This window comes from Lentilactobacillus kefiri (assembly GCF_007989105.1).
Taxonomy (GTDB): Bacteria; Bacillota; Bacilli; order Lactobacillales; family Lactobacillaceae; genus Lentilactobacillus; species Lentilactobacillus kefiri.
Genome location: NZ_BJVK01000014.1, coordinates 1 through 54,928, shown reverse-complemented (window position 1 = coordinate 54,928; position 54,928 = coordinate 1). Strand labels below are relative to the sequence as shown.

The 54,928-nt window shown below is 41.4% G+C and carries 56 protein-coding genes, 2 tRNA genes, 1 other RNA gene and 1 other annotated feature; of the genes, 35 read left to right on the top strand and 24 right to left on the bottom strand.

All coding sequences use genetic code 11. The features are described 5' to 3' along the window. A partial coding sequence (locus LKE01_RS12040; RefSeq protein ID WP_225426939.1) for a hypothetical protein occupies nt 1-238 on the top strand: 238 nt, incomplete at its 5' end. A gap of 577 nt (nt 239-815) precedes the next feature. Here LKE01_RS12040 and LKE01_RS06650 read toward each other — a convergent pair. Then, nucleotides 816-887: transfer RNA gene (locus tag LKE01_RS06650), tRNA-Gln, on the bottom strand. A 121-nt stretch (nt 888-1,008) separates the two neighbouring features. On the opposite strand from LKE01_RS06650, the gene LKE01_RS06645 reads away from it, so the two are divergent. Next, a tRNA-Glu gene (locus LKE01_RS06645) sits at nt 1,009-1,082 on the top strand. A 287-nt stretch (nt 1,083-1,369) separates the two neighbouring features. Continuing rightward, entirely contained in the window at nt 1,370-1,606 is a 237-nt protein-coding gene (locus tag LKE01_RS06640; protein WP_225426938.1) for a winged helix DNA-binding protein, read from the top strand. Between the two features lie 76 nt (nt 1,607-1,682). Here the strand turns inward: LKE01_RS06640 and LKE01_RS06635 are convergent, their stop codons facing one another. Genes LKE01_RS06635 through LKE01_RS06625 form a run of 3 tightly spaced genes read right to left on the bottom strand, consistent with a single transcriptional unit; the run spans nt 1,683 to nt 4,590 of the window. Next, on the bottom strand, nt 1,683-3,146 hold the full coding sequence (locus LKE01_RS06635; RefSeq protein WP_056982260.1) for an ATP-binding protein: 1,464 nt from the start codon (nt 3,144-3,146) through the stop codon (nt 1,683-1,685). After that, a complete protein-coding gene (locus LKE01_RS06630; protein ID WP_054769273.1) occupies nt 3,143-3,877 on the bottom strand; it encodes a winged helix-turn-helix domain-containing protein in 735 nt (244 codons plus the stop codon). Before LKE01_RS06630 ends, LKE01_RS06635 begins: the two co-directional genes overlap by 4 nt. Nucleotides 3,878-3,891: 14 nt before the next feature. Next, nucleotides 3,892-4,590: a C39 family peptidase gene (locus LKE01_RS06625; protein WP_056982273.1), complete on the bottom strand. Its 699-nt coding sequence runs from the start codon at nt 4,588-4,590 to the stop codon at nt 3,892-3,894. Nucleotides 4,591-4,714: 124 nt separating this feature from the next. Between LKE01_RS06625 and LKE01_RS06620 the strand changes: the two genes are divergently transcribed. The 8 genes from LKE01_RS06620 to LKE01_RS06585 all read left to right on the top strand — a co-directional run bounded on the left by LKE01_RS06620 (nt 4,715) and on the right by LKE01_RS06585 (nt 10,643). After that, nucleotides 4,715-5,488: a Cof-type HAD-IIB family hydrolase gene (locus tag LKE01_RS06620; protein ID WP_054769276.1), complete on the top strand. Its 774-nt coding sequence runs from the start codon at nt 4,715-4,717 to the stop codon at nt 5,486-5,488. A gap of 51 nt (nt 5,489-5,539) precedes the next feature. Then, nucleotides 5,540-5,906, top strand: a transfer-messenger RNA (tmRNA) gene (ssrA, locus tag LKE01_RS06615). 101 nt (nt 5,907-6,007) lie between these two features. After that, nucleotides 6,008-6,460, top strand: coding sequence for a hypothetical protein (locus LKE01_RS06610; RefSeq protein WP_056982278.1), 453 nt, complete (start codon nt 6,008-6,010; stop codon nt 6,458-6,460). Nucleotides 6,461-6,732: 272 nt separating this feature from the next. Next, entirely contained in the window at nt 6,733-7,215 is a 483-nt protein-coding gene (locus LKE01_RS06605) for a hypothetical protein (protein WP_056982282.1), read from the top strand. A gap of 20 nt (nt 7,216-7,235) precedes the next feature. Further along, a complete protein-coding gene (locus LKE01_RS06600; RefSeq protein WP_056982290.1) occupies nt 7,236-8,066 on the top strand; it encodes a hypothetical protein in 831 nt (276 codons plus the stop codon). A gap of 174 nt (nt 8,067-8,240) precedes the next feature. Continuing rightward, nucleotides 8,241-8,735, top strand: a complete 495-nt coding sequence (locus tag LKE01_RS06595; RefSeq protein WP_056982296.1) for a DUF5067 domain-containing protein — start codon at nt 8,241-8,243, stop codon at nt 8,733-8,735. Nucleotides 8,736-8,861: 126 nt separating this feature from the next. Continuing rightward, complete coding sequence (locus LKE01_RS06590; RefSeq protein WP_056982297.1) at nt 8,862-9,398, top strand: hypothetical protein; 537 nt, start codon at nt 8,862-8,864, stop codon at nt 9,396-9,398. Nucleotides 9,399-9,737: 339 nt separating this feature from the next. Next, entirely contained in the window at nt 9,738-10,643 is a 906-nt protein-coding gene (locus tag LKE01_RS06585) for a zinc ribbon domain-containing protein (RefSeq protein ID WP_056982299.1), read from the top strand. A 53-nt stretch (nt 10,644-10,696) separates the two neighbouring features. Here LKE01_RS06585 and LKE01_RS06580 read toward each other — a convergent pair whose 3' ends face one another. Beyond that, nucleotides 10,697-11,098, bottom strand: a complete 402-nt coding sequence (locus tag LKE01_RS06580) for a pyridoxamine 5'-phosphate oxidase family protein (RefSeq protein WP_054769266.1) — start codon at nt 11,096-11,098, stop codon at nt 10,697-10,699. A gap of 58 nt (nt 11,099-11,156) precedes the next feature. Continuing rightward, the gene (locus LKE01_RS06575; RefSeq protein WP_054769265.1) at nt 11,157-11,714 is read right to left on the bottom strand and encodes a VanZ family protein; all 558 of its coding nucleotides are present in this window, start codon (nt 11,712-11,714) and stop codon (nt 11,157-11,159) included. A 195-nt stretch (nt 11,715-11,909) separates the two neighbouring features. On the opposite strand from LKE01_RS06575, the gene LKE01_RS06570 reads away from it, so the two are divergent. Next, nucleotides 11,910-12,128, top strand: a complete 219-nt coding sequence (locus tag LKE01_RS06570) for a hypothetical protein (RefSeq protein WP_056982301.1) — start codon at nt 11,910-11,912, stop codon at nt 12,126-12,128. Between the two features lie 103 nt (nt 12,129-12,231). Here the strand turns inward: LKE01_RS06570 and LKE01_RS06565 are convergent, their stop codons facing one another. Beyond that, nucleotides 12,232-12,996, bottom strand: a complete 765-nt coding sequence (locus LKE01_RS06565) for a DUF4931 domain-containing protein (protein WP_056982303.1) — start codon at nt 12,994-12,996, stop codon at nt 12,232-12,234. A 168-nt stretch (nt 12,997-13,164) separates the two neighbouring features. On the opposite strand from LKE01_RS06565, the gene LKE01_RS06560 reads away from it, so the two are divergent. The 8 genes from LKE01_RS06560 (at nt 13,165) to LKE01_RS06525 (ending at nt 21,056) form a co-directional block, all read left to right on the top strand. Next, complete coding sequence (locus LKE01_RS06560) at nt 13,165-14,361, top strand: hypothetical protein (protein ID WP_056982305.1); 1,197 nt, start codon at nt 13,165-13,167, stop codon at nt 14,359-14,361. 237 nt (nt 14,362-14,598) lie between these two features. Further along, nucleotides 14,599-15,231, top strand: coding sequence for a DUF3862 domain-containing protein (locus tag LKE01_RS06555; protein ID WP_054769262.1), 633 nt, complete (start codon nt 14,599-14,601; stop codon nt 15,229-15,231). Nucleotides 15,232-15,270: 39 nt separating this feature from the next. Then, on the top strand, nt 15,271-15,558 hold the full coding sequence (locus tag LKE01_RS06550; protein WP_056982307.1) for a putative quinol monooxygenase: 288 nt from the start codon (nt 15,271-15,273) through the stop codon (nt 15,556-15,558). 168 nt (nt 15,559-15,726) lie between these two features. After that, nucleotides 15,727-16,155, top strand: a complete 429-nt coding sequence (locus LKE01_RS06545; RefSeq protein ID WP_056982309.1) for an OsmC family protein — start codon at nt 15,727-15,729, stop codon at nt 16,153-16,155. Nucleotides 16,156-16,419: 264 nt separating this feature from the next. Then, the gene (gene ppcA / locus LKE01_RS06540) at nt 16,420-17,928 is read left to right on the top strand and encodes a phosphoenolpyruvate carboxylase (protein ID WP_056982311.1); all 1,509 of its coding nucleotides are present in this window, start codon (nt 16,420-16,422) and stop codon (nt 17,926-17,928) included. A 113-nt stretch (nt 17,929-18,041) separates the two neighbouring features. Further along, nucleotides 18,042-19,016 carry a TMEM175 family protein gene (locus LKE01_RS06535; protein ID WP_054769261.1) on the top strand — a complete coding sequence of 325 codons (975 nt, stop codon included), beginning with the start codon at nt 18,042-18,044 and terminating at the stop codon, nt 19,014-19,016. A gap of 106 nt (nt 19,017-19,122) precedes the next feature. Then, nucleotides 19,123-19,548, top strand: a complete 426-nt coding sequence (locus LKE01_RS06530) for a hypothetical protein (RefSeq protein ID WP_054769260.1) — start codon at nt 19,123-19,125, stop codon at nt 19,546-19,548. A gap of 68 nt (nt 19,549-19,616) precedes the next feature. After that, nucleotides 19,617-21,056 carry a C69 family dipeptidase gene (locus tag LKE01_RS06525; protein WP_056982313.1) on the top strand — a complete coding sequence of 480 codons (1,440 nt, stop codon included), beginning with the start codon at nt 19,617-19,619 and terminating at the stop codon, nt 21,054-21,056. Nucleotides 21,057-21,303: 247 nt separating this feature from the next. Here LKE01_RS06525 and LKE01_RS06520 read toward each other — a convergent pair whose 3' ends face one another. Next, nucleotides 21,304-21,762, bottom strand: a complete 459-nt coding sequence (locus LKE01_RS06520; RefSeq protein WP_054769259.1) for a nitroreductase family protein — start codon at nt 21,760-21,762, stop codon at nt 21,304-21,306. Nucleotides 21,763-21,824: 62 nt separating this feature from the next. Next, the gene (locus LKE01_RS06515; RefSeq protein WP_056982315.1) at nt 21,825-22,514 is read right to left on the bottom strand and encodes a hypothetical protein; all 690 of its coding nucleotides are present in this window, start codon (nt 22,512-22,514) and stop codon (nt 21,825-21,827) included. A 235-nt stretch (nt 22,515-22,749) separates the two neighbouring features. Between LKE01_RS06515 and LKE01_RS06510 the strand changes: the two genes are divergently transcribed. The 6 genes from LKE01_RS06510 (at nt 22,750) to LKE01_RS06485 (ending at nt 27,549) form a co-directional block, all read left to right on the top strand. Continuing rightward, on the top strand, nt 22,750-23,892 hold the full coding sequence (locus LKE01_RS06510) for an NADH-dependent flavin oxidoreductase (RefSeq protein WP_056982317.1): 1,143 nt from the start codon (nt 22,750-22,752) through the stop codon (nt 23,890-23,892). A gap of 123 nt (nt 23,893-24,015) precedes the next feature. Further along, a complete protein-coding gene (locus LKE01_RS06505; protein ID WP_054769256.1) occupies nt 24,016-24,381 on the top strand; it encodes a hypothetical protein in 366 nt (121 codons plus the stop codon). Then, nucleotides 24,378-24,692 (top strand): hypothetical protein, encoded by a 315-nt coding sequence (locus LKE01_RS06500; RefSeq protein ID WP_054769255.1) that lies wholly within the window; start codon nt 24,378-24,380, stop codon nt 24,690-24,692. The genes LKE01_RS06505 and LKE01_RS06500 overlap by 4 nt, the downstream gene beginning before the upstream one ends. Nucleotides 24,693-24,707: 15 nt before the next feature. Continuing rightward, nucleotides 24,708-25,154: a hypothetical protein gene (locus tag LKE01_RS06495; protein ID WP_054769254.1), complete on the top strand. Its 447-nt coding sequence runs from the start codon at nt 24,708-24,710 to the stop codon at nt 25,152-25,154. 233 nt (nt 25,155-25,387) lie between these two features. Further along, a complete protein-coding gene (locus tag LKE01_RS06490) occupies nt 25,388-26,803 on the top strand; it encodes a DHA2 family efflux MFS transporter permease subunit (protein WP_056982319.1) in 1,416 nt (471 codons plus the stop codon). A 26-nt stretch (nt 26,804-26,829) separates the two neighbouring features. After that, nucleotides 26,830-27,549: a sulfite exporter TauE/SafE family protein gene (locus tag LKE01_RS06485; protein ID WP_054769253.1), complete on the top strand. Its 720-nt coding sequence runs from the start codon at nt 26,830-26,832 to the stop codon at nt 27,547-27,549. A gap of 281 nt (nt 27,550-27,830) precedes the next feature. Here the strand turns inward: LKE01_RS06485 and aldA are convergent, their stop codons facing one another. The 3 genes from aldA to LKE01_RS06470 form a co-directional block, all read right to left on the bottom strand. Continuing rightward, the gene (gene aldA, locus LKE01_RS06480) at nt 27,831-29,306 is read right to left on the bottom strand and encodes an aldehyde dehydrogenase (protein WP_054769252.1); all 1,476 of its coding nucleotides are present in this window, start codon (nt 29,304-29,306) and stop codon (nt 27,831-27,833) included. A gap of 232 nt (nt 29,307-29,538) precedes the next feature. After that, nucleotides 29,539-30,660: an NAD(P)-dependent alcohol dehydrogenase gene (locus LKE01_RS06475; protein ID WP_056982321.1), complete on the bottom strand. Its 1,122-nt coding sequence runs from the start codon at nt 30,658-30,660 to the stop codon at nt 29,539-29,541. A 287-nt stretch (nt 30,661-30,947) separates the two neighbouring features. Then, nucleotides 30,948-32,126, bottom strand: coding sequence for an NAD(P)-dependent oxidoreductase (locus LKE01_RS06470; protein ID WP_056982323.1), 1,179 nt, complete (start codon nt 32,124-32,126; stop codon nt 30,948-30,950). Nucleotides 32,127-32,208: 82 nt separating this feature from the next. On the opposite strand from LKE01_RS06470, the gene LKE01_RS06465 reads away from it, so the two are divergent. Together LKE01_RS06465 and LKE01_RS06460 are read left to right on the top strand one after the other, a co-directional pair. Next, a complete protein-coding gene (locus LKE01_RS06465) occupies nt 32,209-32,838 on the top strand; it encodes a DapH/DapD/GlmU-related protein (protein ID WP_056982325.1) in 630 nt (209 codons plus the stop codon). Between the two features lie 91 nt (nt 32,839-32,929). Next, complete coding sequence (locus tag LKE01_RS06460) at nt 32,930-33,514, top strand: zinc ribbon domain-containing protein (protein ID WP_056982327.1); 585 nt, start codon at nt 32,930-32,932, stop codon at nt 33,512-33,514. Nucleotides 33,515-33,560: 46 nt separating this feature from the next. Here the strand turns inward: LKE01_RS06460 and LKE01_RS06455 are convergent, their stop codons facing one another. The 8 genes from LKE01_RS06455 to LKE01_RS06420 form a co-directional block, all read right to left on the bottom strand. After that, entirely contained in the window at nt 33,561-34,277 is a 717-nt protein-coding gene (locus LKE01_RS06455) for a B3/B4 domain-containing protein (RefSeq protein ID WP_054769250.1), read from the bottom strand. Between the two features lie 14 nt (nt 34,278-34,291). Beyond that, complete coding sequence (locus LKE01_RS06450; protein WP_225426937.1) at nt 34,292-34,810, bottom strand: GNAT family N-acetyltransferase; 519 nt, start codon at nt 34,808-34,810, stop codon at nt 34,292-34,294. A 9-nt stretch (nt 34,811-34,819) separates the two neighbouring features. After that, entirely contained in the window at nt 34,820-35,272 is a 453-nt protein-coding gene (locus LKE01_RS06445; protein ID WP_056982329.1) for a MarR family winged helix-turn-helix transcriptional regulator, read from the bottom strand. A gap of 115 nt (nt 35,273-35,387) precedes the next feature. Continuing rightward, the gene (locus LKE01_RS06440) at nt 35,388-38,177 is read right to left on the bottom strand and encodes a cation-translocating P-type ATPase (RefSeq protein WP_056982330.1); all 2,790 of its coding nucleotides are present in this window, start codon (nt 38,175-38,177) and stop codon (nt 35,388-35,390) included. A 129-nt stretch (nt 38,178-38,306) separates the two neighbouring features. Beyond that, complete coding sequence (locus LKE01_RS06435; protein ID WP_056982332.1) at nt 38,307-39,728, bottom strand: aspartate ammonia-lyase; 1,422 nt, start codon at nt 39,726-39,728, stop codon at nt 38,307-38,309. A 244-nt stretch (nt 39,729-39,972) separates the two neighbouring features. After that, the gene (locus LKE01_RS06430; protein WP_225364679.1) at nt 39,973-41,208 is read right to left on the bottom strand and encodes an N-acetylmuramoyl-L-alanine amidase; all 1,236 of its coding nucleotides are present in this window, start codon (nt 41,206-41,208) and stop codon (nt 39,973-39,975) included. Nucleotides 41,209-41,318: 110 nt separating this feature from the next. Next, nucleotides 41,319-41,618, bottom strand: coding sequence for a DUF2316 family protein (locus LKE01_RS06425; protein ID WP_054769249.1), 300 nt, complete (start codon nt 41,616-41,618; stop codon nt 41,319-41,321). A gap of 206 nt (nt 41,619-41,824) precedes the next feature. Continuing rightward, nucleotides 41,825-42,403: a TetR/AcrR family transcriptional regulator gene (locus LKE01_RS06420; protein WP_056982334.1), complete on the bottom strand. Its 579-nt coding sequence runs from the start codon at nt 42,401-42,403 to the stop codon at nt 41,825-41,827. A gap of 175 nt (nt 42,404-42,578) precedes the next feature. Between LKE01_RS06420 and LKE01_RS06415 the strand changes: the two genes are divergently transcribed. From LKE01_RS06415 to LKE01_RS06405, 3 genes are all read left to right on the top strand, one after another. After that, the gene (locus LKE01_RS06415) at nt 42,579-45,530 is read left to right on the top strand and encodes an MMPL family transporter (protein ID WP_056982336.1); all 2,952 of its coding nucleotides are present in this window, start codon (nt 42,579-42,581) and stop codon (nt 45,528-45,530) included. Nucleotides 45,531-45,769: 239 nt separating this feature from the next. Continuing rightward, the gene (locus LKE01_RS06410) at nt 45,770-46,237 is read left to right on the top strand and encodes a hypothetical protein (RefSeq protein WP_054769248.1); all 468 of its coding nucleotides are present in this window, start codon (nt 45,770-45,772) and stop codon (nt 46,235-46,237) included. A gap of 14 nt (nt 46,238-46,251) precedes the next feature. Continuing rightward, complete coding sequence (locus LKE01_RS06405; RefSeq protein ID WP_056982339.1) at nt 46,252-46,578, top strand: magnetosome magnetite crystal formation protein family; 327 nt, start codon at nt 46,252-46,254, stop codon at nt 46,576-46,578. 65 nt (nt 46,579-46,643) lie between these two features. Here the strand turns inward: LKE01_RS06405 and LKE01_RS06400 are convergent, their stop codons facing one another. Together LKE01_RS06400 and LKE01_RS06395 are read right to left on the bottom strand one after the other, a co-directional pair. Then, complete coding sequence (locus LKE01_RS06400) at nt 46,644-47,174, bottom strand: DUF3267 domain-containing protein (protein ID WP_056982341.1); 531 nt, start codon at nt 47,172-47,174, stop codon at nt 46,644-46,646. 112 nt (nt 47,175-47,286) lie between these two features. Further along, nucleotides 47,287-48,675 carry a L,D-transpeptidase family protein gene (locus tag LKE01_RS06395; RefSeq protein WP_056982343.1) on the bottom strand — a complete coding sequence of 463 codons (1,389 nt, stop codon included), beginning with the start codon at nt 48,673-48,675 and terminating at the stop codon, nt 47,287-47,289. Between the two features lie 213 nt (nt 48,676-48,888). Here LKE01_RS06395 and LKE01_RS06390 point away from each other — a divergent pair, with 213 nt between their 5' ends. Next, on the top strand, nt 48,889-49,317 hold the full coding sequence (locus tag LKE01_RS06390; protein WP_054769246.1) for a GNAT family N-acetyltransferase: 429 nt from the start codon (nt 48,889-48,891) through the stop codon (nt 49,315-49,317). Nucleotides 49,318-49,465: 148 nt separating this feature from the next. Here LKE01_RS06390 and LKE01_RS06385 read toward each other — a convergent pair whose 3' ends face one another. Beyond that, nucleotides 49,466-50,809, bottom strand: a complete 1,344-nt coding sequence (locus LKE01_RS06385) for a PFL family protein (protein ID WP_056982345.1) — start codon at nt 50,807-50,809, stop codon at nt 49,466-49,468. Between the two features lie 12 nt (nt 50,810-50,821). Then, a complete protein-coding gene (locus LKE01_RS06380) occupies nt 50,822-51,091 on the bottom strand; it encodes an ACT domain-containing protein (RefSeq protein WP_054769245.1) in 270 nt (89 codons plus the stop codon). Between the two features lie 184 nt (nt 51,092-51,275). Between LKE01_RS06380 and LKE01_RS06375 the strand changes: the two genes are divergently transcribed. The 3 genes from LKE01_RS06375 to LKE01_RS06365 all read left to right on the top strand — a co-directional run bounded on the left by LKE01_RS06375 (nt 51,276) and on the right by LKE01_RS06365 (nt 54,918). Beyond that, nucleotides 51,276-51,842, top strand: a complete 567-nt coding sequence (locus LKE01_RS06375) for a sugar O-acetyltransferase (RefSeq protein WP_056982347.1) — start codon at nt 51,276-51,278, stop codon at nt 51,840-51,842. 68 nt (nt 51,843-51,910) lie between these two features. Beyond that, nucleotides 51,911-52,146, top strand: a binding site (T-box leader). Between the two features lie 262 nt (nt 52,147-52,408). Beyond that, nucleotides 52,409-53,221: a 2-keto-4-pentenoate hydratase gene (locus tag LKE01_RS06370; protein WP_056982350.1), complete on the top strand. Its 813-nt coding sequence runs from the start codon at nt 52,409-52,411 to the stop codon at nt 53,219-53,221. A 404-nt stretch (nt 53,222-53,625) separates the two neighbouring features. Next, on the top strand, nt 53,626-54,918 hold the full coding sequence (locus LKE01_RS06365; protein ID WP_056982353.1) for a Y-family DNA polymerase: 1,293 nt from the start codon (nt 53,626-53,628) through the stop codon (nt 54,916-54,918). The last annotated feature ends 10 nt before the right edge of the window (nt 54,919-54,928 follow it).

The following is a 54,928-nucleotide window of genomic DNA, read 5'->3' as shown; positions in this document are numbered from 1 at the left end:
CCAGTTAAAAAAAGGAACTCACGGATGGTACGGGGCATCTTGGACCGGTGCGAATGGAACAATGAATATGAAACGCAGTACATATCGAATCAACGGTAAAAAATATGCTGCATTCTACAATATTGATTGGAACTTCTTTGGCAAGCTTCCTAAAAGGACAAAAGTAAATGTTGGGTTTCACCATCTAACCCAAAAAGCTTATTCAGCCCATCCACTTGCAAAAGGGATGCTTCAATAATCATTTTGAAGTTAACCCCGATAATTGGAGATAGTTAAAAACTTTTAAGCCCACAACTGGTCGTTGTGAATTCGGTATTCAATCGAACTCATGGCGGCCAATTTTGCTTCTATGCTACGAACTACCACATTGGTGACAATTTAGTTTTCTCCAGTAAAAATAACGAAACGTACCAACCAAAGTCAAGCCACAGTTATGCGTCGAAAATTTTATCGATAACTACGATCCAAAAAAGTTACCGTCCATGCTTTCCCCTACACCTATGCAACCCTCTGGATCAACTCCTAAAGAAGTTCGAGGACAACTCGGCCACGCTTCAATTATAACCACTACGGATATTTACACACCTACAGGCCAAGGGAACAACATGATTCAGCCAAGGAATTAGCTGAATATTTGAATTTTTAATAGTTTCGGGTGATTTTTTTTATTTAACAGCAACGCGAATTGAACTCAACACATAAAATTTTAGCTTACTTTTTTGCTAAATTGGGGACACTGACAGATAATCCAAAAACAAAAAAGCCCAGTCTCATCAGACTTGGGCTACCTACAAAATCGACTTTAAAAAGAATAATTGGGTATACTGGGGTCGAACCAGTAAATTACGGATTCAGAGTCCGTTGCCTTACCATTTGGCGAATACCCAATGAATATCACAACTAAATATATTAAAGATTTTTATTGCTTTTGTCAACTTTATATTTAAATTTCCCTTGTTGACAAACAGGTCTGATTTAGATAAACTAGTCTAGTGAGTTTGATAGCATTGCCCGCTGGTCAAACTGGTTTAAGACGTCGCCCTCTCAAGGCGGAGTTACGGGTTCGAGCCCCGTGCGGGTGATAATTGAACAATCAAGAGCCGCTAAGCATTGATACATCAGTGTTTAGCGGCTTTTGTTATACCCTCAACATTTTCAAAATTAAAAATCCCCCTTTTCTGCTCAAGGATGTTCAGATCAAGTCTAAATTTCGTAAATCTATCAGTTTCTGTCCCATAAATAGTCAAAAAAATATTTTTCTCATTGAACCGTAAACGATATAATCACCTGACATTTCGTTTTTCAAACAAAATCAAAGGCGATTAGTCAACATGGTGGTATTATTAATTCAGAAAATCTAGGAGGCTTCATGATGGAATTAACAGCAACGGATTATGAAATTTTAAAAGCAATTGCAACCGGTCGAGTATCATCAGGCACACCAGTTACCCACTTTGTTGATTATTGTGACAACGTCATTGGTGGAAACCCCAAACCATTGGTTGATGCCGGTTATATTGAAACAGAAAGAAACGAAATTAACGGACTCACTGAAAAAGGTAAAAAAGCCTACGAAGACCACGCCAAGCAAGAATCAAAAGACTAATAATGAAAAAAGTCATCATCTTCCTCAACTTTGAGATAACTCAAGTTGGAGAAGATGATGACTTTTTTTGTTTAGTTTAGTTTTTTTGTTGAGCCTTTTCAGCAGCTGTCGCATCGGGAATGATAACCGTAAACGTGGTCCCCTTTCCCAACTTGGAAGATACTGAAATTTTCCCACCATGGGCTTTAATTAATTGATGGACAATGGCAAGTCCTAATCCAGATTCGCCATACTTACCGGCACGCCGAGACGCATCGGCCTTATAATAACGTTCAAAAATGTTTTTCTGCTGATCCTCGGACATCCCAATACCTGTGTCGGCTACTTTAACAATAGTTTCGTTATAACCACGTTCACCAGTCACAGTAATGGTTCCTTTGTTTGTAAATTGGATCGCATTGGTCACAATATTAAAGACAATCTGGACGAAACGGTCATAGTCAGCAAAGATTGACAGGTCCTTAGGTGCATTCAAGACCAGTGTGTCGCCGGATTCCTCCGCCTTACTGTTAAGTTGATCAATCACGTTTTCAAGAACCTTGGCAGCATTGAAATGACGCTTATCCAACTGAATGGAGTTCGAACGAATCTTTTCGTAATCCAAATTCTCGTTGACCAATCGAATCAATCTTTGGGTTTCACTGCTCATCAGATCAATACTTTTTGCCCTGGACTCCTGCGGAATGACGTCGTACTTGATCCCCTCAAGAATTCCGGAAATTGTCGTTAATGGCGTCCGCATTTCATGAGCAGCATTGGCCAGAAACTCTTGACGTCGTTCCTCTTGGCGCTGAATCTCATTGTTTGCCTGCTGGAGCGACCGCGTCATATGGTTAAAGTCAATAATCAGTTCCCCAATCTCGTCTTTGGCACCTGGTTTCAAACGAATTTTATAGTTCCCATTTGAAACCTGGTTGGCAGCACTTCGAAGCTTGCTGATCCGGCGATTAAGTCGTCTGGCAATGAAGAAACTGACAAACATTGAAATGAACAATGCAACAAAAAGTGCCTTCAGCAGGTCGCGGTTGATTCGCTTAACATTGGAATTCACATCCGAAATGAACGCTCCAACCGTGACGGCCGCCACTAACTTTTTCTTATAATAATAAGGTTTCAGTACTTCAATCATCGCAGGACGGGTCTTCCCGTTACGAAGTTTGAAATTTTTGTTATTCACTTTTCGAACAATTTGATTTCTTCGAAGATGCTGCCAATCATTCTTGGTAATTCTTGGCGCAACGCCGTTGTTTGGATAAATGACTTGGTCTTTTGGACTAAACACCGTGAAATGAACAGCCTGGTTTTCCAATAAGGCTTCAGAATTTTTCAGCTTTTCTTCATCAAAGGTGACTTTCGCCTTGTTCTTTGAGCTAATGGTCAATGATTGTTGAATAAGACTATCGGAATACTTTTCTAAATTATGCCAAGTGGTGTCATAAACGAATGTTTTCGACATTCGCCCAAATGAAAAACCAAGTAACAAAATTGTACAAGCAATCACTAAAAAGAATGCCAATAATTGCTGATAAATCATTTTCATTTTTTATTATCCACTTCACTATCATCGAATTTGTATCCAACACCCCAAACAGTCTGAATCACTTGAGGGCCAACTCTTTCAATTTTTTGACGGAGCTTTTTAACGTGAGCGTCAACGGTTCGTTCATCACCATAATATTCATAGTTCCAAACCGTTTCCAACAGCTGTTCACGAGAAAATACCTGACGTGGCTTTTGGGCCAAGGTCTTCAATAAATCAAACTCTTTGGGTGTCAGATCAGAAATCCGCTTGTCATCCAAGTAAGCCTCGCGGGTGCTGGTGTTTAACTTGAAGTGATCCGTTTCAATATCAAACGTCCCCTTGGTTTCCTCATCAGTAGGCTTCTCATCGCCTTCGCTTTCAGTATGAGCCCGCCGTTGAAGCGCCTTAATCCGGGCAACCAAAGTAATTGGTGAAAACGGCTTGGTAACGTAATCGTCGGCACCCATTTCAAATCCCAAAACCTGATCACTGTCTGAATCACGGGCAGTTAACATAATAATGGGGACGGTTTGTGACTTGGCCCGAATTTCTTTGGCCACTTCCATTCCATCTTTCTTGGGCAGGTTCAAGTCGAGAGTAATCATATCCCAGCTATCAGGGCTTTCATTAAACTTATCCACAGCTTCAATTCCGTCATAAGCAAAGGTGACATCCCACCCTTCCTTCTGGAAAAACATTTGCATCATTTCAGATACAGATTTATTGTCTTCAATCATTAGCAATTTCATTTTTTAACCCGCCTTCAATAACTGATTGCTTCTAAATTTCCGCGTTTCCAATGTTTCCTTAAGTGCTGTTGTGAAATCGATTCTAATTTACCAGTCCATGGATCATTATAATAGTATGTTTTTCGGTTGAAACCAGTCAGTAAAATTAAGCTTGATTTTAAATTATCCATTCCCGCAACCTTTACCAAAATTGGTCGTCGGCGTAATAATTGCTTATCCAGTTTTCTGAAATTAGCGCCGTTCAAATCACGAATTGAATGCGTCTTTGAAATGATTAAGTCACTTAATTCCATCAGCGATCCGGATCCCGCGTTCCACTTTTCAACATCTGCCTTCAGATCATCGACACTCAGCTGAATGCCGGAGCTTTCAAGCAACATTAAAATAGCCGTGCATTGATTATCAATGTCGGACTGAGTGGCCTGCTTAATTGGATCAACATCCAATCTTCTAAAAGTTTTACGAATGTTGCGTTTCGGCAGCCAGCCTTGTAAATCTCCACAAGTGAAGTGATACCAGACTAATTTATTAAAAAAACTAATTTCATCAATTAAGAAGTCCTGAGCTTTGATGCTATCAGGAACCTTGAGTTTACTTTTTGGATTGACATTTTTTTCACTGCCATCAGCCAAATACCAATGTTCGCCGGGAATTCTTCTCAACCTGACGAAAAATCGGCTGGTTTTTTCATTCGCAATGGTTGTTTTTTCCAATCAAATCACCCCATATGTAATCTATTTTAACAATAATTGAAGAAACTTGCTTGAAAAGTCGCAATATTGTTATGATGGTGGTGTATATGTTTATAAATTCAATCATGAAAAGGATGGCTCACTTATGTATAAAGGAATTGCATTTTTTGACCTTGACCATACTTTATATAACGAACAAACCCGCGTTGACCAGGATGTGGCTGACGCAATGCATCAATTGAAAGAAAATAGCGTCCTGCCAGTTATTTCAACTGGCCGAAACCTTTTTGAAATTCCCAATACAATGCGCAAAACAGGGATTGATACTGTGGTTTCCGCAAACGGCAGCTATGTCATCTTTGAAGGCAAACCAGTTTACAAGGCATTAATTGACAAAAAAGTCGTTAAAGACTTCGTGGCCTTCGCCAAATCGAACAATGAAGCCACCACTGTCATGAACAGCACCGGTGCCAGGATTAATTTCATTAATGACATTGTCCGCGGGAACTACAACTTTATCAACTCACGAATGCCCAACCTGGGGGTTGATGACTTCATTGAAAAACAGGAAGTCGTCATGATGCTCATTAATACCAAGGGCCCGGATGACCGCTATATTGATCGTTTTGCAGATACCCTGACCTTCTTTAGAAATACGCCATTTAGCATGGACGTTGTCCACAAAGGCAGTTCAAAGAAAACGGGTATCCAACAATTGATTGCCAATGCCAAATTACAAGGCATCCCAACCTATGCATTCGGTGACGGCAATAACGACATCCCTATGCTGGACTTTGTGGATCATCCCGTTGTCATGGAAAATGGTTTGCCAAACGTTAAGAAATACGCAGAATACATCACAACTAAGAACACTGAACACGGCATCGTGAATGGCTTAAAACATTTTGGCCTGCTTTAAGTTGGATTACTTCTAAGTTTTGTCTGTTTATGATAAGATATTAGTTGTATCGGGGTCGTTATGGATTCGACGGGTATAGGTTGAGTCCGGATTGCGTTTCGTGCAGCGCCACGTAAAACCGCCCAGTTTATTATAACTGCAAAAAATAATAACAATTCTTACGCTTTAGCTGCCTAATAAGCGCTTAACGTAGATCCTCCTAACTTCGCCCATGGGTTAGATCTGGGTCTTAAATTTAATGGGCTCACGCAGTTTGCTCCCACCTGAAGCGGACTGAAGAGACTAATCAGGTTAGCCTGCTGTGGGTGCCTTGATTTATGGCGTTTCAGCAAGTGAAATTTAAATAATAGATCTATGAACGTAGATATCTGGGTGGCGATATGCTCGGACGCGGGTTCAACTCCCGCCGACTCCATTGAATATTCAAAGTCGGTCATGACAATGTTTGAACACATTGTTGTGACCGACTTTTTTGTCCAGAATCAATTTCTTAATAAACACAGTTGGAGTAGAATTGAAATGGTCAAAAATTATTCATATTTGAAGGGACAATTACTCATGGAAAAAATAACCAAATATGCACTTACCTTTGTTTCTGCCTTTAGTATCATGGCGGTTTCGCAAACACAAAGCAAAGCAGCCTCATGGCACTATGGCACACCGAAGATTCTCAGAGGAACTTACAATCGGACCATGCATGCCGGATCAGGAAAATATCGTTTTAAATTCAAGCAAGGCGTTCAGATGACCCGAAGAACGTATACAGCTTTCGGCTTGGGCGATCCATTTTCAATGAATCGAGTCAGTTATAAACGTTATGGACGTTATACCTACTTATTACGCGGTGTGGAATATGTGTACTCGCACAAATGGAATTACGTTAAATTAAGAGCAACACATTATAAATTAAAAGAACGCATTATTACCCCACATTATGCTGAAAAACATTTCTCCAAAGTTTATTATCGTTAGAATTTCAAAGCACTGACCCCCCTACTTAAAGGGAATTCAGCCGAGTTGATTTTAACTTGGACTTTTAAATGTCTCCATGCTATAATACTTCTCGGTGCCAAACCAAGGTGAGTAAGTAATGATCGGCGCGCAAGCGTTCAGAAGGTCGAAGCTGCTTGCCATTTTTTTATCTAAAGAAATATTTAAAATTCCTGATCGGAAATCATTCATCCCTAGACTTAAAATCATAAATGTTATACTCGACACGTAAATAAGTTCGAGGGGGCACTATCATGAGTAATCAGACACCATCACGGCTAGAGCGGAAGCAAACCAAGAAAGAACAGAAAAAATCAAAACACACTAAATTAATTGTCTTTTTGAGTATTCTAGTGATTCTTTTGTTCGGCTTTTTATACGTTGGCCACCAAGTACATGAACTGACTGATGCCCAACGGCAAACCAACACGATTTTGGACAAACCAATCAAAAATACGGTTGTTAAAATTGTTCAGCCAAAGCTACCGGAAGAGATTCGACCACAAGTTGTCAAAATTATCCAGGAAGAACCCCTCTACCGAATCCAGCAGGCCGCTGATAATCCGGCTCTATTCCAGCAAATTGCCGACAAATATCAAGTACCCGAAAATTATGTTGCACCTGCCAAGCAATATTGGTTCAGCCAGCAAAATACTGCATTACGTTCGGACATCTATCATGCCAAACTCATGCAAATCATATCGGAACTTCAAGCATTAAATAATTCTAATTCATGATTATTAGGGGAAAATATTAAATGAAATTCAAATCACTTTTGTTAATGATCACCGCAGGCACAACTTTGGGAATTGGTATGACAATGTCAATGCCCACGACTCACGCTGCCGGCTATCAGCGTGTCAAAACGCAATGGCAATCTTCACCAGCCTATTTCCAAGTTAAGTCTCAATACAAACATAAAAAAGTCTATATGTGGAACAGTAAGCATACTAAGCGAATTCTTCAGTTAAACAACTATCCAAACACTAATTGGCATCGCAATCATACTTACACTTACAAACATAATGGTAAGCTCTCGATATACTATGGTATCAGTGGCTGGACGCCGAAGAACGATTACACTCGAAAGGGCATTGTTTGGCGCGGATATCTTCGTCCAGGTTATAATACGAATTATAAAGCCTGGAACAATCTGCCACTGGGAAACTTTTCCAATAACCAGGAATATGTTGAATATATTAATGAGTCCCCATCCCAGAAATTTTCTAAAAAAGTCTTAAAACTATTTCCAAACACAAAATTGTCTTGGAAACTAAGTTATGAATGGGCTTCATTCCCTGTTCAAACTGACTCCACCACGGGTATTAAATCACTTCCATCATTCACTGACGTAATTGTGTTAAACTCGGTAAATAAATATTTTGATCGCGCATTTTATAAAAATAATGTGTCTGATAGCCAACGATTAAAATTGGTCAAAACAGCCTTGGATAAAGCTGGCTATGGCCAGACGAAGCGTGAATCATTGAGTGATTATCAAATTGGAATATTCTATTATGATAAACACCATCAAGAAAAAGTTGATGAGTATCCTGGAATTGTTTTAGCTAAACCTATTCAAAAATAATCGAATTTTTTAGATATAAGCAGAGCTACGCGTTAGCTCTGCTTTTTCTATGGAACGGTGTTGGCAACAATTAATCAACCGACTCAACAATTTTTGAGTTACTTTTTAACCATAATCACGTAAAATATTAATAATATGAGATTTTATAAATGTAAAAGTATTGGAGACTGGAAAATGAAAAAAGCAATTATGTTTGTTATGACATTCATCGCGGCTATTTCGCTTGCGGGTTGTGGTGCGCTGGGCCATAAGAATTCTTCCAACAATCAAAGCTTCAGCAAAAATTCCCTTAAGGTTAAAAACTTCCAACTAAAAATTACCAAAACCACTGTTATTCCAGCTGGTGAAACCGGTAATGAGTTTGGTAAAAAGCCAATATTTGCCGTTTGGTATCCCATCAAAAATACCAGTGGCAAAAAGATCACCCCAGTGGCTGCTTCCTCGGTGCTTCATGCATATCAACCAGCGAAGTCAAAGGAAAAGTTAACCGCTGCTCCCCTTCCCGATGAAAAGCTGGCTGCCAGCAACAAAGCTGTTATCAAGAAAAATCAATCGGTAAAGGGCTCGTTGGCATGGAACTTATATGATACAAAATCACCAATTAAAATTCATGCTGTCAAGTATGGCACCAATCAAAAAATCGGTGTTCAAACATACAGCATCAAATAAATGAGAACAACTCAAGGAATCCGGCCACCAACTAATGGCTGGATTCTTTTATTTCTCGGCTCTTTCATGGAACCACACTTGTGCTAAAATTCAACTGTATTCAATTTTTCACGTTGGAGGAATTTTATGCATAAATCAAGTGCTTTAATCATGACAATATTATCCGGATTACTTCTTAGCGGCTGCATGAATGATTCAACAAGCCACTCCCATAAAACCATCGCTAAGGTAACAGCGAGTGCCGTTTCAACATCTTCAGCAAAGCAAACCGCCGAAAATCCAAAGCTATCTACCAAACAACAGACTGCTTACAACGACACAATGTCCCATGCCCTGATCCAGGATCAACAGGATGCTCGTCAAGGTAAAAAGTCGTATAAATGGTCGTTGTACATTAAGGCAATATCATACGATATCGACAATGGATATCTTGTTAAGGTCAACAATCATTTTCAAAGTTTAACAACTGCTCAAAAGACGGCCGTGGGCAATCATGTTCAAAGCTTTGCCCAATCTCAGTTAATGATGATTGGTAAGCATGTTAAAGCGACGGGACCGGTCCCATATCTGGTCTTCAAATTAGATGGCAGCAAGATCGGTCATTCCGACAAAGCAGTGCCCAGCAGCTTTAAATTTTCAACAAAATCAATTCAACAAAAATAGTCAACTCATAACTTTAAATATATTTTTTCGCTCTCACCACCGAGTTGATCATGACCTATAAAAAGAGGACTTGGAAACATCTCAAGTCCTCCTTTCCTATCGTTTTAAACCCCTTCCTTGAAGGATTTCCTTACTGGGATACAACGATAGGCCTTTGCCATCATACGGTGTCCAAAAAAATGATTGACGTGGTCCCCATTGTTTATGTATAGTTAAAAAGCTCGTCAAAATACAATCCAGCATTTTTAGTACTCAGGAGCATCTTCGCCATGTTCCTGGGTCATTTTTTGTCCACAACCGATGACAATAAAAGCCGTAAATATTTCTTGGAGGATCATTATGAACGAAGACACAAAATTTTGTATAGGCTGTGGCAAGGAGATTCCTGCTGCTGCGCAGTTCTGCCCTTATTGCGGTAGCAAACAGTCTGCTCTCAGCGGTAATGCAAATACTCAACCACCGAAAGCTGATTCAAATAACGCAGAAGCAGCCCCACATTCCCTTGCTCGTGAAAATTCGAAGCAACTTTGGTACAAGAATTGGATGGTTTGGGCAATTATTGTTTTAGGAGTTGGCCTGGTTACCTGTATTGCCTTATTAAACAGCGCTCGAACAACAGTTGTCATGCGACCCGCTACGAGTTCGAAAGTAAATAAGAAAAAAACTGCTGCAAAGAAAAAGGATCCAAATGAAATCCCGTCAGATTCATTAATCCACCCATCAAAAGTTGGTCAATGGAAAAATAGTCCGATTATTGGAAAAGCAACATTGATTGGACTGGGAGTCAAACCAAACGAAACTTTAAAGGATGGACCATTATCGATCAAATTCAAACATGCTGAGGTTGATAAAATACATGCAAATACACAAGATCAGCTTCAAGAAGCCAATGATACATTTAATAAAGACAACATTCCTAATGACTATAGTCGAATTAAAATTGAATATGTTGTAAAGAATAATTCGAATCGCGCAATCGAGTTTGGGGGAATTAAACAAGTTGTTTATGCAAATGGATATCAGACAAATTATGACGATGATTCAATGAGTGACACTGGTTCCACCGATGAGATCTCCCCAAACGCTAAAAGAGTTGAATATGCGTTGATCTTGTTGGGAAAATCAACAACCACCCTAAAACCAACCTCAATCAAAATCTTGACAGACGAGTCAGACGATGCAAAATCATATGACGCCGTTTCTAATGGAATCACTTTTTCAGAAGACATTAGCTACCAAGCATAAAACACAAAAAACACCGCCACCAAAATATGATGGACGGTGCTTTACTCAAAAGTTTATTCTTCAAATAACTTTCCTGCTTTAGGGCCTGGATCCAATGTCCAAATCTTGTCGATCGTGATTACGCCAGCACCCTTAGGAACTGGAAACTTTCCAGCTGCCCATTTTGCGGCTTGATCATAGAAATCACCATCGGTGTAAATCTTGGCAGTCCCGCCAAAACGGAAGCCTTTCAGTGCCTTGGCATTAGAAACGGCAACAATTGCTTTTCCGTTATTGTTAATGTTGGCTTGGGTCTGCCCGCCGGTCATTTCATTATAGATTAAATGTTCATCATCCAAAACCCGCATTGAAATCTTTGGGCCAACATCCGGATTACCATCTGCATCAACGGTTGAAATATACGATAATTCTCCGGCAATCATATCTTTCATTGCCTGATTTAACTTTGCCATCATAACATCCCCTATTAACTTTTAGTAAGTATATTTTAGGGCCTGCTGAGTGAAAGGGCAATCATTTACCCTTTTGTCCTGGATAGGTTAGAACGGAAAAACGTTTAAGAAGATTTTTGAGGATGGTATGGGATAAAATCTTTAACACCAGCCAACCCACTAATACGCCGAAGGTATTCGTCAAGACATCATTGATATCCACCCATCTCGACAAGCCGACGCTTAAATCAAGAATCAATTGGAGAAATTCAATTGTGACACTGACACCAACTCCGGTTACCAGCACCTTGCGAAACGAAAATTTAGGCAGCAACAGCCCCAAATAGATACCCATCGGCAGCATCATAACCACATTTTGATAAAAATCCGCCGTGGTACTCCAAAACGGGATCAGGTTAATTGGCGCCGTACCAATCATCATTGGTGATACGTGCTGAGGGCCAACAAACGCGTATGACGTTGGCGCCAACGTGAGATAGCTGACGACCAACACATAGATAATTGCCGATGCAATTGTAAGCAGCTGACACCACGTTAACCGTCGCAAATTCCCCGATTGCATTTTCAGCCAAACCAACACACCTGTAATATTTAATAAATACGGAAGCCATTTAACCATTATTTCCCACCTTTCTTTCTAAAGAGCTGACGTGCTTTTCCAACAACTAACTTCATTCTAGAAAGGATCGGTTAAGTGAAACTTAAATCTTAAGGGATTGTAATCGCCTTAAGATAAACATAATATTAATTGCATAGTTGCCATCGGCGGATACTAATGCTATCTTTACAAGTACATCATTTTTGGAGGCATAACATGGACATCACTCTAGCTATTATCTGGATCATTTTAACCGCGGCCATTTTTGTGATCGTGATTGGCGCATTTTATCTCATCTATAAAAACGCCCGTGGCGAAACCGCCCCGTTCAAATGGCGCCACCTTTTCATTGCCTTGGCAATTCTCAGTTTGATTTTCACGCTGTTTGGCGGCTTATTGTCGATCATCAGCAATCTCTCGTATGGTACGCCTTAATGATATAAGGTGTGCTTTTTTACTCAGGCAATTTGATGAAGTTGAACAACCAACGATTTTGACATAAAAAGGAACGGCACATGCCGTTCCTTTTTCGTCTGATTTATAACCGTTCCCGAATATCAGTGGCAATCTTATCCAGTCGGGCTGCATTTTGAACCTGTGAAATCTTATAGCCGACAAAATACGGTGAGGTCGCATATCGGGGAACAACTTTACAATAAAACTTCCCTGCCATTTGATAAAAGAACAGGTTGTAAGACGTCAACCTGCCACCCATATAATCATTCAACAGATACTTCACAATCACTTGAACTGCGTCTGCCAAACGACCAATTTGGGCAACCCCATCGATGGCGATGTTAATTTCAACAAATCCAATAATCGGATGAGTTGAAATTGTGATTGCGACATCATCATCTTTCACAATCTCCACACCAACAAAATTACTTGGCTTGATATTCTCATACACGTCGTAATTGTTAAGCCCAACGATTTGAAAATGCGGATGCCGTAAACTGCCACCGGACAACGGGCCAAAGCTTTTGTACATAATGGTACTTTGATATTTATTGGAAACAATCATCTGATGCCAACATTTAAACGCAAACTCAAACACTTTTCGATTCTGCTCGACTGAATAAGTGGAGGGTCCGCCTAAATGGTCGCTGGATTCGATCACAACAGTTTGAAATGTATCTTCCAGTGTTCTAAATTTGTTCACCAGCCAAATTCGATCATCATCTTGAGCAAGAATATTGGTCAGGTGGGCAACATCGCAAAATGGACAGTATCCTTCGGGATGGCGGATATTTTCAGGTTTACCTTTGGCAGCTTGATAATCAAAAACAAGCGGTTGATTTGCCAATCTTTTCCCCTTCTTTCTTTTCAGCTTTATGGGTTCATTATATTCGAAAATGTGAAACAATTGGTGAATAATCTTCCTTGAATGAAGAATATTTGACTCTCAATTGGAATTAAAGATAGACTGTTGAGTGAATATTTAAATCATAACCACATTGGGGGAAATCGCTAAATGAAAAAATTAATTCAAATTTTCGGTATGCTGATGGCTGCCGTATTAATAGGACTGATCACGCAAATCAGCCCGGTTCAAGCCGCTCATAACGGTTACCGAATTAAAGTGTTAAAAACCTACCAGACCGATGATGGTGCTGCCAATGCCTATCATGCAAAGCCCAATACTAAAGCATATGTATATAGCAAATACTTTGGTGGATCTGAAGACAAGGTATTCAACCTCAAAAATTTTCAAAAGAAACTCTACAAATTATCCAAGTATCGTTCAACAACCTGGTTCGTTCAGCAAAAAGTCCGAGTTTATCACAAATTGAAGCAAGGAACGTATTACTGGGTTCGCAACCTCACCGCGGGTAAACAAGGCTATGTCAAAACAAGCGCCCTTCAAAAAGGTTTTAGCCCTTATGGATACCAAATTATTTCTAAAAAATATGGTGTCAAAAATCGCGGTGATTTTTACATCAAAAACAAATCCCAGAATGTTTATATGTGGGACTGGACTCACACTAAAAAGCGATTAAATCTTAAAGACTACCCTGGAATGACCTGGGGTTGCTCTCACGTCGCAACTGTTCGTCATCATGGTGTCGACACTCAATATTATTATCTTGGCGGCTATTTGAGAGGCAATGGAAAATATGTCAGCGGCTATGTTTATTCAGGCAACGTAACCGAAGGCACAAATCATGACTATGCTGGTCAAAGTATTGTTTATCCCAACGAATTCTCAAACAGTTCCAACTATCTGCACTATATCCAAACCGGTCATTATCAAAAACTCGCCAGACAGATCGTAAAATTGTTCCCCAACACGCCTGTTGATCTTGGCTTATCAAAGATTGCTGCGTATAACTACGCTGCTGATGATGAAGGGGTCCTATGGTATGAAGATAAGGAGCCTGTTTCAACAAAGGGTTATAGCGATATTATTTCACTCAAATCAGTCAACAATTATCTGTATAAACACAAAACCGCTAGCAATGCGACAAAACTTGCCGGCTTGAAAAAAGAACTTGTGAAGGCTGGCTATCCAGCATCCAAGCGGGCATCGTTATCAGGATATAAACTAGGCATTTATATCGTCAATAATATTCCTGACAAATATGGTGCCGTTATTCAAGATGGCGGGTACGGGCATGCAAGTGTGTTCGCCTTAATTCTGGGCAAGAAAGATGCATCATCAACGAATTAAAGATTACCAAAAGCCTGGACCACCAGTAGAAATATTGATGGTCCAGGCTTTTTTTATGCCAACTTTTATCTGACCGGATGACCTCAAACCAGTAATTGCCACAATTTATTGCCAATCAATTTGATAAAAGTGTTGCTATTTATTAAAATCCTAATATAGTAAATAAGTATATATTTAAGTCTAAAATTCATAAACACCTATTTAACCGAATTTAGCTCAGCTAAAAGGAGGGATTCTATGAAAAAAGCCGCTACATTCACAGTTGCATGCATCGGGACACTTCTACTGGCAGGCTGTACCCATTCCAACACCACCAAGAAATCAGCCAAAGACCATTACGCCATTCAGCAAACCCCCGCTCAATTCAAACATGACCGAGCCGTTGAAGGAATCAACCTGGCCAATTTTAATCGAATCAACATCGGTAATATCAACGATGGTACCGACGGCTCTTCACAACAACAGGTCATCAAGCTGTTCGGCAATCCGGAGCATGTCAGTCGGGTTTTCGTGAAGGGCGTCAGCAAGAAAACCACTCAGTACATATGGAAAGACGTTTCGTCGTCCTTCCCCGTTTCAAAAGTCAAAGTCCAATTTCTCAATCATTTAGCAGTTGGAAAGTCCTACTTTCCGACTTCTAAAGGAAATATCAAAACCATTCCAAAAGCCAAGATTAAGGGCCTCCACCTCGGAACTACTTACCAATCAGTCATTGACGCCCTCGGGACCCCAAATGGCCAAACAATCGTTGGTCAGGGCCCCCTATCAGGGAAATATCTGCTTTACGCTGTTGGTCGAAAAGGTTCAGCCTATGATCTGACATTCACAGATGATAAATTAAACAATAAGTTCAAAACTTCGATATACTAGGGGTGTACATGACCGACTATTTTAGAGGAGGCTGGAAAAATGAAAGTTATTAACGTTGAATTATCAGTTAAACCAGGAATGCAAAAGGATTATGAAGCCTTTATCGATGAGCTCGTGAACGGTTCACGAGGCGAAGCCGGTAACGTCAGTTACAATCATTTCAAAAAATTGCACAGCGATACCGACTATGAAATCATTGAACATTGGAAAGATGCCGATGCAGTTGAATTTCACAATGAAACCCCTCATTTCAAGAAGTTTCTTGCCGGAGTCGGCGATTTTCTAACCAAGGATCCGGTCATTATCAGAATGGACTATAACGAATAATTGATTATCACAAGAATGCCAATAATTGAAGATCTGACACATCAAAACTGTGTCTGGTCTTCTTTTTTTGAATCAGTTCATCCCCACTTTCATTTTTATAAACAAACTTGATTGAGATTTTGTTGTAAGCGCTTATAATATTGGTAAGAAAACTTGGGAGGTTTTAAAATGCCAAAAGATGAAAGATGGGAAAAACCGCTGTACCAAACCGAAGCCGTTAATGATGAAGGCCTGAATGGTCACGCTTATGTTCCCGACGGAATAAAAGTTGAAACCAGTAATCCACTTAATTCAAGACCAGGTACCAACCCGGAACAACTGCTGGGGATGTCTTTGGCAACGTGTTTAGAGGCAACCCTGCAGGCCATTGAACGGGAAAATGGCCTTCCTCATACTGCCGAAGTCCACGTTGATGTCGCCTTCATCGGTGACCGTGCCGAATATCAATTCTTGGTTCACGCGAAGATCCTGATTAAGGGCGTTGATTTTGAAACAGCTGACAAGCTTGCCCAGGAAGCTGAAAATCGCTGCCCAGTTTCCAAATTATTAAAGAGTAGTGGTAACTACACAGCAGAAACAGCCACAAGTTTTGACTAAGTTTTAAACGCCAGTTCACAACGAATAATGGCGTTTTTTATTTGGCGAATGTTCTACATCTCACTGAAATAACTGGTAAAATTTCACAATAAGCTGTAATATTTAGTTGAAATAACTAATTAACTGATTAAATTATTCATGAATATTCGGATATTTAACTGTTTTATGAATTTGACCAATTTGTTAATATTATTTTCAGTTTTACTCGTTTTAATGTATAATCATTCTAAATGAAATTTACTAAATCTCAGGAGGCATTCTTTTATGGATAGAAAAATCCCTAGTATTATGGGTACCCAACATCCAGATAACGCAGGAGTTCCGTTCTTTAAGCACAACGATAGCCCATCTGTTTCCGCATTTCGTGAAATTGATGAAGCCTACCAAAACTTTTCCAAGCTTGGTGCCGACGAATACATGTGGGACTGGGAAGGTAAACACGCCGATGCTTCAGTTATCGACCGTTTATATTCCGAGCACTACGAATATTTCCAAAAGCATCCCCTTGGCAAAGACAAGTTTCTGACTTTCCGTCTCCCCAATATTTGGGAAGAAAAAGGTTACAGCTTGATGCAGGCAATGACCACTATCTTGTCCGCTGAGGATTTTGCTTATGATCTCGGCTTCAAGGAACGTCCATTATTTGAAGCAATTTTGCCAATGACCCAATCAGCCGACCAGCTGATTTCAATGGAAGACAAATTTGCCAGCCTCTCTCACTACAAGTCAACTGAATTTAACACTGGGCATAAAGATTCAGACACCCTTCAAATGATTCCATTGTTTGAAGGTTTTGAATCACAATTACATGCCCCACAAATTTTGAAAAAGTATCTTGAAATGTACAAAGACCACTTTGGCCGCGAATTACACTACATGCGTGTGTTCCTTGCCGGATCAGATTCCGCCCTTTCAAATGGTTTCTTGAACAGTATCATCGGAAACAAGTTGGCATTGACCGGCTTGGCTGAATTCGAACAGGAAACCGGCATGCCAATCTACCCAATCGCCGGAACTGGAAGCACCATCTTCCGTGGCGGGTTGTCACCAATGATGATTGACCGTTATCTTGAAGAGTTCCCTGGTTTGAAGACTGCCACCATCCAATCAGCATTCCGTTACGATTACCCATTGGATGTTGTTGAACCAGCCATCATCAAACTTCGCGAAGGCCTTCAAAAGAGCAAATTCGAAATCATCAACCATGATGATCAGGAGATGCTTTTGGATATCGCCAAGAAAGCCGCTGCAGAATACCACGAAACATTGGATCCACTTATCAACGACTTACAACCAGTCTTCGATGCATTCCCTAAGCGCCGAGATCGTCACCAACACGTTGGAATCATCGGTTACTCAAGAGACGTCGATGGTTACAAGATGCCACGTGCCATCACATTTACCGGTGCGCTCTACTCAGTCGGAGTTCCGCCAGAATTTCTTGGAACCGGCCGCATCTTAAATAAATTAAGCGAAAAAGAATTAAACACCCTGTTGAAGTATTATCCAAACATCAAGCATGATTATGCTCACGTTGCGCAATACTTCAGTAAAGATGCTTTGGAAGCACTCCAAGCAAAGAATCCAGCTTGGAAGGCAGTCGACGAAGATATTGAAGCAATTGAAAAATTATTTGATATCAAAGCCGGTCCTCAAACACCAGAGCAGGAAAAGCATGCCCAATTAGCTTCTGATTTAGTTAAGATTTCTGACAAGGAAACCAAGACGACCTTAATCAGCCGTCAAGCTATTTTAAGAAAGTTCCTGGGATAATTACAAATTAATTGCAAGCAAGGTGAGAAAACCGATTTTGACTTTCTCACCTTTTTTGTTGGCTGAAGAAAGATCATTATTTCTAATCAATCAATTTATCGGGAGAATTTAACATGAAAAAATTGAAAGCGCGGTTAGATGCCTTCAGCGACGCTGTCATCGCAATTATACTGACGATCATGGTTTTGGATTTGACACCAGTTTTAAAGGATAATATCAGTGATTATTTGACATTAGCAAAAGAAATTGGTGTTTATATTATCAGTTTTGCGTTCGTTGCTAATAATTGGTATCAACACGCAACTTTATTTAATGAAATTGACGATATGAGCTACAGAATTATGTTATACGACTTTTTATATCTGATTCCGTTATCCCTCACCCCGTTGGCAACTAACATGATGGCCAGTAACACCACCAGCATTACAGTCGTGGCATATGGAATTTTAGTGGCAATTGTGAGCCTGTGCTTTCGGATTTTGGCGCGAGCAGTCACTAATTTTCAATACACCAACAAGTCTCAAATGCGGGAAATTTACACCAAAATCTACGGTAAACACAATATCTACTTTTCCCTGTTTAACGTGGTATTGATCGTCCTCGGTTACTTCTTCCCACAAATTGTTCTGTGGTTTTTCCTGCCATACCCACTTGTCTACATGGTATTCAGCAGTAACGACCGCCAACAAATGTACGATGCCGCTCAGCTGACAGCAAATCAACGGGAACAGTATTTACAGCTGCCGACCGGAGAATTGCGGAAATTCCAAAAGTTGGTTGAAAATGGTCTGTCATCTACCAGCCCGGATTCATCCACACCTAGTCAGGAAGCTTCGGAACAAGCCGGCCACCATTCATGGTTGGACAGGGCCATCAATCCGGAAAACGAATCAGCCGGCACCAGCCACTTGGATATTGATGAAATCCGTCAGTTGCGCCGCAAGCAATGGCAGCAATTCTTAAAAGATACCAAGACCCAGTATGATTTTAAGAATCATGCACAAAATAATGCCGGACAGTTGGCCAATAATACTTCACACCACACTGAACGTCATCCACGTGACCAGTCTGATGATCACAAGAATTGATAAGTTCTGAGATAGATATTCTGTGATTTTTATGTATTTCGTTTTATACTTAACACGTAGGTTATATCACTTACATTATTATAAAATATCAAGGGAGATAATTTTCATGATTAAGAAGACATTTATGCTCGCTGTTGCAGCACTTAGCTTTGGTGGATTTGTTGCCGCATCACAAACCCCAACTGCTAGCGCCGCTTCAAAACCAATGGTTGGTAAAATGACTTATCACAAGATTAATGCTACTGCCAAGATTGGTAGCAACTACAAAAACTTCAAATTAACCAATCACGCTCAAAACAGTAACTTCAAGCACATTAAGACCACTTCTTGGAAGAAAGCCGGATTGAAGAAAGGCTCAGTTGTAAAGATTGATTTATACGGTATCCAAGGAACTCAATTCAACTGGTACCGAATTTCCAAGTACACCAGCAAGAAGACTGCTAAAAAAGCCAAGGTTCAAAAGTACTGGGTATATGGTCAAGCTTTGGACTTCACAAAGAGCAGCAGTAAGATTGTTAGCTTAGCTTACTAATTGCAATTCAGTTTTAATCCCGTCCCTCAAAGTGGTACGGCCTACAAAAATTAAAGGAATGAATTTATTTGAATAATTTTCATAATGTATCCAGCTGTACAGCATTTTTAGCTGGAAAAGACGCAACTGTTGATGGTTCGACCATGATCGCTCGAAACGAAGACGCCGGGGGCGGAATTAATGCTAAACGATTTGTAGCTGTTATGCCCGAGGATCAACCTCGGGAGTACATATCGACTTTTAACAAATTTCAAGTAAAACTACCCGATAATCCTTTACGATACAGCGCAACACCCAATGCAGATGTCAGCGATGGTGTCTGGGGTGAATCAGGAATCAACACTGATAATGTTGCCATGAGTTCAACTGAAACCGAATTTACCAATACAACCATGTTGGGACTCGATCCTTTAGTTCCCGATGGAATTGGTGAGGAAGCAATGTTGACAGTCACCCTTCCCTATATTCACAGCGCTCGTGAAGGTGTTAAGCGCCTTGGTGCGTTCGTTACCAAATATGGGACATGCGAAAGTAACGGAATTGCCTTTTCAGATTCCGACGAAGTTTGGTACTTTGAAACAGTTGGTGGCCACCACTGGGCTGCTGAACGAATTCCTGATGATTCGTATGCGGTTGCCCCTAACCAAACCGGTATTCAAGAAATTGATTTTAATGATCCTGAACACTACATGTATTCAGATGACTTGAAAGAATTTGCCGAGAAAAACCATTTAAATAAAGGTCGCAAAGGCTTTAACTTCAGAGATATCTTCGGTGAAGACACCCAAGCCGATCACTATTACAACACTCCTCGTGTTTGGTATGGCCAAAAGATGTTCAACCCAGAAATTGAACAGGATCCAGAAAGTCGCACAATGCCATTCACTCGGGTTGCCGATCATTTAATTTCTGTTGAAGACATTGCTTTCTTCTTAAGCAGCCATTACCAGGGAACTGATTTTGATCCTTATGGTAAAACCGGTACTGAGGAATCCCGTCTTCGTTACCGTCCAATCGGCATGAACCGGAACCAGGAAATGCACATTCTCCAAATTCGTCCCGGCTTCCCTGCTGAACACGCCGCAATCCACTGGTTGGCAGAAGGTGTTAACGAGTTCAACGCTCCAGTGCCATTCTTTGCCAACTGCACAGACACACCGGACAACTTCAAGAACACCCCACTTCGAACAACCACTGAAAGTTTCTACTGGTTAAACAAGTTGGTCGCAATGTTGGCCGATCCGTTCTTTGCAGAACATGACCTGGAAGCAATGTTTGCTGTATCAGAAAGCCGCAAGTTTGGCTTTGCCAATGGCAGAGCAGCGGTCGCAACAGCCGATGCCGAATTTAAGAATATTTCCGCAGATAAAGTCACCGACTGGCATAATCAAGTTAATGAAAAGATTGCCAATACGATTACCGAAAACGTCAAGGACCTTCTTCATCAGCTGGTATTGATGAGAGCTGAAAAGATGGTACCAACGTTTGAAAAGGGCGGAGAATTGTAGGAGAGTGTGAAGCAAGCCGGTTAGCTTTCGAGCATTAGTGTAATAACAAGCTTTAACGCTGGTTCTGCGTTGAAGTTTGTTATTGGACTAAGCGGAGAAGGCTGGCTTGGTGAACACGTTTTGGAAGCCGAAGGGAGCAGTAAAGAAAGTCTCTTCACTTCCTAACAAACTAAATAACATATTGAACACAAAAAATGGATTAACCTCCCAACCCAAGTTGAGAAGTTAATCCATTTTATTATCTAAATCACTTAACCATATTTGTCTTAATCCGGTCTAACGGAATCTCTCGTGGTGTAAATTTTTCATCCGTCTGGCCAAGGGTTAATGCAAACGCAGGCTTGAATCCATCAGGAATCACATCACTTGGAATTGATTCCAAGCTGGCCATATTGTAATTAGCTCCTAGTCCCTGATCTTCTGCAGCCAGTTCCATGTTGTGGACGATGGCACCTGTTGAAACTTCATCCGATGCGCTGTCTTCTTTAATTGAAACAACGATCACCGTTGGGGCTTCATAAATACCGTTCAACTTGGATAAAACTTGTGGATCTTGAATCACCGTCAGACGATAATCGTCATAACGTCCCATGCCAACTGGACCAGCATTTGCGGCTACCAAAATTTCGTGTAGCTGATCATCGCTAATTTGACCTGAATATTTCCGAATGGCTTTACGAGATTGAATCATTTTTAATGTTTCCATTTAATATTCCTCCAATTTTGACTCCATCTCTATTGTAACCGCTTTTATAGAAAAAGTATCAATCACATTAACTTTACAGATCTTCGGATATTATTCACTATTTTATTAACTTGTTCTTGTGAAACCGAAAAACCATTGTCGGCCAACCAATTTGTCAGCCAATTTATACTATCAGTGAGTTTTTCATCCCTATTAAATACGAAATGCTGCAGAATCAAACTGCTTTGATCTTGAGTCAATCCGATTTCCCATTGAAACGGCAATTTAAAAGTCGGATTTTTAGACTGAATTTCAGCAATAATATCAACCATAACGCTGTTCATTTGGAATAACACCGCATGTAAAGCAGCTTCACTTTTTTTATCCGTTAAATGAATATCCTGCCAATTATTGGGCATATAACAAACCTCCTCATCGTTAATTTCGTACCAATCTTGATAAGAATCGACCATTCTTTTCACATATTCTTCTGGCATCTCGTACACATTCTGCTGTATCCAATTAGTAAGCCAGCTTTTACTTGCATCAAAGCCATCACGATGATTTTTAAAATAGTCACAAATCTGTTCATGTTCGTCCTTAGTTAATCCGAGGCATTCAATAAACAGCGAGGGCCGATTGTATTGGGGATTAATGGCTTTCATTTCATCAACAATATTGTCCAAAACGACATTTATTTGATAAAGCGCTGCTTGTAAACTGACCTCAGACTTTTTATCGCTTAGTTCAATATCCAGCCTGCTGTATGGCATTTAATATCCTCCTTTAATTCCAAATAAAAAGGTGCAAATTATATTGCCAAGCCTTTAAAGATTCACTTGTTAAATGACTGAATTTTTTATTACCTTATCATGCCTTGATAATTAAATGCAATGTTCATTAACACGATTACGGAATAATATAAATGACCATTTCCAAACACAATCCAAATTTTCTTTTATAATAAAGGTAATACATTGTTAAAATTAAACTCATTGGAGGTTTCCCATGACTAACTATAATTTCTTACAACCAGCAAAATTACGAAATGGTGTCACAATTAAAAATCGGATTGCCATGTCCCCTATGACCGAGATGTCCAGCTTTGAAGACGGCTCAATTACCAATGACGAAATCGACTACTTCCGCATGCGGGCTGGCGGTCCCGGTATGATCATCACCGGCTGTGCCAATGTGAATGATTTAGGCAAAGGCTTTGAAGGTGAACTCAGCGTTGCCCACGAAAAAATGCTGCCGGGCTTATCACGCTTGGCCAATGCCATCAAAATCAACCACACTAAAGCAATTCTTCAGATCTTTAGTGCCGGTCGCATGAGCAATTCACGTGTTCTTCGTGGCCACCAAACAGTGTCCGCAAGTGCAGTTGCTCCCGAACGTTGGGGAGCCGAAACACCCCGTGCCCTTTCTGGTGAAGAAGTTGAGCAAACCATTAAAGATTTTGCCAACGCCACCCAATTAGCAATTAGTGCCGGCTTTGACGGCGTGGAGCTTCATGGTGCCAACACCTACTTGATCCAACAATTCTTCAGTCCCCACTCCAACCGCAGAACTGACGACTGGGGCGGTTCCCTGGAGAAGCGGATGCATTTCCCCTTGGCCGTCGTTGATGCCTGTGCAGACGTTATTAAGCACTCTGATAACCCTTCATTCATTTTGGGGTATCGAATTTCACCGGAAGAAATCGAAGAACCCGGTATCAGGATGAGCGACACGTCGGCCTTAGTTAAAGAATTAAACAAAAAGCCAATTGATTACCTGCACATTTCTTTAGCCGACGCTTGGCAAGGATCAATCGTTGACCATGACGACAAGCAACCGCTCTTCCAAAAGATTCAAGAAGTCCTGGCTGATGATTTGCCATTAATGGTCGTCGGTCACTTGGCATCCCCTGCCCAAGTCGAGAAATTAATCGACGCCGGGGTTCAGTTCGCTGCTATTGGTCGGGAGTTAATCCGTGAACCAAAGTGGGTTCAAAAAGTTGCGGCTGGTGATGAGAAAGCCATCCGTTATACCTTCTCATTACGTGACGTCGATGAATTAAAAGTCACCCCACCATTACTGAACTTCTTACGAACCGCGTTTAAGAAGGGCTTCCCGATTTCGACAGATGAGAAGCAAATTCGAATTTAAAATTGTAACATTCGTTAATCCCAAAGCTGACAGTCATTTCAGCTTTGGGATTTATTTTTCAAGCGTGTTCCCCTTGACGATTAGAACATATGTTCGTATATTAAACGTATGGGGGTGTTTAACATGATTCGAGACGTTCCACGAGATCAATGGCTTTATAACGACCGCGGTATGATGAAGTGGCTGGGTTACTTTTTAAGTGACCACAACCAGGATATGGCTGACAAAAAAGTCGAGGAGGTCCCGACTCATCGGCTGCCGGAACAGGAACCGGAAGTTATCGACCGTATCTTACAGGACAGTTGGCAAAATTCCAAACAAATTACGCTTCAATTAAATGATGATGGCTACTTAAACGTTTATAATATAAGTGGTATTGTAATTGGTGCGAATGATAATTTTATCTATCTTCAAACCGATCAGATGGTTACAATCAATGTAAACGATATTCGCCATGCGAAACTCAAAGAAGGAAGTAAGCTAATTTGAAACAAACCATTAGTGTCCCCTGCACCAACAACGAAATTACAATTATGGTTGACCTGATCAACTACCAGTATCTGGCACTTCGCCGAGCATCATTGGACGTGGCCCCATTCAACTCGGTAAATGTCACTTTGACTGATGAAAAGGTCGACGGCCACGCCTACTATGAAGTTGCCGGTTTTAGTGTCGCCAAGTCAGCCCAACTGGAATCCGTTGATTTAATTCCGGGAGATTATGTGGTTTATCGTGCGCTTCCCGGCAGCGAGCCAAGCATGGTCATTCAATTAGTTCATAAATTTGAACAGGCAAGTTAATTGGAGATGACAATCATGAATAAAGGAACCCAACTGTTGGCAGCCACAATTGTCTCACTGGGATTTCTGGGAGCTGCCACAACAACTCAAGCTGCAACTTGGCATCATGGAACCCCAGCGGCACTTCGCGGTGATTGGAAAGATAAAACAATTAATATCGGTAAACGTTTTGGGATAAAGAAATGGTACAGTTATGAATCTGCACAAGTAAAGAAAACCAGCGTTAGGGCTCATTTGACTCAATCAACCGGATGGTACATTACGAATACCAAATGGAAATACGTTGGTTCAAATGCTTACATGATTGTTGGAACAAATGAAATAAGCGAATTGCCAGAAGTAGCCCGTTTTACATTTAAGCGTGTCGGTCACAGTTATGTACACATCTATTATAATGGCCGGAATATTGCCAAGGACACGCCATTTTCACCCTACTTTTATCGGGTTTCTAAACGAGCATAAAAAGATTATTAAGAACAGAGGCTGGAACATTTTTGTTCCAGCCTCATTTTGTACCCAAAAATTATCTGATAAGATTACGCCAATAATCTCCTCGTCCTCTGGAAAGGCCATCCCCATTTTATTTCTTAATGAATGATTACCAGTCAGCTATAAACCTATTGCAATTCACCCTTTTTAAAATTACACTATTTAGAGTGCTAATTTTAAAAAATACATAATCGGAAGTGCTGTTCATGTCTAAAAAAATTAAATATGCCTTATTTATCATGGTGTTCGGAGCTTTCTTCGGGATCCTCTGCTCAACTCTCATGAACGTTGCACTGCCAACTTTTATGAAAGTGTTCAACGTCCCTTCGGCTACCGTTCAATGGATCAGTAACGGCTATATGTTGGTGAATGCCATCATGATTCCAGTAAGTGCCTACTTTACCAAAAAGTTTACTTTTCGCTCACTCTTTATTGCATTTACCGGCGTCTTCCTGCTGGGAACGGTGGTCGGTGCCATTGCGCCAAACTTCTTTATTTTGATTATTGCCCGAATGATCCAAGCCATTGGTTCTGGCATGATGATGCCGTTGGTAAATACCCTTGCAATTCGATATGCCGAACCAGGAAAAAAAGGTGCGGTGATGGGAATTGTCGGCTTGGCATTTAACTTCTCGCCAATCATTGGACCGACTTTGTCTGGGGTTATTTTGGACTTCTTTTCATGGCGCTACCTGTTTATTCTAGTCATTCCATTTATCGTCGTTGACTTAATCTTGGCGATGAGCCTGTTGCCAAAAGTTCCAACCAATCAGGAACCAGCGTTTAACGTTGAAGGGCTGATCACCATCAGCTTGGGACTATTGGGATTGCTCTGGAGCTTTTCAAATGTCAGTCAGTACTCCATTGAATCAATGACCGTCTGGCTGCCATTTATCATTGGTGTCATACTGATTGGAATCTTTGTCTTCACTCAAAAGGATTCCGATCATCCCTTCGTCAACCTGGCAGTTTTTAAAAACTCTCAGTTTACAACCGCGACGATCGTTAATTCACTCATTGTTTCCACAATGTATGGAAATACCATTTTGTTGCCCCTGTTGATTCAAACCATTATGGGTCAAAGTCCCATCATTTCCGGTCTGGCTTTACTTCTAGGAGCCATGTTAACCGGGTTCATGTCCCCAGTCAGCGGTCGGCTGTTTGATCGTTATCCGGTTCGAATTATTGTCACAACCGGAATCTTGATTGACTGCTTTGGTACTATGATGCAGGCGTTCATTGACGTCAATGCTTCAGTGGGAATGCTGACGGTTGGTCAGACAATTCGTCAATTAGGTTTGGTATTAATTCTGATCCCAATTCAAACTCAGGCACTGTCGTTTTTACCCAATGATATGATCGCTGACGGAGTGGCTGCTTTTAACACCCTGCGCCAAATTGCCGCTTCGTTTGGGACAGCCATCATTGTCGCAACCATTAACATTACCAGCCACCTGTTTATTGGTCACACCCACAATCAGCAAATGGGTATCCAGGCAGGCTTTACCATGTGTCTGGTATTTCTGATCATCGCCCTGTTTATGTCCCGAAGACTGTACACAAAGCACTCTTCAACGCCAAAGATTCACAAACAGGCACACAAACGTTTATCCAATATTTAATTCAGTTATGAGAAAGGAGCCTTGGCATGACAAACTTTGTCTTTGTCTTACTTCCTGCAATTCTTGCCGGAATTGTCCAAGGGGTTACCGGATTTGGTTCCGCCATCGTCTTGATGGTGTTTCTGCCAACCATTTTGCCAATTCCCCAAAGTGCGGGAGTTGCATCCTTAATTATGTCAGTCGCTAATATTATGCTTGCTTGGCGATATCGTCACAGTGTTAAATTCAAGCGAATTATATGGCCGTTTCTGGTCTATGCCAGCGTAGCCTTCATGGCACTCAAGCTGGTTAATCTAATTGACGTCCACCTGTTAAAAGCCATGTTAGGCGGTTTACTGGTTGCTTTGTCACTCTATTTTTTATTTGTTAAATCCGACTCAAAAAAGCATTACCCAATTTACATAGCAATTATTTTTATGGTTGTTTCCGGCTTTTTCAATGGCCTCTTTGGAATTGGCGGCCCACTAATGGCACTGTACTTTCTCTCATTGGCAAAAACCAAGGAAGAATATTTAGCCTGCATCCAGACCTTCTTTTTAATGGATCAGTTATATATCACCAGTGTCCGTTTCTATAATGGTATTTTGGGTGTCAACGATATCCCATTGATTTTATTTGGGGTTGTCGGCGGCGTTATTGGGACAATGATTGCTAATCGAATCACCGTTCACATGAATATCAAAATGATTCAAACCTGCGTCTTCGTATTGATTGGCGTTAGTGGACTGTTTTATTTGTTTCAATGAAGGAACAATTTTTGATCAAAATACCCAACACACAAAGAAGCCAACGATGAACAAAATCTGTTCATTGTTGGCTTATTAATTTATGCTGTGGGTTACTCGTGTCCGGCATATTCTGCTAAACGTGCTTCGGTGGCACTTGTTCCCTGCACCTATCCTAAACGTGCTTCGGCGGCACTGATCCCTGCACCTAACCAAAAAAATTCCTCAAGGAACAAGGACCGTTCCTTAAGGAATTTTTTCAGTTAGGCTACGGGATCACCCGTGCCTAGTCGCACTCTATTCTATCCTTGGGCCTTTTCTGGATGTCCTTGCAGGTAGATTACGTGGGTATTCAAGAATTCTTCAATACCGTGACGACCATCATCGCCACCGATACCTGATTCTTTCCAGCCTGAGTGTGAACCATTCATAGCTTCAAAGTTGAATCGGTTGATGTAAGTTTCACCATCTTCAAGTTCGTTGGCAGCACGCATTGCGTTGTCCAAGTTCTCGGTGAAGATTGATGAAGTCAAACCGAAGTCTGAATCATTTGCCATTTCAATGGCATCGTCCAAAGTCTTGAAGGTCAATACTGGAAGTACTGGGCCAAAGATTTCGTCTTGAACGATTTCTGAATCTTGTTTGACATTAGTGATAACAGTTGGTTCGTAGTAGAATCCGTTTTCGATGTTCAACTTGTGACCACCGGCTGTGATCTTGCCGCCAGCTTCAACTGCCCGGTCAACCATTCCGGCAACCTTATCCAAAGCTGCTTGGTTGATCAATGGACCCATGCCGACGTTTTCATCTTTCATAACGTTGCCGACAGTGATCTTTGACATCTTGTCAGATAACTTCTTGATGAATTCATCTGCGACATCTTCTTGAACGTATACCCGTTCACAGTTGTTGCAAAGTTGACCATTGTTATCAACACGTGAGTCAATGATTGATTGAACGGCCAAATCGATATCAGCATCCTTGCATACAATAGCTGGTGCTTTACCACCTAATTCAAGTGATACCTTAGCCATATGAGTAGCAGCTCCTGCCATTACTCGCTTACCAGAATCAACAGAACCGGTCAAACTGATAATGCCGACCTTCTTGTTCTTGGTAAGTTCATCACCAACAACTGAGCCACGGCCTGAGATAATGTTAACAACACCCTTTGGAATACCAACTTTTTCACAGATCTTAGCAAACTCAAGACCCAAGTTAGGGGTGTCTGATGATGGCTTCATAACGATGGTGTTGCCAGTTACCAAAGCTGGACCCATTTTACGGGCAATTAAGAAGAATGGGAAGTTCCATGGTAAGATTCCGGCAGCAACACCAATTGGTTGCTTGGCAATCATGATGTTTTCGTTCTTGTTGTCTGATTGAAGAATTTCACCTTCATATGTTCGAGCAGCACTTGCCATGTAGTCAAAGTAGTCAGCTGAGAACATAATTTCAGTGGTAGCTAATGACTTGATCTTACCTTGCTCCTCTTGAAGCATTTCAACCAAGTGATCTTTTTCGTTACGAACTTCAGTAGCAACATCGTGAAGATATTGACCACGAGTTGCGGCTGGAACTTTCTTCCATGATTTTTCAGCTTCATATGCGGCGTCGATTGCTTCTCTGGCTTCCTCACGAGTTGCAGCTGGAACTGTTGAAATCTTTTCACCAGTTGATGGATTGAGAACCGTAATTTCATTACCTGATTTTGAATCCATAAACTTTCCATTGATATACATTTGGTAGTGCTTTAATGCAACAGCATTTTGTGCCATAATATTTTGCTCCCTTTCAAGATACCTGTCGGCAACAGTGTAATTGAACGCCATGTGGCAGGAACAAATATTTTAATTTTTTGTGTTAATTTTTGAATGTTTCGCTTTTACTTTGCCGAAACGTGTTCCTTGGGCAATGACTTCCTGCTAAGCACCTCAATTCAAAATCAAACTCGATTTTGAATTGAGGAGACTTAGCATCCAGTCATTAAACGCCCCAACTCACACTCTCTTACTTGCCCGGCTTATAATCCTCATCAATGATCAATACAGGCTTGATTGTCTTACCACTGACAGAATCTGCATTTGCTTGGTTAATTTGATCAAATTTGTAGAACTTTTCAGTCTTATCAAAATCAAACATGCCGAGCTTGTAGAATCTGATCAAACGAGGAATGTCAACTTGAGGAATTGAGTCACCCATGTTAACACCAACGACTTTACGATCGCTGACACATAGGTCGTTCCAAGTATCCAAGTCAACATGTTGGTCAGTAACGGCAATGGTTGCGGTTGTTCCGCCTTGTGCCAAAGCTTTGATGGAATCTTCCATAACAGCTTTAACACCAGTTGTATCAACAGAGTAATCAACACCATGACCATCAGTTAAGTCTTGAATTGCTTTAACAGGATCTTCATCTTTACTATTAATAGCATCCGTTGCACCTAATTCCTTGGCCAACTTCAAACGGTCAGGAACGATATCAACGGCAATGACTTTGGTGCATCCGGAAATTCGGCCGGCCATCATAGCAGCCAAACCAACAGCACCAGTACCGAATACGGCAATGGTTGAACCTGGTTCAGGCTTCAATGTGTTGAAGACTGTTCCACTACCGGTTACATATCCACAGCCAAGAGGTCCAAGTTGACGTAAGTCCAAATCCTTTGGAACTTTAACGGCGTTACGTTCGCGGACAACGGTTGTCGTGGTGAATGATGATTGGTCAAACATATCAGCAACCTTGTGACCATTTTCTGTAAAGTGGGCACTGCCGTCAGGACGAACACCTGACAAGTTGTTTGCTGCGTAATTTAAGCATTGGGTAGGAATACCCTTTAAACAGTTGATACAGTTGCCACATCCATAGAATGAAAGGACAACATGATCACCGGGGTTGAAGTCCTTAACTTCAGGACCAACCTTTTCAACAATTCCTGATCCTTCGTGACCAAGAACGATTGGGTAACCAATTTCAGCGGTACCTTTACGCAAAGCTTCATCAGAATGGCAAATACCGGTGGCAACCATATGAACTTGTAAATCGTCTGCCTGCATATCTGCTAATTCGACGTCATCTTTGATTTCAAAGTCTCCGCCTTTTTTGTTAACAACAGCTGCTTTAATTCGCATAATCACATCTCCAAATTATTTATTTGTTAATTAATGAGCAATTGCAAACAACAGAAAAGCAAATGATTATTCAGCGCTTACAGAAGTACTAATATGTGAATTAATCATTTGCCCTTTTCAAATAACAACCGCTTACAATGCTTATTATAGGCGAGTGTAAATAAATTTCAATGTTTGCATTTTATTTTTTTCTGAAATAAACGATAAAAATCACGAGACCCATACTCTGGCTTTCACTCTCGCAATTTCAAAAAAATATTGAAGATTGTGAATCACTTACTAAAAGTTTATAGCCATTCACCCTGAGTTGGGTTGTTTAGCAGCCGAACTCGGATCATTCCCTCAACCTGATTGAGTTCACTAAGAATATTGGCGGTCTTCTCTTTGGAAATTTTTGCCAAATCCGTATTCACAATTGTATATCCATAACCGTTCATGGTATTCCCCATCATTTCCTGGACGGGTAAGTCATACTGACTCATAACGTTGGCAATATCCACCCAGAAATTATCCCGGGCATGGAAAAAGAAGGTTAACCGTTGATTACTCATGAATGGCAAATCAACTCGTGGAAAGTTGACTGAAGCTCTCACCGTGCCATATTCCAAAAAGTCCAGTAAGTTTTGTAAGATCAGATTGGCAGAATGAGTCAATGCCTCAATTGTGTTGCCACCTAAATGAGGCAGTAGGGTAATTTTGGGGTGATCTTGAAGCTCAGTCTTAGGAAAGTCACAGACATAGCCAGCCAGCTCATTATGATTAAGTGCAGATACCACTGCTTGATTGTCAACAATCTCCCCGCGCCCAAAGTTCAGCAGGTAAGCTGTATCTTTCATTAGTTCAAAGTGCTTTGTGGTCAATAAATGCCTGGTAGCATCGGTTAGAGGCAGCAGGACCACCACAAAATCAGCTTGTTCCAATACTTCGTCAATGGTCTCCAGCTGTTGGACGTGCCGTAAATTCTTAAAGCTTCGATTATAGCCGACAATCTGCATCCCCATATGATAACAGGCATCCGCCAGTCGCTGGCCAATGGTGCCTAATCCCAGGATTCCCAGCGTTCGACCATAAAGTTCCTCACCAATAAAGTCGCCACGTTTGGCTTCAGCCGCTTCCTGCAGGTCTTCACCCGGGGCAACTTTGAGTTGCTTCATCATCTCAACAGCACCATTTAAAGGCCGCAAACAGCGAAACAAATTTTGAATGATCAATTCCTTAACCGCATTGGCATTAACACCAGGCGTGTTAAAGACCGCTGTTCCATTTGCGGTGGCGGCGTCAACGTTAATCGTATTGGTTCCGGTCCCGGAACGGGCAATTAAGAGCAGCCGTTTGGAAATCAGACTGTCATCAACCTTAGAACTTCTTACTAGAATTGCATCCGGGGTATCGGTATTGGAGGTTCGAAATACATCCCCGGCAAAATCGGTCAGGTCAAACCGATCAATCGTCTTTACTTCATACATTTGTAAGCTCCTTTTAACTAAATGTTCTGAAAACATATTATAATAGTCTTTGAAAATTAACTTAGGGAAAGAAGTTGGTCGTATGCATATTGATTTTGTAAAGTTGTCAAAAGATAAACCAACAATTGGAAAAATGACTCAAACCAAGAATACTACATTCGGGGAATGGGTGGAAATAGGAAGCAGTAATTTAATCGATAATAGTTCGATTGGTGATTATACCTATACTGGTCAATACTGCTTCATTCAAAATAGTGACCTGAAAAAATTTATCAGCATGGCAGCGATGATCCGAATTGGGCCCACCAATCATCCTTATGATCGCCCAGCCCAACATATTTTTGCTTATAACGGTGGCGCATACGGCTTCGATCACCCGGATAAAGACTTTTTGGAAAATCGGACCCACCTGCGCACCACCATTGGAAATGATGTTTGGATTGGTCACGGTGTCATCATTCAAGCCGGTGTGACCGTTGGTGATGGAGCCGTGATTGGCTCTGGTGCTGTGGTAACCAAAGACGTTGCCCCATACACCATTGTTGGTGGAATTCCGGCAAAACCAATTAAGGACCGCTTCCCTGACGAAATTAAAGCCGATATGGAAAAAATTGCCTGGTGGAACTGGTCCAGAGCCGACCTCGAGAAGTATTATCTTGACTTTAGATTGCCCATCAAAGAATTTGTCGACAAACATTTACCCCGTTCATGATAAATCATTAGAATAACTGTTCCGCACCAGTGTTTTTTTGCTATAATTGGTAGGTATGCTAAACACGGTTCATATTGGAGGAGCAGTTAGAATGGCACAAGAGACAACCAAAAAATGTGTAATGTGCGGGAAGACAATCCCGGCTTACTCAAACTTTTGCCCGTATTGTGGGGCAAAGCAGCCTTGGCTTGAGGATGATGAGGTTCAAAATAAAGATGCAAGAAAACTACTAAAATGGTACCAAAAGCCGGTTGGCAAATTTGTGACCTTAGTCGTTTCTGCAATCGTCATTCTTTGGTTCGGCAGCCTATTTTCCCTGCAAGATGGACCCGGTCATAACAAAGTGGCCCGCGAGCTAACCCAGTACTTTTTTAATGCTCAAGATCATACCCCATACGGTGACAAGCCATCGGTTAAAGCCGATAAGAAAAAAGGCGTCATCGTTAAGATTGATCAATCCAGCAAAGCAATGAAGAATTTGAAAGCCGGCAAACCAGCTCAATGGAATTATTTGGTTAAGCGGGCCCAAAATCGTTCAAAAGCTTTTAGTGGAATTTATGCCGATCAAATTAACGCCAAGTTTAAAGTCGTTGATAAGCACAATCCCAAAAAGGTCCTTCTAAAAGTCAATCAAGGCAAAGTTACTTATAACATTGCAGATAAATACAGTAAATAGTAAAAGCGATTGGAATTTTTTCCAATCGCTTTTTTTGACTGCCAAATTAATTTGCCATGACAATTTCTGGATTGTCAGCCGTTAATTGAAGCAGCTTACCGTCTACTTTGAAATAGTCTTTGCACAGCCGCTGAATTTCTTTAATGGCAATTTCTGATCTTTCTGCTTGGGCTTTGTTAATGGACTCAATATCAATAATTGCGTGGGTCGTATCTTCAGTGAGCTCTGTTCGTTGGCTTTCACGCCAATTAAAGCAACGGCATATTGCGCCTTTATCATCCATGTAACAGATTTCACCTGGAAGAGCCGGCATATCTTCATCTTCACCATACGGAAGAAACGACTCACCGCCTTTCGCTTCTCCCAAATGCATGTCACCAGCGATGGCGTCGACATTTTCACCACCAACTGAAACGCCATACTTTAATGACTGACTATTATAAATATCAACTAACGGGCTGATTGGTGAGAATGTTTTACCATGGCTCACCCGTTTGAGCAGTGCTTCAACCGTTGAACGGGCACCCTTCTTAGTCTTAAATTTACGAAACGCTTCACGCCACTCTGCAACCACCGGATTATCCCGGAAAGGTTCGACAGTAATAAATTGTTCGGCAGCGCCTGTTCCTTCATCCAAAAGCTTTTGGAAGTATGGGTCGTCCTTCTCGTTGACATGATTGTCAATTCCCTCCAAGAGCAAAACATCAATTTGAATATCGGGAAATAATTCTATGGTCTTAGGATCTAAAATAAACTTTTTCATCGTTGATAACTCCTTTAGTTAATCATTTTTTTCATAATTAAATCTCGCTGCTCACTACCACCGAGCGTAAATATGTGATCAGAATACTGATTAAAGCCAAACTTTTGATAGAACTTTAGTGCATCGTGATTATTTTCCCAGACACCAAGCCACACAAAGGACTTATGTAGTTCTCTGGCAATTCCAATTCCTTTTCTCAGCAATTGACTACCCAAGCCTTGATGCTTGTATTGTGAGCGAATATAAATCCGCTGAATTTCCAAACCATCCGATCCCATGTTCTCAGTCTGGACATCCCCCACGTTGACTTTGAGATAGCCGGCAGACCGATTATTAACTTTGATGAAGAAAAATTGGGATTGGGGGTCTGTCAATTCGTTGATTAACTGTTCTTCGCTGTATGACTTTTGAATATACTTTTTCACATTCTCTGGAGAATTGAATGGTCCAAACGTGTCAGCAAATGTTTCCCCGCTGATCTTCTGCAGTTCCGGCAAATCTGAAATTGTACATTTAGTAATAATCGTTGTCACAATCTCCTCCTAATAATGTCGCTGATTGCCTTTCTTCACGTAATGCCAATTCTTATCAATATTTTGACTCACAATCTTCAGCAATCGTTCCAACTCAGTCGCCTGGTCCTCGGATAAAGATTCCAACGCAATTTGATTTGAATAAACATTTTCTCGTTCAATAATGGGAAACACTTTTTTGCCTTGGTCACTCAAGTACAATCGTTTGATTTTCTTGTTCTTTTCATCCGGCAGCCGGGTAATCAGCCCTTTTGTTTCCAATTTTTGAACTGATCGGGCTGCCGTCGTTCGGTCAACTTTTATCATTTCAGCCACATGTTCCTGGATGATCCCGGGGTTTTCACCCACCCTCACCAAATAGAGGTATTGGCCTTTTGTTAAATCGAACTTTTTAAATTCAACGTTGGCAATCGAGTCCAGCGCACGAGCGATGACCCCAATTGGTTTTAAAATTTCTGTCACCCATTTGACCTCCTCATTGTTCATATTTACAAATATCTTACAATGTTTTTGTTGCATTTGCAACAATAAAAAGCCATCCAGTTCATAATGAGCTGGATGACTATATTGATCTTTTTTAGGCGTGTTGCCGATGAGCTTTGATTTTTCGAACAATCAGCTTTCGGAATTCTTCAATCAAGAACAGCGGCACTGGAATACAGAAGAGAAAGATCCATTCTGAAACATTCAACGGTCCTGTATTAAAGACGCCTTGAAGAAATGGCACATACATCAGCAAGGCAATTAAGACGATTTCAACACCAATTCCCAATAGGATTCGATGGTTGCTAAACAAACCGATCGAAAATACTGAAGAAATTTGGGTTCGACAGTTCATTGCTGCGGCAATTTGTGAAAAGACAATTGCTCCCAAAGTGATCGTAGTGGCTTCAGCGTAAACCTGTCCTGACGGTGCCAATGGAATGTTTGGCCAGCCGTTAACGTGGTTGACGAAGAAGTAGGCACATGTTGAAATAACGGAAGCAATTAAGCCATACCAACCAAAGGCTTTCCAAATAATCGACTTATTCAGCAAGTGACTGTTCAAGGGACGTGGTGGCTGATCCATAATCCCTGGTTCGGTTTTTTCAGTTCCAAGGCCCAAAGCAGGCAGCAAATCAGTTCCCAAATCAACCGTCAAAATTTGCATAACAGTTAATGGCAATGGGACCAATCCACGGGTCAGCAGAAAGATCACTGATGGTGCAGCTTCAGGAACGTTACTCGTCAAAATATATAGTAAGAACTTTTGTAAATTACTGTAAACGGTCCGCCCCTCTTCAATTGCACTCACAATAGAAGCAAAGTTGTCATCGGTCAAAATCATATCAGCTGCGTCCTTGGCAACGTCGGTTCCAGTAACACCCATGGCAATACCAATATCGGCCCGTTTGAGCGCAGGGGCATCGTTAACGCCGTCACCGGTTGAAGCGACGACTTCACCATTCTTCTGGCACATTGAAACAATTCTGAACTTATGCTCAGGAGCAACCCGGGCAAAAATCACTTCATGCTTCACTGCTTCTTGAAGTTCGGCATCAGACATTTTATCCAACTCATCACCGGAAATCACCCTGACTTTATCAGATGTAATGCCAATTTTGGTGGCAACACTCTTAGCAGTTACCGGACTGTCGCCGGTGACCATAATGATCCGGATATTGGCCCGTTTGCAGTTCTTAACCGCATCAAAGATTTCCGGACGTGGCGGATCAGACATCATCGCAAGGCCGACAAAGACCATATGCTTTTCGGCATTCTCAGTGGTAAAGTTGCCAACTGATTGATGGGCCAGCGGATCAGTATCATCCACAATTCGATACGAAAAGGCCAGGGTTCTTAACCCCTGCTTTGAATAATCCTCGTTAGCTTGTACAATCTTTGCGCGGTCGTCATCAGTGATCGAACGGATTTGACCATTTTCAAGAATTCGGTCACAAATAGTCAACTCACTGCCCAACGCACCTTTGGTATCAATGACAAATTGGCCATCCGAATCTTTGGTGACGACTGACATGAGCTTTCGGCCGGAATCAAACGGCAATTCTTTCAGACGTGGAAACTGCTTTTGTTCTGCTTTGGCATCGATCCCGGCTTTTCGAGAAAGAATCACCAATCCAGCTTCAGTAGGCGTGCCCAAAATCTTGGACTTCTCGCCTGCTTTGCCTTCTTTTACTTCGGTATCATTATTAATGGTGGCATTTATCAGTAATTTATTGAGATCAGGCTCATTGGCGACATCAACATCCTGCCCATTTACCTGAATTTTGCCATTGGTTACATAACCGGTTCCAGTCACATCGTATTGTTTTCCCAAGAGCCACAAATGATTGATTGTCATTTGATTCTGAGTCAAAGTACCGGTCTTATCTGAACAAATGACCGTTGTTTGACCAAGCGTTTCAACACTGCTTAAATTCTTCAATAAAGCATGCTTCTTAGCCATCCGCTGCGTTCCCTGGGCTAATGACAGCGTGACCGTTGGTAAAAGGCCTTCAGGAATAAAGGCCACAATCATCCCCAACGCAAAGATAAATGACTTGGTTACCGGATACTTCACAAAGAATATGGCCAACACGAAAAATGCAATTCCGATCAAAAGCGCAATGATCGTTAATTGACGGGTCAAATGATTTAACTCGCGCTCCAACGGATACATGGTCTTCTTCTGAGATTCAGTCAACTTTGCAATCCGGCCGAACTCGGTATCCATCCCGGTTGCCAGTGCAATCGCTGATGCCGTTCCACTGGTACAAATGGTCCCGGCAAAAATAATATTTTGTTGGGCAAATTCACCATCACCATGTTTATAGGCATCAACTTTTTCAACCGGCACCGATTCACCCGTTAAAGAAGATTCATCAACTTGCAGGTTGGAAGTGTTAAACACCCGCGCATCGGCAGGAACTGAATCACCTGCCTGAATATCAAACACATCGCCCGGTACCAGCTGTTCAACTTTAATCTGCTGGGATTTACCGTCACGATGAACTTTAACATAAGATGGCAGCATCTTTTTTAATGAATCGGTCGCTTTTTGAGCAGCGTGCTGTTGCCAATATGAGAAACAGCCGTTAATCACGTTAACTGCCCAAATGGCAATTCCAAGTTCAAGCATCCCGGCAAATATTGCAATCACACCTGACACCCAAAGTAAGATGGCCATGAGTGAGGTAAAATTTTCCAGAAATACAAGTAACTCAGATTGCCGTTTGGCTTGCCGAATCGTGTTCTCCCCATACTTTTCCAAGCGCTTTTGAGCCTCTGCCTGCGAGAGTCCTTCATTGCCAGTGTGAAATTGATCCATTAACTGAGTCGGATCCGCTTTGGCATAGTCGTCAATCAGCGTTGACTTATTTTTTTGCATACAAGCATCACCCCAAACTGTTGTCTAGACAACTCAATTATATCGCTATTTAAAATAGTGGGGCTTTTCCCGAAAATGCATGAAAGCAAAAAAGCCAGCCTTTTGTGGGCTGACTTCCATGACAAATCATTAATTTAAAGTTGAACCGGCAACGGATTGTTCATCCTTAACCTTGCTGACATTGGTTAAAACTTCCGGTGAAAATAGATTATCAACCAAAGCATCGGGAAGGAGTTCCTTTTGTTTAACAATTTCTTTAGCCGATTGCTTAGTGGCAAGGGCCTCTTTAATAAGGGCGGTTGTCTTTTCATAACCCAACAGTGGTGAAAGAACAGTGGCGGCGATTGAAGAATGTTCAACCTCATCACGGCAGTAATCCGTGTTAACGGTAATTCCGCTGACACAATTGTCAACCAATGTATCAATGGCCCGAGCCAAATGCTGCTCACTGGTTAAAATACTTTTGAACATGATCGGCTCAAAGGCGTTCAATTCAAGCTGACCGCTTTCAGCTGCCATGGTAACTGTCACATCGTTGCCAATTGTCTCAAAGGCAACCTGGTTAACAACCTCGGGAATAATCGGGTTAACCTTCCCAGGCATAATGGATGAACCGGCGGCTTTCTTTGGCAATTCAATTTCGTTGAGGCCGGCTTGAGGACCGCTGGATAAAAGACGAAGGTCATTACTGAATTTGGATAAATCAGCTGCCAAAGACTTCATCGCACCGGAAATTGTCACGAATGCATCACTATTTTGAGTGGCATCGATCAAGTTACCAGCCTGATGTAATGAAAGATGGGAATATTGATTAAGCGCCGGAACAACGACCGCTTCGTATTCTTCGGTTGCATTAATGCCGGTTCCAATGGCAGTCCCGCCAAGGTTGACTTGTGACAAGACTTTTTCGGCATGCTTCAATCTAGCCAAATCTCGTTTGAACATGGAAGCATATGCTGAAAATGTTTTGCCAAATGTTGTTGGAACAGCATCTTGAAGCTGGGTTCGACCAACTTTAATAGCAGATTGATATTCTTCGGCCTTATCAGACAAAGTGTCAACTAGTTTTTGAATTGATGTCAGTAATGGTGACAAACGTTTTAGCATTGCCATTTTCCCAGCAGTTGGATATGTATCATTAGTTGACTGTGACTGGTTCACATCATCATTTGGCTTAATTTCTGTGGCCGACTTGCCGCCTTGGGCACTTATCCGCATAGCCAACTGGGCAACCACCTCATTCACGTTCATGTTGGTTGAAGTCCCAGCCCCGCCCTGAATTGCAGGAACGATAAAGGCACTGTAGTCATTTGAGAATAACAATTGATTGCAGGCAGAGATGATTAAGGCGCTTTTTTGTTTGTCCAGCGTCCCTGCTTTTTCGTTTGCAAGGGCGGCAGCCTTCTTAATTTGTAAGTAGCTTTGAATAATGGCGTGATCTACCCGTTCATCAGTGATCGGAAAGTTGTGCTTTGCCCGTAGTGAATGGATTCCGTACAACACATTATCCGGTACAAACATTTCTCCGATACAATCTTTTTCAATTCTCATTCTCAATCCCTCATTTCATGTAATGTTTTATAACATCGGTTTACGTTTATTAATATATACCCATTTTTATAAATGTCAATGGTTAATTGAAAATAACGGGATACTTAGACATATACCAATACCTGACATGCAGATGATACGTTTCTCTAATTAAAGCTCGGACAAGCAATTAGGCTAGTTATCTATGTCATATTTCATGACACTTGAGCAGCAAAAATGAGTTCATCGCTAATTTACGGTGGACTCACGATATTGATGTTCTTGAATTTAGCTCTGCATCTGCGGCTTTTATGAAAGCAATTCGGTGATTAAACTGAATCTGATAGTATTCCTCTGTCCCTTGAATAACATTCCCATCTCCAGCCGAATCAAAGTGTGAGTTGAAATAATCTCCCCTGACGGTTCCGCCATATACATATTTCCGTCCAGGTTTAATTTGATAGATTGTGGTTGGCGTGACACCTGATACTTGGTTTTTCTCCAGAATTTGATTGTCCGGATAGGCACAGCCATATATGGGGACGTCCTTTGATCCAACAGATTTTACAAGTTGACCTTTCGAATCGGTTGAATTAGCTCCTCCAGGATTATAAAACCAGGCACTTTGACCGCCATAGTCAATTTCAGTCCAGTCGCCCTCTTCGCCAAGCTTACAAAACTGTTGGCCATAGGTTGCCTTATCACTCCAGTCATCAGCTTCAAAGGTTCCGGTTTGTCTCGAAGAAAAGTCTTTGTCCGAGATAAGACCGGCGGAAAAAGCAGGTCCTTTATATAGGTAAACAAAGTTGGAACCGGTGATGGGTAACTCAGTGCCGTTATCGGTCACTTTTTCGCCACATTGCGGCAAGAGGTTGGCTTTCGGGTCGGGAGTAATGGTGATGATTCTTGAACTGCCGTCACCGGTATTTTGCTTTAAATCCGCTCCCAACAGGTCAAAATAATGCTGCCAGTCCCAATAGGTTCCCGGATCCCAGTGCATCCCCTTTTGTGCCGCTGGCGTTAACCCCGGCACATTATCATGGCCGATGATATGCTGACGATCCAAAGGAATATCGTACTTGGCCGCCAGATATTTGACCAAGTTGGCAGACGTTTGATACATATTTTCAGTAAACCAAGTTCGGCCATCCTTGGCATAACCCTCATGCTCAATGCCGATTGAATGGGCATTTATGTACCAGTTGCCGGCATGCCAAGCGACATTTTGCGGCCGGACCATTTCAGAGACGGCCCCATCCACGGACCTGACAACGTAGTTTGCAGATGTGGCCGTCGGCGTTGAAAACAACCGAATTGCCTCTTCATAGCTGGTTTCAGTATTATGAATGACAATGTAATTGATTTTCATATCGGTTGGCCGATTGGCAAGATCATAGTTACCATACTGCCCCTTATCGAACGCTTTATATAAAGCCGGCTGGACTTGGATGGGCAACCCATCTGGGCCATCCGGGTTTGGACGAAAATGCTCAACATTCAAAATATTCACCTTCAAAAATAGGGGGTAAAATGCAATTATTTTGCATTTTGCCCCCTAACCTAACCTATTTGATATTCTTGATTATTTTCTTGAAATTGAAGATCCGTCAATTAAGCCAACTTGCCACGATCAATAAACTGATCGTTCAAGAAGCTGAATCGTTTTGGATCGCCCATCAATTTAGAGAATGAGTAAGGTTCTTTTCCTTGAAACAAAATTATTTTAATTAAGTAGTTTCGAAGCACCCAAGGCTCTTCAATTCTACAATTTTTTAAATTCATTACATCTTGAATATGTTCCGGTGTGGATTTTAAATCAACTGCTGCCATTTGCAAAGTAATTCCTGATAAATCGAAGTTACCCTGCAGCTCCTGCTTTGTTGCAGCTGCTTCATCTCCAGTTAGTACCATTCTGTCACTTCCTTATCAAATGGAATGTTTCAAACATCTATTTAGATGTTTAAATAGCATGGTAACACATTCCAAGTTGACTCACAAATGAACAGTAAATTTGATATAATAGATGTTGCTTCGCCCAGTTTTTTCATGAAAGGTCGGTTCATCCGATCTGAGATCATGTTAATATATAGACATTGAACTGTTGGCCTCGAAGTTTACTAAATGAATTGATCGAGGTTTAGCAGTTTCTGTAAATATTCATGGGCAAGCTGTTTATTTGCATCATGATGTTTTAAAAAGATCCATTTCAGCACCAGAATGACTGTCTCACTACAATGATCGGCAATCAGTTCAACTGGCAGGCCGGTTTTCGAATAATCAATGGTCTTGGACAATATTTCCTGCATCTTGTCTTTAAAGTAATTAATAAAGCTGTTAACCAATTGACCGGAAAAATCATTGTACTGAAGAATGTTATCCAATAAGTGCTGATTGCTTTTAAAAACGTCGTATAAGCGATCGAAGTATACAATCAGAGATTGATTGGATTTTACCTTAGTGACTTTATCAACTTCAATGTCTTGTGCAATTACATACCAGCAATAATCAACCAGGTCGAACTTATCATCAAAATAATTATAAAAAGTGGCTCTTGGAAAATTACTGATATCACAAATTTTATTGACACTGATTTTTTCGAAAGGTTCTTCCGAAAGAAGTTCGAACATTGTATTGGAAAATAATCCCAAGGTTCGTTGTGCCCCACGCGTTGGTTTTTTAGTTAAATCATATTTCATTTTTAGGCCTCAGATTTTGCAATTATTGAATTTTGTCTAATTTTGAACTAACGCAACAAACTGTCCCTTGCGTCATATCCACGCTGAGTTTATCATCTTATTGTTGCTTATACAAGTGTCTAAATTTAAACAAGAGAATAATATCAATCACTAGATAATGAAAGGAAGAAATTTAATGCAGAAGTTCAAAGAAAAACATATGTTATCGCTGATCATTTGGATTGGATTAATATTGGTTGCACTGTTTACACTTCCAAATATTTCCCAATTAGTCCACGAAAAGGGGGCTGTCCAGCTTCCCTCTTCGGTTCAAAGTGAAGTAGCGAATACAATCGAAAAGAAATATGAGGGGGGCAAGAATGTCCGGACATTGATTGCGGTGTTTAACAACAAACACGGCAAACTCAGTGACGAGCAAACCCTTCAGATCCAAGATGCAACTAATTCCATCAAAAATGATCCGGAATTACATATCACTTCTGTAACTGCTCCAAGTGATAATGAAGCAGCCAAGCAGCAACTGCAATCCAAAGATAACACCACTCAGATGGTGATGATTACAGTGCCAAAGAAGGATAAGGTTCGGGGCCAAACGGACAAGATCTTAAATAAGATCAAAACTCCCGGGTTGAGAACCTATGTCACTGGTAGTGACATTTTGAACGAAGACTTCTCAACTGTCACTGAACAAGGACTTCAAAAGACTGAAATTATTGCGGCAATCTTTATTTTCATTGTCCTGATTATCGTTTTCCGATCCTTCTTAATTCCAGTCATTTCATTATTAACGGTTGGTGTTTCCTATCTATTATCGCTTGATTTAGTCATGAATTTGGCTGAACGTTGGAATTTCCCAATTTCCAACTTTACCCAAGTCTTTCTTGTGGTGGTTCTGTTTGGAATCGGGACCGATTACAATATATTGCTTTATGACAGATTTAAGGAAGAAATTAAAAAGGGTGAAGCTGCCACGACGGCTGCCAGGACTGCTCAACGGCATGCCGGCAGAACGATCTTATACAGTGGTTCATCCGTCTTAATCGGATTTGCTGCACTGTCTCTGGCTAAATTCTCCTTCTATCGTTCAGGAGTCGCCGTTGCCGTTGGTGTTGCCATCTTATTGATGGTCTTATTGACATTAAATATGTTCTTCATGTCCACCCTTGGTAAACGTCTATTTTGGCCAAGCAAGAATCTCGATGCTCATGACCGCAGCTTCTTGTGGAACTTCCTTTCAAAATTCACTCTCTCACACAGTTTTATTATGGTTGGTATTTTGATTATTGCCGCATTACCACTTTTACTTGTCGGCACTCAAAAGCTGAACTTCAATAACGCTGATGAATTACCAAACTCTGTTCAATCAAAAGCCGGGTATAACGTGATTCAAGATCACTACCCTGCCGGAATGTCCGGTCCAACAACGGTTTACATTCAAAACAAAAAACCAATGAACACTCAGGAACATTTAGCTGAGATTGATCAATTAACCGGTTATTTGAATTCAGAACCCGGCGTTAAGAGCGTTGCCTCAGTTACCCGTCCGGGTGGAACCAAGATTGATTCCTTGTACTTACGCAGTCAACTGGAAAGTTTAACAACCGGCTTGAATGAAGCCAACCAAGGAATCAAGAAAGTTCAAAAAGGATTAAAGAGTGCCAACGAAAAGCTGGCCAGTTCAAATACTTCAGATAGTATCGCTCAAGTTGAAAAGCTTGCCGATGGTGCAAGTAAACTTGAGTCAGGTGCCCAACAGCTGAGTCAGGGAGTCACTTCCTACACCGCTGGTGTCAGCAGCCTGGCAAGTGGTTCACAACAATTAAGTTCCAGCACCTCTCAACTTCAATCCGGTGTCGGTCGGCTAGCTTCCGGCAGTCAACGACTTAACACGGGAATTTCCCAAGTCAGGAGTCAAACCGCCAAGCTTAAAGCCCTCCGAGCTCGGATGCGTGCTTTGCAATCAGGTTCAAGCCAATTGTCTTCCGGACTTGGTCGCTTGAATTCACAGGTCTCACCATTCTCCAGCGGTCTTAACCGCATCAGCAGTGGTGCAAGCCGTTTGAATTCCAACAGCGCTTCATTGGTTTCAGGTGCTCAAACCGTTGCTAGTGGCAGTTCTCAAGTTAATTCCGGCGTTCAGACTTTGAGTTCTAAAATGAAGGAACTGCAGAGCCAAATGCAGGAATTACAAACCGGCTTAACATCTGCTAATTCCGGTTTGGATCAAGTTGCCAACGGAACAAACACTGTTAACCAATATCTCAAGGAAATGCAAAAATCTTACATGGGCAACACCTTCTACATGCCTGCAGCAAGTATCAAGAGTTCGTCATTTACCCCATCACTTGATGCGTTCATGTCAAAGAATCGTAAGGTTACCAAAATCACTGTCATCTTAAATTCAGATCCAAGTAGTACAAAATCTGCAAAACGCATTCGAACCATTACGCGTGATGTAAATGCCAAGATGAAGGGAACGAGCTTAAAGAATGCCAAGGTTGCAATTGGCGGTCAAAGTTCACAAACGTCTGACCTGCAAAAGATTGCTAACGGTGACTTCTTCAGAACCGTTGTCATTATGCTGGTCGGAATTGGCTTAGCCTTAATGATCGTAACCCGATCCCTTGTTCAGGCAATTACCATTATCGGTACTTTGATTGTCACCTACCTTGGTGCTCTTCAAATCACCAAGTGGTTGTCAGGATATCTGCTGTTCCAGGACATGCTTACTTGGAACACCCCATTCTTCAGCTTTATCATGCTGGTCGCATTGGGAGTCGATTACAGTATCTTCCTAATGATGAGGTATCGTGGTGACGCGGCCGCAATTCCAGATGTCCGTCGTCGAATTTTGAATTCGGCCACAATCATTGGAACCGTGGTTATCTCAGCTGCCATCATCCTTGGTGGAACATTTGCCGCATTGATTCCATCAAATGTTTTGACACTGATTCAGGTTGCCATGACGGTAATCGTTGGTTTGATTATTCTTGTTCTGACATTACCAATTATCATGTCAGCAATGGTTAAATGGACTTACCCTTACGTCAAAGACAAGATGTATGATAAATCTGTTGAACAACAGGAAAAAGATCATCCAATTCGTCGAACTAAAAATAAAGATTAATCATATCCAGATGTCAAAGGACCACAAACAAAATGTTTGTGGTCCTTTTTTGTTTCTCTTCAACTTGAATAAACGCATGCGATCACCTATCCACCGCTATTTTGAGCAGTTCCATGACAGCTGAATATTTGACAACCCCATGTGCCATAAGTTATAGTTCATGAATATAACCTGGAAATCTTAGTTACGTAGTCGTCAAACAACCCATGTTTGGCTAGTATCCTTTTAGGAGATTTTAAATGAATACCTTACTTAAAATTGCTGCAGCCGCTGCAGCGAGTTTGACCATCACCATTGTTTCAAATACGCAACCTGTTCATGCCGCTGATACTTACTATAAAGTTGGCAAGATCCGAACCACCACCCCCACCAGCTGGCGGGGCAACTGGTATTCCTACGTTAATGGGAAATTTTGCCTGACACAAGTCAATAAGTATTCGGTTACTCAAAAATATAAAGGCAAAAAGCACACCCTGTTTAAATCAAGCTGGAAAGGCTATCGAAAATTAGCTGTCGCTAAAATTAAAGGCACCAGCCGATATACCTTTAATGCTTATGCTAAGAAAGCATACCAAAGTGACAAAGGTTGGCGGATTACCCACCGGACAGTTGAAAAGCAACGAATCAAAGTTCTTCGAGACTACTCCGGTGGAAAAGCTTACGTTGACCTCTTTCGCTCTCCGGTTTACAAATCATACTCGAAATAGTTCAAGGGGCACTTATGTCAAAAAATAAAATTGTTAACGCACTCTCATATCTCTCAATCATGTTTGCACCATTCATCTTCCCGTTCATTGTTTGGCTGGTTACCGATCATAATGACGATGATATGCATGATACTGCCCGACAGGCCTTCGTCCTGCACCTGATTCCGGTTGTTCTGACACTTTTGACACTATTAGTTGTTGGTGTCATGGGAATGGTCTCAAAACAGGCCGAATATACCGGATTCTTGTTTATTGCACTAATCGGCCTGGTTGCTTTGGTCGATTTAGGGATATTTATTTATAATCTGTACCTGGGAATCAAAATATTAGTGAGTGACTAATTCAAAATAAAATAAAGGATGAGGGCAATGATCAATGCCTTCATCCTTATTTTTGTCCACTATACTCAGTTTTGAGAATAAATATTAATACCATTTTCAGTATCGCTAACGTAATAGTACTTCGGCGCGGTAATGACGCGATACAACACATAAAAATCAGCAACACTTCCGGCACCCTGCAAGGCAGCAATCCCCAAAAAGAGGTCTCCCGGAAGCCAATTTATCAGGTACATTGCAATCAGAATTAATGAAAGCGCCACAAATGGGGTCGCAGCAATCCAGGCAAATTGTCGTTTGGTATACAACGATTTTGGACTATTAACATACACAATCCCGTTTTTGAAGCCAATCTTAATCTTCGCATGATGGTCGAACAACTTATATAAGAATCCATGAATCACCTCATGGACAGTGAAGACCACTAATAAGGCCACGATAAGCCAAATAAAGTAGGTCTTATCAAAGTTGAAGGTAACTGACCCGGCAATTGCTCCAAACAGCCACAGAAAGATTATGAAGGCAATAACGGCAGCTACATTTAAAGCGTAAACCAAATTCCGATTATTCATAAAATCAATTTGTTTATAGATATGCACAACGATTCACCTCATTTTGGATAAGTGCCTTTATCTTACCATAACCGTCAAAAAAGCCGGCCGTTTACTGGAAATCGCAAACAGTCGGCTTTATATTCAAACGTCTTTAATTTTAGTAATAAATAAATACTGGTTCCAATGTATGAGTGTTCTTCCAAACCTCATCCATTCTTGAAGGTGGGTTATTTAAGCATCCATGTGAATGGTACTGTGACCGAGCGCTAGGGTTTCCATAAACCGAAGCAGGCTGCCATGGAGAATCATGCATCCCAACCCCTGAATTCGTCAAAGGCTCCCAGTAGCTAACTGGAGATGCATACTTCGAACCATCGCTGTTCTTACCTCTCAATGTTGCATGACGCTGCTTATACATAATGTAAAAGGCGCCTTGAGGAGTTCGATTGCCGCCGGTTATAGTTCCGGACATAATCGGAATATTAGCCATCAGCTTACCATTCTTGTAAACATACTCATGAAGCCGTTGTAAATCGACAGCCACATAAGTCTTACCGGATCCTTTAATACCATAACCGGTACCAACTGCATAGTGACGCAAATTCATTGTAACCGAGCTGGAATGGCCAAGATACTTAACAATGTTTCGAGTCAAAGCCTTTTGGTTAACCTTCCATCCATAGGTTCCACCGGCATGGACCCGAACCTTCTTGCCTTGGTGAGTTGTAATCCAAACTGATTTTCCGAGGGTATCCACTTTCTTGGAGAAGTTGGCAACCCACTTCTTAACTTTAGCTGAATCAAATTTGTAATGACCGCTGGCAGTTGGATAACCATTGGCAACCCAACGTTTGGCAACAAATTTATAAGTCTTGTTATACGTATTCAGTGTAACTGTATTGTCCAAAACTTTTGCCAACTGTTTCTTTTGCTTGGCAATTTGTGAACTGTTTGGCTTGACGTAAGCATCCTTACTCATCTTAACGGAAATCAATAAGCTGGAATGAGCCTGTTTCTTAAATGATTGAACCATTTTGGCTTTATCCAGGGTGCTCCCCTTTTGGCCAGGCTTAACAACAATCTTACCATCCTTCAAAATGACCTTTGAATCAACAGTCTGCTTTCGACCGGTATTGATTTGATCAATCCGATTTTCAAACTTTGGTAACAAAGTCTTCAAACGATAATTCAACTGTTTAGTTGAAACATCTGATTTGGCGCTCAATTTTGCGGAAGTCATGGCACTCATTGAACTACGGTGCTTAAATAATTTCTGAACATCCTTGGAATTCACGTTAATCTTGGAATCCCGAACGACTAAATAATTGCCATCTTCATCAATGTGCGATGTGTTTAATTTCTTAGTTGCTTGAGCAACCGTCAGGCCGGAAACATCAACGTCATTAATTCTTGTAAATTTAAAATGATTTTGAAAATAGAAGTGTGAGCCAATGAATCCGCCAAAAAAGATTAACACGATTCCAATTAAGATCCGTGGTAATAACCTCTTTTTTGACTTCTTAGCGTACTTCTCTTTACGTGACATCGGTAATGCCAACCCCCTTTATAACTTTCTACATCCATATTTTACGAACTTTTCACCATTCAATCTAGCAAAAGCGTTCAACTTACAGAGACTTAACTAAATCTTCAGCTTTTTCTCATAATTAAGAATCATAGGCTTTTATGGTACCATTAATTTGATAATTAATTAAGAGTTATTAAGCGAATTTAGTGATTATTTTAACAGGAGAAGATAATGAAATTAATTGTGGAAAGTTCCAAACCCGCTCGGGCAGCCGCCGCTTACATCCGAATGTCAGTCTTTGTATTGGAACGAGGAATTGCTTTTACGGATGAATTTGACGACAAAGATTCAGATAACATGGTTTATGCAGTTCTTTTTGACGGCAAAGTGCCGGCTGCAACTTGTCGTTTTGAAACCTATGATGACCACACCTTAAAAGTGGGCCGAGTCGCAACTTTAAAACAATTTCGAGGACACGGGTATGGCCGCAAGGTCGTCAGTGCGTTGGAGGATAAAGCGAAGAAGATGGGCTTTACCCACTCCTTAATTCACAGTGAAATGACTGCCGTTAACTTTTATAAGCGCCTGGGATATCAGATCACATCCGACGTGTTTTATGAAGACGGAGTGCCTTGTGTGGTGGTTGAAAAAGATTTATAGAATGATTTAACAAAGTTGGATTGCGCAGTATCGTTTCTGCTTGTCATCTAACGATTCCCAACGAAAAAGGACAGTTATTCAAATCCACAATCAGGATTTGGATCACCGCCTTTTTTTAGTATCGTCTTAACAAGTGTTAATCGTCAATTTAATTTTTAAATGAATGGATTGGCGCTGGAATCCTTCCACCTCGAGAAACGAATTTGGCAGGACTGTTTGTATTGACCGGCATCACCGGAGCAGACCCAAAGATACCGCCAAAGTCGATTTGTTCGCCAACTTTTTTACCTTTAGCCGGAATAACCCGGACCGCCGTTGTCTTGTTGTTAATCACACCAATGGCTGCTTCATCGGCAATCATTCCACTGATGGTTTCTGCTGGTGTGTCACCTCGAACGGCAACCATATCCAAGCCAACGGAGCAAACTGCTGTCATGGCTTCCAACTTTTCCAAGTTCAAATTGCCGTGTTCAACAGCCTTAATCATCCCACTGTCTTCAGAAACCGGGATAAATGCGCCGGACAATCCACCAACGTGTTCGCAAGCCATAACTCCACCCTTTTTAACGGCATCATTCAAAAGTGCCAGAGCTGCAGTCGTACCGGGAGCACCAACACTTTGCAGACCAATTTCTTCCAGAATTTCCGCTACCGAATCACCTTGACTTGGTGTTGGTGCCAACGAAAGATCAACAATTCCAAAGGGCACATTCAAAGCTTTAGCGGCGACGTTGCCAACGAACTGGCCCATTCTGGTCACTTTAAACGCCGTCTTTTTAATTGTTTCGGAAACTGTGTCAATCGGTTGACCCTTGACCTGCTCAAGTGCCCGCTTAACAACTCCGGGGCCACTAATTCCAACGTTAATAACTTTGTCAGCTTCGCCCACGCCATGAAACGCACCAGCCATAAATGGATTATCTTCCACCGCATTGGCAAAAACCACTAAGCTCATACAACTGACCGGATCAATCTCAGACAGTTCTTTGACAACTTGACCCATCTGTTTGACGGCATCCATGTTAATCCCGGCACAAGTTGAGCCAACGTTGACCGACCCGCAAACCCGTTTGGTTTCACTAAGCGCTTCGGGTAATGATTCAATCAACTTGTGGTCACCGGATTGGTAGCCCTTTTGGACCAACGCGGAAAAGCCACCAATGAGGTCAACTCCAAGGACTTCAGCAGCTTTTTCCATGGTCTGAGCATAGGCAACGTAATTGTCATCATGACAGGCTGCGGCAATCATTGAAATTGGGGTAACAGAGATTCGCTTATTGACAATTGGAATGCCATACTCGGATTCAATTTGGTCGGCTACCCGAACCAGATCTTTGGCACTGGTTGTCAATTTATCATAAATTTTTTGACGAGCCTTTTCCCCATCACTATCAATACAGTCGAAAAGTGAAATTCCCATGGTAATTGTTCGAATATCCAGCTTTTCTTCAGAAATCATCTGAATGGTATCTAAAATTTGTTTGGTTTCCATTTTGACGACCTCCTACAGCTTTTGAATCGCATCAAATAATTCCTGACGTTGAATATTGATTGACAGACCGGTTTCTTTGGCCAGATCCAACAATCCCTGTTTAACGACGTCAAACTTCACATCGTCAGTATCCCATTCGCCCATCAGCATCATCGTAAAGTCGCCGTGCATCAGTGTTTGCGAAATGTCCGTGATGTTTACTTTCAAAGTTGCCAGCCGTTGTGAAACCTTGGCGACAATTCCGATTTGATCGTGTCCGATAACTGTAATAACTGCTTTCATTGTTTGCGTCCTTTCACGTTCTGAGAGTCATTTTCTTTAACTATATTTCACTTATCATACCCGAAATTGCCGGTATCAGCAATTTCAATTATTCTTTATCTCAACAAGTAGCCGGATTCAATCATTTGCAATGACCAATAATGATATAATATGAGTTAATTTACAATAAAGGATGGATATTCATATGGCAACTGAAAAAGAAAAATTTTTAGCCGGTGATCCATATTTGGTAATGGACCCCGAATTAACAAGTGACGAAACCAAGGCCCGTCGTTTATGCAAAATGATGAACGAGCTTGATGATACTGCCAGTGCGGAAAAGGATGCCCTGGTCCGTAAATTATTTGGCTCCGTGGGTAAAGATCCATGGGTTCAGCCCAACTTTCGCTGTGACTTTGGCTACAATATTCACGTTGGTGACAATTTTATCTGCAACTATGATAACGTCATCTTGGATATTGCACCGGTAACGATCGGTAATCACTGCATGTTGGCGCCCCACGTTCAAATTTACGCCGCCTATCATCCCCTTGATCCCAAGAAGCGGGCAAACTTTGTCGGAATGGGCAAGCCGGTAACGTTGGGTAATGATGTCTGGGTTGGCGGGGGATCGGTGATTCTTCCCGGCGTAACCCTTGGCAACAACGTGATTGTCGGTGCCAATTCAACAGTCACCAAATCATTTGGAGACAACCTGATTATTGCCGGTAGTCCAGCAAGAGTCATTCGAGAAAATCCATACAAAGAATAATATTTTAAAATTTCTGTTGACAATTTAAACAACAGGGTGTAATTTAATGACAATCATTAAATTCAAATTAAAATGCGATGAAGAGAAAAGTCATCTTGTGCTTGCAATAAGAGAGTTGCTGGTTGGTGTGAAGCAATTTGCAACATTAGACGATTATCATCTCCGAGCTATGTGATCAAAGATTGAGTAGATTACATTGGGTGCACCCATTATTGTGTCAGCGTATCGCGAAAGCTGTACGTGTGAGGTAATTCTAGTAATAGAATTACAAATTAAGGTGGTACCGCGCATGAGCGTCCTTTTAACTATCCATTTGTGGGTAGTTGGAAGGGCGCTTTTTTATTTGAATTTAATTAACATTTTAAGGTGGTGAGGACTTATGGAATCGGTGATTAGCAGCTCCAATGACAATCCTGGTCAGATTCAGATTTTGCATGATTCAACACATAGTTTTAATCAACTCGGTACTATCGGCATAACAACACATAGTTTATTTCACGTCACAGATTGGTCCTCACCGTACATAACGGCGGGGATCCTAAATAAAATATTTGGAGGAATCGCTTATGGATGAACAAGTAACGATGGATTTAACAACTAAAGAAAATGAATTGGCAAGTAAATTATTTAACGCATACGAAACTCATAAACCACTAAAGGAATCCGATTTTGATGGTGTCGTCAAAGATGAGCAGTCTGCTTACCGGGTTCAACGGCGGTTAACCGATCTTAAACAGGAAGATGTTGGTGGATATAAAGTTTCTCTTACCAGCAAGCAGACTCAAGATATGTTTGATTCTGATTCGCCACTATATGGCGCTCAGGTAAAGAGTCATTTTCTCCAATCACCGGTGACCCTTCATCGTGGTGAATTAATGGAACCCCTGGCAGAAGTCGAAATGCTTTTCACGGCCAAGGAAGATTTAAGCAGTAAAGACTCCCTGGAAGATCTGATGCATAAGACAAAAGTTGCCCCAGCAGTTGAGGTTCCCGATTCACGTTTCAGCGATTGGTTCCCAAGCCTGTCAAAATATATGGTCATGTCGGATGCCGCTGTTGGTGGCTATGTCGTGTACGGTGATGAAAAAGACGCCGACCTGCTGTTTGACAACGTTGATGATTTATCAAAAGTTAAATGTGAACTATTCCGTGATGGTAAGAAACTAAAAGATGGCGCTTCATCAGAAGTGTTGGGTAACCCCTTAAAATCACTTCACTGGCTGGTCGAAAGGCTTGAATCACAAGGCATGCCGCTTCAAGCAGGCCAACGCGTTTCAAGCGGCACTTTCCTACTGCCGGAATCTCTCAGCAACGGTAACTGGAAAGCCACTTTTGATAAAGGCCTCGGCGCCGTATTCCTGAAAGTTGCAGGTGATTAATTTACCCATTTAAATTGGAAACCCATTATTTTCGGAAACATTGATCAGATGAATGATAATTGATAAAAATGAAATTGAAGTGCCACTCCTGGAGGCGGAAAACTCTGGGGTGGTGCTTTTTTTGTGGTCAAAGATTTGTTGGCAACCCCCGTTGCTTGTCACACTCTATTCTCAAACGTGCTCTGACACAACTGGCGCTCGTCACACTCTATTTCCAAACGTGCTCTGACACAACTGGTGCTAACGTGTAAGGAAAAGAAAATTTAAATCCAGAATCGGGATTTCTATTTTCTTTCCCTTACACACCGCACCACCCGTTGCTTGTCACACTCTATTTCTTCTTGACACTCCGAACAAATGTTCGTATTATATAGTTACTCCATAAATATCGCAGGTGATCCTTCATGAAAACACCTCTTGATAATCCACAAATCTTACCCGTTCACGACGTGATGTGCATTGACTGCAAGTCTTTTTATGCTTCCACCGAAGCAATTAAACGCGGTGAGCATCCCCTTTCCGCCAAAATCGCCGTTATGAGTCGTGAAGAATCTGCCGGTGGGCTTATTTTGGCTGCCAGTCCCTTTACCAAACAGAACTACGGCGTCAAGCTCGGCACTCGGCGCTTTGAAATTAATGACGACATGGACATCGAGATGGTCGAGCCCCACATGGCCGATTACGTTCAGCTTAATTACAAAATCAATCTTATTTATCGACAGTTTACCGATGATAAGCATTGGTTCCCCTACTCAATCGATGAAAGTTTTATCGACGTCAGTCACAGTCACAAGCTATTCGGCTCCAACGTCCAAATTGCCAAAATGATTCAGGCAAAAGTGTTTAAAGAGACCGGAATTGTCACTACTGTCGGCATCGGTCAAAATCCACTTTTGGCTAAATTGGCTCTGGACAATGCTGCCAAGAAAAAAGCTCCTTGGATTGCGGAATGGCATTACGAAGACGTTCCGGAAACCATTTGGAAGATTCCAAGTCTTGCCGATATGTGGGGGATCGGCGGCCACACCGCAGCAAAACTAAACTATATGGGCATCTATTCGATCAAAGAACTGGCCCACGCCGATATCAAAAAATTAAAGCAAAAGTTTGGCGTTATGGGTGAACAGCTTTATTACCATGCCTGGGGAATCGACTATTCCACCCTGGAAAAAAAGTATCTTCCCCGGTCTGATAATAAAGGTTACGGCAACTCACAGGTCTTAATGCGTGATTATACCGAATTGGTAGATCTCAAAACCGTTCTTGACGAGATTGCCGATCAAGTTGCGACCCGACTACGTAAAAACAATGTCGTCGCAGAAGTCGTCAGTATTTATATCGGAATGGCCAATATCGACAAACAGGGTCGAACCCATTTCTCTGCCCAAATGCATATTGAGCCCACCGATTCGACCCAAAGCATTACCAACGCCGTCAATTATCTGCTGGAAACAAAATGGGATGGCAGTGCAATCCGTAATGTTGGCGTCAGGTGCAATCGAATTTCCCAAAAACGGACAACTCACTTCAGCTTATTTGAAGATCCCGAAACCACCATTGATAGAGAAAAGTTGGAACACACCATTGATATTATTCGAAAAAAATATGGTTACAAAGCTTTAGTCCGGGCGTCATCCAAGACTAAAGGTGGGACCGCCATTGAAAGAGCCGGTCTGCTTGGCGGTCACCAAGCTTAATATTATTTAT

What these genes read in the sequence shown, in the direction of transcription:
- LKE01_RS06455 (WP_054769250.1), bottom strand. Translation starts at nt 34,277, where the DNA reads ATGAAAAAGTTTATTTTAGATCCTAAGACCATAGAATTATTTCCCGAT.
- LKE01_RS06375 (WP_056982347.1), top strand. Translation starts at nt 51,276, where the DNA reads ATGGCAACTGAAAAAGAAAAATTTTTAGCCGGTGATCCATATTTGGTA.
- LKE01_RS06585 (WP_056982299.1), top strand. Translation starts at nt 9,738, where the DNA reads ATGAACGAAGACACAAAATTTTGTATAGGCTGTGGCAAGGAGATTCCT.
- LKE01_RS06365 (WP_056982353.1), top strand. Translation starts at nt 53,626, where the DNA reads ATGAAAACACCTCTTGATAATCCACAAATCTTACCCGTTCACGACGTG.
- LKE01_RS06535 (WP_054769261.1), top strand. Translation starts at nt 18,042, where the DNA reads ATGAAAAAATTGAAAGCGCGGTTAGATGCCTTCAGCGACGCTGTCATC.
- aldA (WP_054769252.1), bottom strand. Translation starts at nt 29,306, where the DNA reads ATGGCACAAAATGCTGTTGCATTAAAGCACTACCAAATGTATATCAAT.
- LKE01_RS06570 (WP_056982301.1), top strand. Translation starts at nt 11,910, where the DNA reads ATGGACATCACTCTAGCTATTATCTGGATCATTTTAACCGCGGCCATT.
- LKE01_RS06610 (WP_056982278.1), top strand. Translation starts at nt 6,008, where the DNA reads ATGGTCAAAAATTATTCATATTTGAAGGGACAATTACTCATGGAAAAA.
- LKE01_RS06410 (WP_054769248.1), top strand. Translation starts at nt 45,770, where the DNA reads ATGAATACCTTACTTAAAATTGCTGCAGCCGCTGCAGCGAGTTTGACC.
- LKE01_RS06595 (WP_056982296.1), top strand. Translation starts at nt 8,241, where the DNA reads ATGAAAAAAGCAATTATGTTTGTTATGACATTCATCGCGGCTATTTCG.
- ppcA (WP_056982311.1), top strand. Translation starts at nt 16,420, where the DNA reads ATGGATAGAAAAATCCCTAGTATTATGGGTACCCAACATCCAGATAAC.
- LKE01_RS06475 (WP_056982321.1), bottom strand. Translation starts at nt 30,660, where the DNA reads ATGCGAATTAAAGCAGCTGTTGTTAACAAAAAAGGCGGAGACTTTGAA.
- LKE01_RS06405 (WP_056982339.1), top strand. Translation starts at nt 46,252, where the DNA reads ATGTCAAAAAATAAAATTGTTAACGCACTCTCATATCTCTCAATCATG.
- LKE01_RS06520 (WP_054769259.1), bottom strand. Translation starts at nt 21,762, where the DNA reads ATGGAAACATTAAAAATGATTCAATCTCGTAAAGCCATTCGGAAATAT.
- LKE01_RS06510 (WP_056982317.1), top strand. Translation starts at nt 22,750, where the DNA reads ATGACTAACTATAATTTCTTACAACCAGCAAAATTACGAAATGGTGTC.
- LKE01_RS06630 (WP_054769273.1), bottom strand. Translation starts at nt 3,877, where the DNA reads ATGAAATTGCTAATGATTGAAGACAATAAATCTGTATCTGAAATGATG.
- LKE01_RS06580 (WP_054769266.1), bottom strand. Translation starts at nt 11,098, where the DNA reads ATGATGGCAAAGTTAAATCAGGCAATGAAAGATATGATTGCCGGAGAA.
- LKE01_RS06550 (WP_056982307.1), top strand. Translation starts at nt 15,271, where the DNA reads ATGAAAGTTATTAACGTTGAATTATCAGTTAAACCAGGAATGCAAAAG.
- LKE01_RS06485 (WP_054769253.1), top strand. Translation starts at nt 26,830, where the DNA reads ATGACAAACTTTGTCTTTGTCTTACTTCCTGCAATTCTTGCCGGAATT.
- LKE01_RS06465 (WP_056982325.1), top strand. Translation starts at nt 32,209, where the DNA reads ATGCATATTGATTTTGTAAAGTTGTCAAAAGATAAACCAACAATTGGA.
- LKE01_RS06490 (WP_056982319.1), top strand. Translation starts at nt 25,388, where the DNA reads ATGTCTAAAAAAATTAAATATGCCTTATTTATCATGGTGTTCGGAGCT.
- LKE01_RS06545 (WP_056982309.1), top strand. Translation starts at nt 15,727, where the DNA reads ATGCCAAAAGATGAAAGATGGGAAAAACCGCTGTACCAAACCGAAGCC.
- LKE01_RS06380 (WP_054769245.1), bottom strand. Translation starts at nt 51,091, where the DNA reads ATGAAAGCAGTTATTACAGTTATCGGACACGATCAAATCGGAATTGTC.
- LKE01_RS06530 (WP_054769260.1), top strand. Translation starts at nt 19,123, where the DNA reads ATGATTAAGAAGACATTTATGCTCGCTGTTGCAGCACTTAGCTTTGGT.
- LKE01_RS06390 (WP_054769246.1), top strand. Translation starts at nt 48,889, where the DNA reads ATGAAATTAATTGTGGAAAGTTCCAAACCCGCTCGGGCAGCCGCCGCT.
- LKE01_RS06605 (WP_056982282.1), top strand. Translation starts at nt 6,733, where the DNA reads ATGAGTAATCAGACACCATCACGGCTAGAGCGGAAGCAAACCAAGAAA.
- LKE01_RS06470 (WP_056982323.1), bottom strand. Translation starts at nt 32,126, where the DNA reads ATGTATGAAGTAAAGACGATTGATCGGTTTGACCTGACCGATTTTGCC.
- LKE01_RS06590 (WP_056982297.1), top strand. Translation starts at nt 8,862, where the DNA reads ATGCATAAATCAAGTGCTTTAATCATGACAATATTATCCGGATTACTT.
- LKE01_RS06370 (WP_056982350.1), top strand. Translation starts at nt 52,409, where the DNA reads ATGGATGAACAAGTAACGATGGATTTAACAACTAAAGAAAATGAATTG.
- LKE01_RS06635 (WP_056982260.1), bottom strand. Translation starts at nt 3,146, where the DNA reads ATGAAAATGATTTATCAGCAATTATTGGCATTCTTTTTAGTGATTGCT.
- LKE01_RS06555 (WP_054769262.1), top strand. Translation starts at nt 14,599, where the DNA reads ATGAAAAAAGCCGCTACATTCACAGTTGCATGCATCGGGACACTTCTA.
- LKE01_RS06395 (WP_056982343.1), bottom strand. Translation starts at nt 48,675, where the DNA reads ATGTCACGTAAAGAGAAGTACGCTAAGAAGTCAAAAAAGAGGTTATTA.
- LKE01_RS06425 (WP_054769249.1), bottom strand. Translation starts at nt 41,618, where the DNA reads ATGGTACTAACTGGAGATGAAGCAGCTGCAACAAAGCAGGAGCTGCAG.
- LKE01_RS06575 (WP_054769265.1), bottom strand. Translation starts at nt 11,714, where the DNA reads ATGGTTAAATGGCTTCCGTATTTATTAAATATTACAGGTGTGTTGGTT.
- LKE01_RS06600 (WP_056982290.1), top strand. Translation starts at nt 7,236, where the DNA reads ATGAAATTCAAATCACTTTTGTTAATGATCACCGCAGGCACAACTTTG.
- LKE01_RS06640 (WP_225426938.1), top strand. Translation starts at nt 1,370, where the DNA reads ATGATGGAATTAACAGCAACGGATTATGAAATTTTAAAAGCAATTGCA.
- LKE01_RS06385 (WP_056982345.1), bottom strand. Translation starts at nt 50,809, where the DNA reads ATGGAAACCAAACAAATTTTAGATACCATTCAGATGATTTCTGAAGAA.
- LKE01_RS06515 (WP_056982315.1), bottom strand. Translation starts at nt 22,514, where the DNA reads ATGCCATACAGCAGGCTGGATATTGAACTAAGCGATAAAAAGTCTGAG.
- LKE01_RS06505 (WP_054769256.1), top strand. Translation starts at nt 24,016, where the DNA reads ATGATTCGAGACGTTCCACGAGATCAATGGCTTTATAACGACCGCGGT.
- LKE01_RS06435 (WP_056982332.1), bottom strand. Translation starts at nt 39,728, where the DNA reads ATGAGAATTGAAAAAGATTGTATCGGAGAAATGTTTGTACCGGATAAT.
- LKE01_RS06560 (WP_056982305.1), top strand. Translation starts at nt 13,165, where the DNA reads ATGAAAAAATTAATTCAAATTTTCGGTATGCTGATGGCTGCCGTATTA.
- LKE01_RS06420 (WP_056982334.1), bottom strand. Translation starts at nt 42,403, where the DNA reads ATGAAATATGATTTAACTAAAAAACCAACGCGTGGGGCACAACGAACC.
- LKE01_RS06620 (WP_054769276.1), top strand. Translation starts at nt 4,715, where the DNA reads ATGTATAAAGGAATTGCATTTTTTGACCTTGACCATACTTTATATAAC.
- LKE01_RS06460 (WP_056982327.1), top strand. Translation starts at nt 32,930, where the DNA reads ATGGCACAAGAGACAACCAAAAAATGTGTAATGTGCGGGAAGACAATC.
- LKE01_RS06415 (WP_056982336.1), top strand. Translation starts at nt 42,579, where the DNA reads ATGCAGAAGTTCAAAGAAAAACATATGTTATCGCTGATCATTTGGATT.
- LKE01_RS06495 (WP_054769254.1), top strand. Translation starts at nt 24,708, where the DNA reads ATGAATAAAGGAACCCAACTGTTGGCAGCCACAATTGTCTCACTGGGA.
- LKE01_RS06440 (WP_056982330.1), bottom strand. Translation starts at nt 38,177, where the DNA reads ATGCAAAAAAATAAGTCAACGCTGATTGACGACTATGCCAAAGCGGAT.